General features: G+C 53.8%; 58 protein-coding genes and 2 tRNA genes (2 of these 60 running past the window's edge). 46 read left to right on the forward strand and 14 right to left on the reverse strand.

All coding sequences use genetic code 11. From position 1 onward, the window contains the following. The 20 genes from ACFQPC_RS12410 to ACFQPC_RS12505 all read left to right on the forward strand — a co-directional run. Positions 1-275, forward strand: partial view of a ParA family protein gene (locus ACFQPC_RS12410; RefSeq protein WP_012081471.1) — the 3' end only. 496 nt of this gene lie to the left of the window's left edge; the window shows 275 of its 771 coding nt (coding positions 497-771); its start codon lies beyond the left edge, outside the window; the stop codon is at positions 273-275. 66 nt (positions 276-341) lie between these two features. Then, the gene (locus ACFQPC_RS12415) at positions 342-1,241 is read left to right on the forward strand and encodes a ParB/RepB/Spo0J family partition protein (protein ID WP_382272252.1); all 900 of its coding nucleotides are present in this window, start codon (positions 342-344) and stop codon (positions 1,239-1,241) included. A gap of 343 nt (positions 1,242-1,584) precedes the next feature. After that, positions 1,585-1,923 (forward strand): ATP synthase subunit I, encoded by a 339-nt coding sequence (locus ACFQPC_RS12420; protein WP_012081469.1) that lies wholly within the window; start codon positions 1,585-1,587, stop codon positions 1,921-1,923. Between the two features lies 1 nt (position 1,924). Continuing rightward, positions 1,925-2,746, forward strand: a complete 822-nt coding sequence (atpB, locus tag ACFQPC_RS12425) for a F0F1 ATP synthase subunit A (protein WP_012081468.1) — start codon at positions 1,925-1,927, stop codon at positions 2,744-2,746. 81 nt (positions 2,747-2,827) lie between these two features. After that, complete coding sequence (gene atpE / locus ACFQPC_RS12430; protein WP_011872763.1) at positions 2,828-3,073, forward strand: F0F1 ATP synthase subunit C; 246 nt, start codon at positions 2,828-2,830, stop codon at positions 3,071-3,073. Between the two features lie 68 nt (positions 3,074-3,141). Then, entirely contained in the window at positions 3,142-3,612 is a 471-nt protein-coding gene (locus ACFQPC_RS12435) for a F0F1 ATP synthase subunit B (RefSeq protein ID WP_012081467.1), read from the forward strand. A gap of 2 nt (positions 3,613-3,614) precedes the next feature. After that, positions 3,615-4,148 (forward strand): F0F1 ATP synthase subunit delta, encoded by a 534-nt coding sequence (locus tag ACFQPC_RS12440; RefSeq protein WP_012081466.1) that lies wholly within the window; start codon positions 3,615-3,617, stop codon positions 4,146-4,148. A gap of 52 nt (positions 4,149-4,200) precedes the next feature. Then, the gene (gene atpA / locus ACFQPC_RS12445) at positions 4,201-5,736 is read left to right on the forward strand and encodes a F0F1 ATP synthase subunit alpha (protein WP_382272253.1); all 1,536 of its coding nucleotides are present in this window, start codon (positions 4,201-4,203) and stop codon (positions 5,734-5,736) included. A 27-nt stretch (positions 5,737-5,763) separates the two neighbouring features. Continuing rightward, the gene (gene atpG, locus ACFQPC_RS12450) at positions 5,764-6,633 is read left to right on the forward strand and encodes a F0F1 ATP synthase subunit gamma (protein WP_012081464.1); all 870 of its coding nucleotides are present in this window, start codon (positions 5,764-5,766) and stop codon (positions 6,631-6,633) included. 76 nt (positions 6,634-6,709) lie between these two features. After that, positions 6,710-8,110, forward strand: a complete 1,401-nt coding sequence (gene atpD, locus ACFQPC_RS12455) for a F0F1 ATP synthase subunit beta (RefSeq protein ID WP_012081463.1) — start codon at positions 6,710-6,712, stop codon at positions 8,108-8,110. A gap of 97 nt (positions 8,111-8,207) precedes the next feature. Then, positions 8,208-8,630 (forward strand): F0F1 ATP synthase subunit epsilon, encoded by a 423-nt coding sequence (locus ACFQPC_RS12460; RefSeq protein WP_382272254.1) that lies wholly within the window; start codon positions 8,208-8,210, stop codon positions 8,628-8,630. Positions 8,631-8,694: 64 nt separating this feature from the next. Beyond that, positions 8,695-9,147 carry a CoA-binding protein gene (locus tag ACFQPC_RS12465; RefSeq protein ID WP_382272255.1) on the forward strand — a complete coding sequence of 151 codons (453 nt, stop codon included), beginning with the start codon at positions 8,695-8,697 and terminating at the stop codon, positions 9,145-9,147. 2 nt (positions 9,148-9,149) lie between these two features. Beyond that, a complete protein-coding gene (locus ACFQPC_RS12470; protein WP_382272256.1) occupies positions 9,150-9,959 on the forward strand; it encodes a polyphosphate kinase 2 family protein in 810 nt (269 codons plus the stop codon). Between the two features lie 210 nt (positions 9,960-10,169). Beyond that, the gene (locus ACFQPC_RS12475; RefSeq protein ID WP_382272257.1) at positions 10,170-12,293 is read left to right on the forward strand and encodes a TonB-dependent receptor family protein; all 2,124 of its coding nucleotides are present in this window, start codon (positions 10,170-10,172) and stop codon (positions 12,291-12,293) included. A gap of 115 nt (positions 12,294-12,408) precedes the next feature. After that, a complete protein-coding gene (locus ACFQPC_RS12480; protein WP_382272258.1) occupies positions 12,409-13,491 on the forward strand; it encodes a PepSY-associated TM helix domain-containing protein in 1,083 nt (360 codons plus the stop codon). Between the two features lie 354 nt (positions 13,492-13,845). Continuing rightward, on the forward strand, positions 13,846-16,140 hold the full coding sequence (locus tag ACFQPC_RS12485; protein ID WP_382272259.1) for a TonB-dependent receptor: 2,295 nt from the start codon (positions 13,846-13,848) through the stop codon (positions 16,138-16,140). Between the two features lie 422 nt (positions 16,141-16,562). Beyond that, the gene (locus tag ACFQPC_RS12490) at positions 16,563-17,249 is read left to right on the forward strand and encodes a Fe2+-dependent dioxygenase (protein WP_382272260.1); all 687 of its coding nucleotides are present in this window, start codon (positions 16,563-16,565) and stop codon (positions 17,247-17,249) included. Then, complete coding sequence (locus tag ACFQPC_RS12495; RefSeq protein WP_382272261.1) at positions 17,246-18,022, forward strand: tetratricopeptide repeat protein; 777 nt, start codon at positions 17,246-17,248, stop codon at positions 18,020-18,022. The genes ACFQPC_RS12490 and ACFQPC_RS12495 overlap by 4 nt, the downstream gene beginning before the upstream one ends. Positions 18,023-18,376: 354 nt before the next feature. Beyond that, a complete protein-coding gene (locus ACFQPC_RS12500; protein ID WP_382272262.1) occupies positions 18,377-20,632 on the forward strand; it encodes a catecholate siderophore receptor Fiu in 2,256 nt (751 codons plus the stop codon). Between the two features lie 81 nt (positions 20,633-20,713). Then, on the forward strand, positions 20,714-21,394 hold the full coding sequence (locus tag ACFQPC_RS12505; protein ID WP_382272263.1) for a Fe2+-dependent dioxygenase: 681 nt from the start codon (positions 20,714-20,716) through the stop codon (positions 21,392-21,394). A gap of 12 nt (positions 21,395-21,406) precedes the next feature. Here the strand turns inward: ACFQPC_RS12505 and ACFQPC_RS12510 are convergent, their stop codons facing one another. From ACFQPC_RS12510 to ACFQPC_RS12530, 5 genes are all read right to left on the reverse strand, one after another. Further along, positions 21,407-22,777 carry a sulfite reductase subunit alpha gene (locus ACFQPC_RS12510; protein ID WP_382272264.1) on the reverse strand — a complete coding sequence of 457 codons (1,371 nt, stop codon included), beginning with the start codon at positions 22,775-22,777 and terminating at the stop codon, positions 21,407-21,409. After that, positions 22,774-23,811 (reverse strand): FAD:protein FMN transferase, encoded by a 1,038-nt coding sequence (locus ACFQPC_RS12515; protein WP_382272265.1) that lies wholly within the window; start codon positions 23,809-23,811, stop codon positions 22,774-22,776. The genes ACFQPC_RS12510 and ACFQPC_RS12515 overlap by 4 nt, the downstream gene beginning before the upstream one ends. An 80-nt stretch (positions 23,812-23,891) precedes the next feature. Continuing rightward, the gene (locus tag ACFQPC_RS12520) at positions 23,892-24,746 is read right to left on the reverse strand and encodes a DUF4198 domain-containing protein (protein ID WP_382272266.1); all 855 of its coding nucleotides are present in this window, start codon (positions 24,744-24,746) and stop codon (positions 23,892-23,894) included. Positions 24,747-24,763: 17 nt separating this feature from the next. Further along, positions 24,764-25,276 (reverse strand): DUF2271 domain-containing protein, encoded by a 513-nt coding sequence (locus tag ACFQPC_RS12525; protein WP_382272267.1) that lies wholly within the window; start codon positions 25,274-25,276, stop codon positions 24,764-24,766. 27 nt (positions 25,277-25,303) lie between these two features. Then, the gene (locus tag ACFQPC_RS12530; RefSeq protein WP_382272268.1) at positions 25,304-25,942 is read right to left on the reverse strand and encodes a PepSY-associated TM helix domain-containing protein; all 639 of its coding nucleotides are present in this window, start codon (positions 25,940-25,942) and stop codon (positions 25,304-25,306) included. Between the two features lie 320 nt (positions 25,943-26,262). Between ACFQPC_RS12530 and ACFQPC_RS12535 the strand changes: the two genes are divergently transcribed. Further along, the gene (locus ACFQPC_RS12535; RefSeq protein ID WP_382272269.1) at positions 26,263-26,715 is read left to right on the forward strand and encodes an Hsp20 family protein; all 453 of its coding nucleotides are present in this window, start codon (positions 26,263-26,265) and stop codon (positions 26,713-26,715) included. A 93-nt stretch (positions 26,716-26,808) separates the two neighbouring features. Here the strand turns inward: ACFQPC_RS12535 and ACFQPC_RS12540 are convergent, their stop codons facing one another. The 3 genes from ACFQPC_RS12540 to glpD form a co-directional block, all read right to left on the reverse strand. After that, a complete protein-coding gene (locus ACFQPC_RS12540) occupies positions 26,809-27,144 on the reverse strand; it encodes a YegP family protein (protein ID WP_382272270.1) in 336 nt (111 codons plus the stop codon). Between the two features lie 148 nt (positions 27,145-27,292). After that, positions 27,293-27,877 (reverse strand): HD-GYP domain-containing protein, encoded by a 585-nt coding sequence (locus tag ACFQPC_RS12545; RefSeq protein WP_382272271.1) that lies wholly within the window; start codon positions 27,875-27,877, stop codon positions 27,293-27,295. 191 nt (positions 27,878-28,068) lie between these two features. Then, entirely contained in the window at positions 28,069-29,610 is a 1,542-nt protein-coding gene (gene glpD, locus ACFQPC_RS12550) for a glycerol-3-phosphate dehydrogenase (RefSeq protein ID WP_382272272.1), read from the reverse strand. Positions 29,611-29,713: 103 nt separating this feature from the next. Here glpD and ACFQPC_RS12555 point away from each other — a divergent pair, with 103 nt between their 5' ends. The 13 genes from ACFQPC_RS12555 to ACFQPC_RS12615 all read left to right on the forward strand — a co-directional run bounded on the left by ACFQPC_RS12555 (position 29,714) and on the right by ACFQPC_RS12615 (position 40,990). Further along, positions 29,714-30,223: a hypothetical protein gene (locus tag ACFQPC_RS12555; protein ID WP_382272273.1), complete on the forward strand. Its 510-nt coding sequence runs from the start codon at positions 29,714-29,716 to the stop codon at positions 30,221-30,223. 100 nt (positions 30,224-30,323) lie between these two features. Continuing rightward, the gene (gene hemE / locus ACFQPC_RS12560; RefSeq protein WP_382272274.1) at positions 30,324-31,406 is read left to right on the forward strand and encodes a uroporphyrinogen decarboxylase; all 1,083 of its coding nucleotides are present in this window, start codon (positions 30,324-30,326) and stop codon (positions 31,404-31,406) included. A gap of 1,151 nt (positions 31,407-32,557) precedes the next feature. Further along, on the forward strand, positions 32,558-34,609 hold the full coding sequence (locus tag ACFQPC_RS12565; protein ID WP_382272275.1) for a primosomal protein N': 2,052 nt from the start codon (positions 32,558-32,560) through the stop codon (positions 34,607-34,609). Positions 34,610-34,626: 17 nt separating this feature from the next. Continuing rightward, positions 34,627-34,878, forward strand: coding sequence for a DUF2164 domain-containing protein (locus ACFQPC_RS12570; RefSeq protein ID WP_012081441.1), 252 nt, complete (start codon positions 34,627-34,629; stop codon positions 34,876-34,878). Beyond that, positions 34,875-35,279 (forward strand): lysozyme inhibitor LprI family protein, encoded by a 405-nt coding sequence (locus tag ACFQPC_RS12575; protein WP_382272276.1) that lies wholly within the window; start codon positions 34,875-34,877, stop codon positions 35,277-35,279. The genes ACFQPC_RS12570 and ACFQPC_RS12575 overlap by 4 nt, the downstream gene beginning before the upstream one ends. Beyond that, entirely contained in the window at positions 35,279-35,737 is a 459-nt protein-coding gene (locus ACFQPC_RS12580) for a GNAT family N-acetyltransferase (RefSeq protein ID WP_382272277.1), read from the forward strand. Before ACFQPC_RS12575 ends, ACFQPC_RS12580 begins: the two co-directional genes overlap by 1 nt. Before the next feature lie 170 nt (positions 35,738-35,907). Further along, entirely contained in the window at positions 35,908-36,378 is a 471-nt protein-coding gene (locus tag ACFQPC_RS12585; RefSeq protein ID WP_012081438.1) for a MarR family winged helix-turn-helix transcriptional regulator, read from the forward strand. A 121-nt stretch (positions 36,379-36,499) separates the two neighbouring features. Then, positions 36,500-37,021 carry a diaminobutyrate acetyltransferase gene (gene ectA, locus ACFQPC_RS12590; RefSeq protein WP_382272278.1) on the forward strand — a complete coding sequence of 174 codons (522 nt, stop codon included), beginning with the start codon at positions 36,500-36,502 and terminating at the stop codon, positions 37,019-37,021. 48 nt (positions 37,022-37,069) lie between these two features. Beyond that, a complete protein-coding gene (ectB, locus tag ACFQPC_RS12595; protein WP_382272937.1) occupies positions 37,070-38,365 on the forward strand; it encodes a diaminobutyrate--2-oxoglutarate transaminase in 1,296 nt (431 codons plus the stop codon). Next, on the forward strand, positions 38,362-38,799 hold the full coding sequence (locus tag ACFQPC_RS12600) for an ectoine synthase (protein WP_382272279.1): 438 nt from the start codon (positions 38,362-38,364) through the stop codon (positions 38,797-38,799). Before ectB ends, ACFQPC_RS12600 begins: the two co-directional genes overlap by 4 nt. A gap of 7 nt (positions 38,800-38,806) precedes the next feature. Further along, positions 38,807-39,727, forward strand: coding sequence for an ectoine hydroxylase (gene thpD / locus ACFQPC_RS12605; RefSeq protein ID WP_382272280.1), 921 nt, complete (start codon positions 38,807-38,809; stop codon positions 39,725-39,727). Positions 39,728-39,757: 30 nt separating this feature from the next. Then, a complete protein-coding gene (locus ACFQPC_RS12610) occupies positions 39,758-40,372 on the forward strand; it encodes a MarC family protein (RefSeq protein ID WP_382272281.1) in 615 nt (204 codons plus the stop codon). A gap of 261 nt (positions 40,373-40,633) precedes the next feature. Beyond that, positions 40,634-40,990 carry a BON domain-containing protein gene (locus ACFQPC_RS12615; RefSeq protein ID WP_382272282.1) on the forward strand — a complete coding sequence of 119 codons (357 nt, stop codon included), beginning with the start codon at positions 40,634-40,636 and terminating at the stop codon, positions 40,988-40,990. Between the two features lie 64 nt (positions 40,991-41,054). Here ACFQPC_RS12615 and ACFQPC_RS12620 read toward each other — a convergent pair whose 3' ends face one another. Beyond that, entirely contained in the window at positions 41,055-41,528 is a 474-nt protein-coding gene (locus tag ACFQPC_RS12620; RefSeq protein WP_382272283.1) for an SRPBCC family protein, read from the reverse strand. A 205-nt stretch (positions 41,529-41,733) separates the two neighbouring features. Here ACFQPC_RS12620 and ACFQPC_RS12625 point away from each other — a divergent pair, with 205 nt between their 5' ends. The 7 genes from ACFQPC_RS12625 (at position 41,734) to ACFQPC_RS12655 (ending at position 48,171) form a co-directional block, all read left to right on the forward strand. Then, positions 41,734-42,384: a potassium channel family protein gene (locus ACFQPC_RS12625; protein ID WP_382272284.1), complete on the forward strand. Its 651-nt coding sequence runs from the start codon at positions 41,734-41,736 to the stop codon at positions 42,382-42,384. Next, positions 42,381-43,742 (forward strand): TrkH family potassium uptake protein, encoded by a 1,362-nt coding sequence (locus tag ACFQPC_RS12630; RefSeq protein WP_382272285.1) that lies wholly within the window; start codon positions 42,381-42,383, stop codon positions 43,740-43,742. The genes ACFQPC_RS12625 and ACFQPC_RS12630 overlap by 4 nt, the downstream gene beginning before the upstream one ends. A 97-nt stretch (positions 43,743-43,839) precedes the next feature. Further along, positions 43,840-45,900: a UvrD-helicase domain-containing protein gene (locus ACFQPC_RS12635; protein WP_382272286.1), complete on the forward strand. Its 2,061-nt coding sequence runs from the start codon at positions 43,840-43,842 to the stop codon at positions 45,898-45,900. 83 nt (positions 45,901-45,983) lie between these two features. Then, positions 45,984-47,351: a chloride channel protein gene (locus ACFQPC_RS12640; RefSeq protein ID WP_382272287.1), complete on the forward strand. Its 1,368-nt coding sequence runs from the start codon at positions 45,984-45,986 to the stop codon at positions 47,349-47,351. A 32-nt stretch (positions 47,352-47,383) separates the two neighbouring features. After that, positions 47,384-47,590, forward strand: coding sequence for a SlyX family protein (locus ACFQPC_RS12645; RefSeq protein WP_012081427.1), 207 nt, complete (start codon positions 47,384-47,386; stop codon positions 47,588-47,590). A 63-nt stretch (positions 47,591-47,653) separates the two neighbouring features. After that, positions 47,654-47,968, forward strand: coding sequence for a DUF2288 domain-containing protein (locus ACFQPC_RS12650; RefSeq protein ID WP_382272288.1), 315 nt, complete (start codon positions 47,654-47,656; stop codon positions 47,966-47,968). Beyond that, entirely contained in the window at positions 47,965-48,171 is a 207-nt protein-coding gene (locus tag ACFQPC_RS12655; RefSeq protein ID WP_465261804.1) for a VF530 family protein, read from the forward strand. Before ACFQPC_RS12650 ends, ACFQPC_RS12655 begins: the two co-directional genes overlap by 4 nt. A gap of 293 nt (positions 48,172-48,464) precedes the next feature. On the opposite strand, the gene ACFQPC_RS12660 is transcribed toward ACFQPC_RS12655, so the two are convergent. Continuing rightward, positions 48,465-49,175, reverse strand: a complete 711-nt coding sequence (locus ACFQPC_RS12660) for a hypothetical protein (RefSeq protein ID WP_382272290.1) — start codon at positions 49,173-49,175, stop codon at positions 48,465-48,467. A gap of 196 nt (positions 49,176-49,371) precedes the next feature. Here ACFQPC_RS12660 and ACFQPC_RS12665 point away from each other — a divergent pair, with 196 nt between their 5' ends. The 4 genes from ACFQPC_RS12665 (at position 49,372) to ACFQPC_RS12680 (ending at position 53,683) form a co-directional block, all read left to right on the forward strand. Continuing rightward, positions 49,372-49,710: a hypothetical protein gene (locus ACFQPC_RS12665; RefSeq protein ID WP_382272291.1), complete on the forward strand. Its 339-nt coding sequence runs from the start codon at positions 49,372-49,374 to the stop codon at positions 49,708-49,710. A gap of 157 nt (positions 49,711-49,867) precedes the next feature. After that, positions 49,868-50,203, forward strand: a complete 336-nt coding sequence (locus ACFQPC_RS12670) for a hypothetical protein (protein ID WP_382272292.1) — start codon at positions 49,868-49,870, stop codon at positions 50,201-50,203. A gap of 213 nt (positions 50,204-50,416) precedes the next feature. Beyond that, positions 50,417-51,601: a DNA polymerase IV gene (gene dinB, locus ACFQPC_RS12675; RefSeq protein ID WP_382272293.1), complete on the forward strand. Its 1,185-nt coding sequence runs from the start codon at positions 50,417-50,419 to the stop codon at positions 51,599-51,601. Between the two features lie 366 nt (positions 51,602-51,967). After that, positions 51,968-53,683 carry a methyl-accepting chemotaxis protein gene (locus tag ACFQPC_RS12680; RefSeq protein WP_382272294.1) on the forward strand — a complete coding sequence of 572 codons (1,716 nt, stop codon included), beginning with the start codon at positions 51,968-51,970 and terminating at the stop codon, positions 53,681-53,683. A gap of 63 nt (positions 53,684-53,746) precedes the next feature. On the opposite strand, the gene ACFQPC_RS12685 is transcribed toward ACFQPC_RS12680, so the two are convergent. The 3 genes from ACFQPC_RS12685 to ACFQPC_RS12695 form a co-directional block, all read right to left on the reverse strand. Next, positions 53,747-54,430 (reverse strand): epoxyqueuosine reductase QueH, encoded by a 684-nt coding sequence (locus ACFQPC_RS12685; RefSeq protein ID WP_382272295.1) that lies wholly within the window; start codon positions 54,428-54,430, stop codon positions 53,747-53,749. Between the two features lie 342 nt (positions 54,431-54,772). Next, positions 54,773-54,849, reverse strand: a tRNA-Asp gene (locus ACFQPC_RS12690). Between the two features lie 37 nt (positions 54,850-54,886). Further along, positions 54,887-54,962, reverse strand: a tRNA-Val gene (locus ACFQPC_RS12695). A 250-nt stretch (positions 54,963-55,212) separates the two neighbouring features. Between ACFQPC_RS12695 and ACFQPC_RS12700 the strand changes: the two genes are divergently transcribed. Beyond that, positions 55,213-55,620: a PACE efflux transporter gene (locus ACFQPC_RS12700; RefSeq protein WP_382272296.1), complete on the forward strand. Its 408-nt coding sequence runs from the start codon at positions 55,213-55,215 to the stop codon at positions 55,618-55,620. Positions 55,621-55,651: 31 nt separating this feature from the next. Here the strand turns inward: ACFQPC_RS12700 and ACFQPC_RS12705 are convergent, their stop codons facing one another. Further along, positions 55,652-56,379, reverse strand: the 3' portion of a protein-coding gene (locus ACFQPC_RS12705) for a mechanosensitive ion channel family protein (protein WP_382272297.1). The gene runs 394 nt beyond the window's last position; the window shows 728 of its 1,122 coding nt (coding positions 395-1,122); the start codon falls outside the window, past its right edge — the gene reads right to left on this strand; its stop codon occupies positions 55,652-55,654.

Raw genomic sequence — 56,379 nt, forward strand, 5'->3', positions numbered from 1 at the left:
AGAAAGTGCATGCGAAGCTGAATACCGACCTGAAGATTATTGGTTTGCTGCGCGTGATGTTCGATCCGCGCATGACTTTATCGCAGCAAGTATCGTCGCAACTGGAACAGCATTTCGGCGACAAGGTTTTCAAAACCATTATCCCGCGCAATGTGCGTCTGGCTGAAGCGCCGTCGTATGGCATGCCGGGCATTAACTTCGATCCGTCGGCCAAGGGCGCGCAAGCCTACCTGGCCTTTGGCGCAGAAATGGTTGAACGGATTAAAACGATTTAAATATGAAGCAGGCGAGGGCGCTCTTTGTGCCGGCCTGCAACGATCAAAGGATGTGAGTCAGGAATTATGGTCACGAAAAAACAAAAAGGTTTGGGTCGCGGTCTGGAAGCACTGCTGGGCGGCGCTTCCGATTTCAATGAAGCGATTGCCGCGCTACCGGGTGCGCCATCGGTCTTGCAGGTTACCGATATGCAGGCTGGTAAATACCAGCCACGGACCCGCATGGACGAAGGCGCGCTGAATGAATTGGCGGCATCGATCAAGGCGCAGGGTTTGCTGCAGGCGATCCTGGTACGCCCGATCGCATCCGGCAACGGTCGTCAACGCTATGAAATCATTGCCGGTGAACGCCGCTTCCGTGCTGCGCAACTGGCCGGCCTGACCGAAGTGCCGGTACTGGTCAAGGAAGTCGACGACGAAGCCACGGCGGCGATGGCGCTGATCGAGAATATCCAGCGCGAAGATTTGAACCCGCTGGAAGAAGCGCAAGGCATACATCGCCTGATCGCCGATTTCAATTTCACCCATGAACAGGCCGCCAACTCGGTAGGTCGTTCACGCAGCGCGGTGTCCAACCTGCTGCGTTTGCTGAACCTGGCCAAGCCTGTGCAAACCATGCTGATGGCCGGCGATATCGATATGGGCCATGCCCGTGCCTTGCTGGCGGTCGATGCGGCAACCCAGATCACGCTGGCAAACCAGGTTGTCGCCAAGCGCATGTCGGTACGCGAAGCGGAAAAACTGGTGGTGCGCTCGACGCTGGAACAAAGCGGCGGGAATAAACCGCGCGCCAACGGCAAGGAAAAATCACGCGACATTACCCGCCTGGAAGAAGAGTTGTCAGATTTGCTCGCCAGCCAGGTTGAAATCAAGCTGGGCGCCAAAAACAAAGGCCAACTGGTGGTGGATTTTGCGGATCTGGATGCACTGGACGGCATTATCGCCAAACTGCGCGTGACCGCCTGATCCGGTATTGCTACCGGCTATAGACGGCGGAACGCGGCCAGATCCTGCGCTTCCGTCGGCTAGGGCCGACGTTGTTCCGTTGCAACATCGTGTTAAATGTTCGTTAAACATCTATTTTCCATTGCGACATAGAAAGAAGCGAGTCAGAACACAAACAAATCCCTCCACACGGCTTAATTTGCAACGTAGCTACGTGTTTTTCACATAGCAAACGTTTGACGGTGGCGAAGGAAAGCCCTTATAATCCCGTGGCTTCATGGAACGCACGACTTAGTTTGTATTCACTCCAGTCCGAGTAGCCCGATCGTGAGGGTCGCCAAAGGACTGCACCATTTGGACCAGTATGCTGCCCGTCGTCCTCCTGCAACTCGCGACAACGGTAATTGCCAGCATTATTGCCGGTTTGATTGCCGGAATGCCGGCGCTTTATTCGGCGTTGCTGGGAGGGTTGTGCTGCGTGGTGCCGAATGGCTTGTTTGCGCTACGTCTATTTTCCGCTGCGCAAAAATCCGAATCCGTTAATCCGATGACTTTTTTCATCGGTGAATTTATCAAGATTGCATTGACGATCGCTTTGTTGGGTGCGGTTGTCTGGTTGTACCGCGATTTGAATTTGCTGGCGCTAGTCGCCGCGTTCGTCGTGGCACTGAAGAGTTACATAATCTTATTATTTAGGCATTAAAATGGCGACTGATCACGCAGCACCGACGGCTTCCGAGTATATCGTCCACCATCTGGGGCATTTTTCCACCAAGCACCAGGACAAGATCGTTGATTTTTCGATCATCAATATGGACACGATTTTCTGGTCCATATTTGCAGGTGTTGTTGGTTGTTTGTTCATGTACCTGGCAGCACGTAAAGCGACTTCCGGCGTGCCGGGTCGTTTCCAGGCTGCGGTTGAAATGATCGTTGAAATGGTTGATAACCAGGCCAAATCGATCGTCCACGGTGACCGTACTTTCATCGCGCCACTGGCATTGACCGTATTCGTCTGGGTTGCCCTGATGAACTCGCTGGATTTCCTGCCAGTCGACATGTTCTCCGCATTTTTCCACGCTGTCGGCCTCGATAGCCTGATTACCCATCACCGCGTTGTTCCTACTGCCGACCTGAACGGCACCATGGGTATCGCACTCGGCGTATTCGCGCTGATGATCTTCTACAACATCAAAATCAAAGGCGCCGGCGGCTTCGTCCACGAACTGTTCGCTGCACCGTTTGGTATCTGGCTTGCGCCGTTCAACCTGTTGTTGAACATGATCGAATTCGCAGCGAAAACCGTCTCCCTGGCGATGCGGTTGTTCGGCAACATGTATGCCGGCGAATTGTTGTTCCTGTTGATCGCATTGCTGGGTTCGACCGCTACCGCGTTCGGTTTCTTCGGCCATGTGGTAGCAGGTACATTGTGGGCAATTTTCCATATCCTGATTGTCTTCTTGCAAGCGTTCATTTTCATGATGCTGACTCTGGTGTATATCGGCCAGGCACATGAATCGCATTGATGGATGTAGGTATTAAGTATTTAAGCTTTTTGGTTTTTTGATTTAACTTTTTGTATTAACTTTAACTTTGAAGGAATTGTTATGACTGACCTCTCATTTGTTGCGCTGGCTTGTGGTTTGATTATTGGTCTGGGTGCTATCGGCGCTTGTATCGGTATCGCTATCATGGGTGGCAAATACCTTGAGGCTTCTGCTCGTCAACCAGAATTGATGAACACATTGCAAACCAAAATGTTCCTGTTGGCTGGTCTGATCGATGCTGCGTTCCTGATTGGTGTTGGTATCGCTATGTTGTTCGCATTCGCAAACCCGTTCATCGCTAAGTAATTCGGTCACTGTACCGGTTCTCACGCTGAAGATATTTTCGGCACACGATACTTAGAGAAGGAATTACCATGAACTTAAATGCAACTTTGATTGCGCAGTTCGTGGTCTTCTTCATCCTGGCAGGCTTCACGATGAAATTCGTGTGGCCGCCATTGATGAATGCGCTCGATGAGCGCGCCAAGAAGATCGCGGATGGTTTGGCAGCAGCCGAACGTGGCAAGTCTGATCTGGCTGTCGCTGAAAAGCGCGCCCAGGCAGAACTCGCTTCCGCGCAAGAAGCAGGTCAAAAGCGTATCAGCGATGCTGAGAAGCGCGGCCAAAGCATTATTGAAGAAGCCAAGAAAACTGCCGCTGAAGAAGCTGCACGCATCCTGGCCGCTGCTAAAGCAGATGCAGATCAGCAAGTTACCCAGGTTCGCGAAGCATTGCGTGACCAGGTCGCTACCCTGGCAGTTAAGGGCGCTGAGCAAATCCTGAAGCGCGAAGTCAATGCTACTGTCCACGCCGATCTGTTGAACCAACTGAAAGCCGAGCTGTAATCATGGCCGAACTCGCAACGATTGCCCGTCCTTACGCCGAAGCTCTGTTCCGTGTGGCGAAAGCTGCCGATCTGAATAGCTGGGCTAATCTGGTCTCCGAAATGGCACAGGTTGCTGCGAATCCCGATGTCTATGCATTGGCGCACAACCCTAAAGTGTCGGACGACCTGATCAGCAGCACATTCATTTCGGCGCTCAAATCGCCGGTTGGCGCTGAAGCGAAAAACTTCATCAACATGCTGGTGCAAAACGACCGCTTGACGCTGTTGCCGGAAATCGCGACTCAGTTCCACGCATTGAAAAATGCGCAAGAAGGCGCAGCTGACGCAGAAATCGTCAGCGCGTTTGAACTGTCGTCAGCGCAGTTGACCGAACTGGTCGCAACGCTGGAAAAGAAATTCGGCCGCAAGCTCAACCCGACAGTCACCGTTGATGGTGCACTGATTGGTGGTGTGCGCGTCGTTGTCGGTGATGAAGTGCTCGACACCTCGGTGCGCGCGAAACTGCAACAGATGCAAGTTGCGTTGACTGCGTAATCGTCGCCCGGGCCCCTAGCCTAAGCTACAGAGAAAAATTTTAGGAGTTTATATGCAACTCAACCCGTCTGAAATCAGCGAACTGATCAAGAGCCGGATTCAAGGGCTCGGCGACACAGCTGAGATTCGCAATCAAGGCACGGTCATTTCCGTGTCCGACGGTATCTGCCGCATCCACGGTCTGTCCGACGTTATGCAAGGCGAGATGCTGGAGTTCCCAGGCAACACGTTCGGCCTCGCGCTGAACCTGGAGCGTGACTCCGTCGGTGCCGTTATCTTGGGTGAATACGAACACATTTCCGAAGGCGATACAGTTAAATGTACCGGTCGCATTCTGGAAGTGCCGATTGGTCCGGAACTGTGCGGCCGTGTGGTCAATGCACTGGGTCAGCCTATCGATGGCAAGGGTCCGATCAACACCAAGTTGACCACCCCTATCGAAAAAATCGCTCCAGGCGTTATCGCCCGTCAATCCGTTGATCAACCGATGCAAACCGGTATCAAGGCTATTGACGCGATGGTGCCTATCGGCCGCGGCCAACGTGAATTGATCATTGGCGATCGTCAAACTGGTAAAACAGCTGTTGCGATCGATGCCATCATCAACCAAAAAGGCCAGGGCGTAACATGTATCTATGTTGCGATCGGTCAAAAAGCATCGTCGATCAAAAACATCGTGCGCGCACTTGAGCAGCACGGCGCAATGGAATACACGATCGTGGTTGCTGCAACCGCATCGGAATCCGCTGCGATGCAATTCGTATCGGCCTACTCCGGCTGCGCGATGGGCGAATACTTCCGCGACCGCGGTGAAGATGCGCTGATCGTGTATGACGATTTGTCGAAACAAGCTGTTGCGTACCGTCAGGTTTCCCTGCTGTTGCGCCGCCCACCAGGCCGCGAAGCGTTCCCTGGCGACGTGTTCTATCTCCACAGCCGTTTGCTCGAACGTGCAGCACGTGTTAACGCCGACTACGTCGAAGCGTTCACCAAAGGTGCCGTTAAAGGTAAAACCGGTTCGTTGACAGCATTGCCTATCATCGAAACACAAGCAGGCGACGTTTCCGCATTCGTTCCAACCAACGTAATTTCGATTACCGATGGTCAGATCTTCCTGGAAACATCCTTGTTCAACTCGGGTGTACGTCCTGCGATTAACGCCGGTATCTCGGTGTCGCGTGTTGGTGGTGCAGCTCAAACCAAAGTCATCAAGGGCTTGTCCGGCGGTATCCGTACCGACTTGGCGCAGTACCGTGAATTGGCAGCGTTTGCGCAATTCGCTTCCGACCTCGATGCTTCGACCCGCAAACAACTGGACCGCGGTGCACGCGTTACAGAATTGTTGAAACAGGCACAGTACGCACCATTGTCGACTTCGTTGATGGCGGTTTCGCTGTTCGCAGTCAACAAGGGTTATTTCGATGACCTGGCAGTCAAGCAAGTACTCGCGTTTGAATCGGGTCTGCACGGTTTCATGAAGTCCAGCCACGCAGCATTGCTGCAAAAAATCGAAGACACCAAAAAGCTCGAGAAAGACGACGAAGCTGTATTGGCTGCTGCGATTGCTGATTTCAAAAAATCGTTCTGATTCTGGGGCTATAAGGAGTAACAACTCATGGCTTCAGGCAAAGAGATACGTGGCAAGATCAAGAGCGTAGAAAATACGAAGAAGATCACCAAGGCGATGGAAATGGTCGCTGCATCCAAAATGCGTAAAGCGCAAGACCGGATGCATGCGGCACGTCCTTACAGCGACAAGATTCGCAATATCGCTGCGAATCTGTCGCAAGCCAATCCGGAATATACGCATCCATTTCTGGTGAAGTCGGATGCGTCGAAGACTGTCGGCTTTATTATCGTTACGACTGACAAGGGTTTGTGCGGCGGTATGAACACAAACTCCTTGCGTATCGTAACCACCAAGCTGCGCGAGTTGGAAGCAGAAGGCAAGAAAGTCGAAGCGGTAGCTATCGGTAACAAAGGTTTGGGCTTCCTGAATCGTATCGGCGCGCGTGTCGTGTCGCATGCGGTACAAATCGGCGACACCCCGCACCTGGACAAGTTGATTGGTCCAGTCAAGGTGATGCTCGATGCGTATCAGGATGGCAAGCTGGACGCGGTTTACGTCGTCTACACCAAGTTCATTAACACGATGAAGCAAGAACCGATGATGGAGCAACTGCTGCCATTAGCGGTCGACAAGCTGAAGGCAGATGAAGATTCGCTGGCATGGGATTACATCTACGAACCTGATGCGCAAACCGTGATTGATGAATTGTTGGTGCGTTACGTTGAAGCGCTGATTTTCCAGGCTGTTGCTGAAAACCTCGCGTCCGAGCAATCGGCTCGCATGGTGGCGATGAAGTCGGCAAGCGACAACGCCGGTAGCGTGATTAGCGAATTGAAGCTGGTCTATAACAAGACGCGTCAAGCAGCGATTACGAAAGAACTTTCCGAGATCGTCGCCGGAGCGGCTGCGGTTTAATTCGATTGCTGGACGGCGTAGCAATACGCTGTCCTCAACAACCAGATTTTAAATTTTATATATTGAAGGAACGAAAATGGCTGATGGCAAAATCGTTCAGTGTATCGGCGCGGTGGTGGACGTTGAATTTCCCCGCAATGCGATGCCTAAGATTTACGATGCCTTGAAGATGGCAGGTTCCGAACTGACGCTGGAAGTTCAGCAACAGTTGGGTGACGGTATTGTTCGTACCATTGCGCTCGGTACATCCGACGGTTTGCGTCGCGGCATGATCATTCAAAACACCGGCAATCCAATCACAGTACCAGTCGGTACGGCCACACTGGGTCGTATTATGGACGTGTTGGGTAACCCAATCGACGAATGCGGTCCTGTGAGCCACGAGCGCACAGCATCGATTCACCGTAAAGCTCCAGCGTACGACGAATTGTCGCCGTCGCAGGACTTGCTGGAAACAGGCATCAAGGTTATTGACCTGGTTTGCCCGTTCGCAAAAGGCGGTAAAGTCGGTCTGTTCGGTGGCGCGGGTGTAGGCAAGACCGTGAACATGATGGAATTGATTAACAACATCGCTAAAGCACACAGCGGCTTGTCCGTGTTTGCTGGTGTTGGTGAACGTACTCGTGAAGGTAATGACTTCTACCACGAGATGGCTGACGCGAAAGTGGTTGATCTGGAAAATCCGGCCAACTCGAAAGTAGCGATGGTCTACGGTCAGATGAATGAACCACCAGGTAACCGTCTGCGCGTTGCGTTGACCGGTCTGACCATGGCTGAAGCATTCCGTGACGAAGGTAAAGACGTGTTGTTCTTCGTCGATAACATCTATCGTTTCACACTGGCTGGTACCGAAGTATCCGCGTTGCTGGGTCGTATGCCTTCCGCTGTGGGTTATCAACCTACACTGGCTGAAGAAATGGGCCGTCTGCAAGAGCGTATTACATCGACCAAAACCGGTTCGATTACTTCGATCCAAGCCGTTTATGTTCCAGCGGATGACTTGACCGATCCATCGCCAGCAACCACCTTTGCTCACTTGGATTCCACCGTCGTTCTGTCGCGTGACATCGCATCGCTCGGTATTTACCCAGCGGTTGATCCACTCGATTCGACATCGCGTCAATTGGATCCACTGGTCGTTGGTCAAGATCACTACGACACCGCTCGTGCTGTTCAAGGTACATTGCAACGCTACAAAGAATTGCGCGACATTATCGCGATTCTGGGTATGGACGAACTGGCACCGGAAGACAAACTGCTGGTCGCACGTGCACGTAAGATGCAACGTTTCCTGTCGCAGCCGTTCCACGTTGCTGAAGTGTTTACCGGCGCGCCTGGTAAATACGTTTCGCTGAAAGATACGATCAAGGGCTTCAAAATGATCGCATCGGGCGAACTCGATCACCTGCCGGAACAAGCGTTCTATATGGTAGGTACCATCGAAGAAGCAATCGAAAAAGCGAAAAAACTCAACTAATCGTTGAGCAGCTAACACACTGCGTAACAGCAGGGTGTTAGCTGCAAGTTCGTATCGATCCTGTATCGATCTTTGAACGAATGAATAAGGTTCTAACATGGCACATACTATGCGCGTAGACGTGGTCTCAGCCGAAGAAGAAATCTTCTCCGGCGAGGCAGAATTTGTCGCGCTGCCGGGTGAATCGGGCGAGCTCGGGATTTTGCCGGGACATACGCCTTTGATTACACGCATCCGACCAGGTGCGGTACGCATCAAGGTTACAGGCCAGGCTGAAGATGAGTTTGTCTTCGTCGCCGGCGGTATCCTGGAAGTGCAACCGCATGTAGTTACGGTTTTGGCTGACACTGCGATTCGTGGTGGCGACCTGGATGAAGCGAAGGCAGCGGAAGCTAAACGATTGGCCGAAGAAGCACTGGTCAATAAAGAATCGAAAATCGACTACGCACAAGCACAGGCTGAGTTGGCCAGTGCGATTGCACAGTTGGCGGCGATCCAAAGATTGCGTCAAAAACGCTAATCTTCAAATCCCGCATACAATAAAGGGCAGCTTAGGCTGCCCTTTTTGTTTTTGGAAAAAATCTATGAATAATGAGCTCCAGATAGCCGACAAGATACTGGCCGAATCACGCGTCATTGCGGTGGTAGGTATCTCACCCAAACCGGATCGCCCCAGCCATTACGTGGCCGAGTATTTACAACATCATGGCTATCGCATTATTCCGGTCAATCCGGTCTGTGCAGGCACCCACATCCTGGGCGAACATTGTTATGCCACGCTGACGCAGGCTGCTGCCGCGCTTGCCGAGCAGCAGATAAGGATCGACCTGGTAGATGTATTCCGCAAGTCTGAATTGGTCGAACCGATTGCGGATGAGGCCATCGCGATCAAGGCTCGCGCCTTCTGGCTGCAGATGGGCATCATCAACGAAGCTGCGACCAACAAAGCGCGTGCAGCAGGGCTGGATGTCGTGTCTGATCGTTGTACCAAGGTTGATCACGCCAGATGGCGTGCCGAGCAAACGAAAGGGAGATAGATATGGCCAGCACCCAGCAATCATTCCGTGCAGATAAAAAGCAGAAAGTTGCCGACGCTGCCGCGGGAGAAAAGCCGCTGTCCAGCGGCGACAAGGAGCAGGATAAATTGCTGGTTGAGCAGCAGGCGCAACAGATCGCCGAGCTGCAGGAAATCCTTTATGCCGAGCGCAAGTACAAGATCCTGATCGTACTGCAGGGCATGGATACCTCGGGCAAGGATGGCACGGTGCGCGGTGTCTTCGGCAAGATAGATCCGCTGGGTGTCAGCAGTGTCGCATTCAAGTCGCCGAGTACCGAAGAGAAGGCGCATGACTTCCTGTGGCGCGTGCACAAACAAGTGCCGGCGCTGGGCGAATTCACCATCTTCAATCGCAGCCATTACGAAGACGTGCTGATTACGCGTGTGCACGACTGGATAGATGAGAAGGAGTGCAAGCGACGTTACCAGCATATCCGCGACTTCGAACGCATGCTGAGCGAAACAGGAACCGTCATCATGAAGTTCTTCCTGCACATCTCTGCGGACGAACAAAAGAAACGACTGGAAGAGCGGATTGCCGATCCCAACAAGCACTGGAAGTTTGATCCGGCCGACCTGGAAGAACGCAAATACTGGGATGCATATCAAAACCAGTATGAAGAAGTCATCCGCGAAACGGATGCCGATCATGCGCCGTGGTATGTCATCCCGGCAGATTCGAAGACACATCGCAACCTGGTCATCAGCAGCATCGTGCTGGAAAAATTGAACAAGTTGAAACCGGCATTTCCGCCCGGAAATCCGGAGTTTTCAAAACTGAAAGTTGTGTGAAATAGTGGCGCAAGCAGGCTGGCTTGCGCCACCAAAAAAGCAACAGTAGCGCGGAATTCATTGACCCTGAAAACGCGAATCATTATCATTGCGTATCTAGACAAACCTGTCTGATTTGTCCCCATTCCCGCCAGCCATTCTCTCCCCGCCGACCACGTCGCGCTGTCAGCAGATCAGCCAGTGCGTACTAATCGAAACGGAGAACTACCCATGGCTAACATACACAGCCGTAAATCAGTATCGTTGCGCAAGCTGAAATGTTCGGCCGCGGTTTCTGTCGCGATGATGCTTATGTCAGGTGTTACGCATGCTCAGCAAGCCGCAACTACTGGCGATGAACCTACTACTCTGGAAGCCATCCAGGTGAGTGGTGACTTACTCGGTACCGGTTTGCAAAACAGCGTGAAGCGCTATGCTGGTGCACGTACAGTTGTCAAAAAAGAAGAGATAGAAAATTCTGGCGCTGCAAGTATCAGCGATGTAATGCGCCGCATACCCGGCGTACAGGTAAGTGATAACTCCGGTAGCGCTGGTAGTGCAATCTCGCTGAACGTTGGTGTGCGTGGCCTGGCCGGGCGTTACTCGCCGCGTTCTACGATTCTGTTGGACGGAATTCCAATGGCGAATGCGCCATATGGGCAACCGCAATTGTCGTTTGCACCTGTCAGCTTGAACAATGTGGAATCGGTAGACGTCGTGCGTGGCGGTGGGGCTGTACGCTATGGCCCACAAAACGTCGGCGGCATCATCAATTTCAAAACCCGTTCCATTCCTACGACACCGGGCGCAACAGGTGATGTTTCGATACGCCAGAACGATTACAGCAAGGGTGGCAGCAATACACAGTACAGTGCCTTTGCCGGCAATCAGTTGGAAAACGGTTTAGGTTTCGCTGTACTGTATTCGGGCATGAGCGGTAGTGATTGGCGCGTGGGTAGTGATGAAAAAGTAAATGACCTGGCGTTGAAGTTCCGTTACGAGTTGAGCCCGACTTCAGAAATTTACGGTAAGTTTTCTTATTACGACGTTACATCGCGCACACCAGGTGGATTGACGGTTGCGCAATACAATGCGAATCCTTTCCAGAATACGCGTCCTACAGATTACTGGAGTGGTGACCGTACGGCTTTCGATATTGGCTATATCAATACCATTTCCGATACGCAGGAATTTGAGATCCGTACTTACTACAATGAGAGTAACCGCCAAAGTACCTTGTACACGGTGAATAGAACTACCAATGCGGTCAGCATCCAGCATCAACCGCGCAGCTATCAAACCTTGGGTATCGAGCCCCGCTATACGCAGCGTTTTAACATTGGCAATACAACCAATGATATTACGGTTGGCTACCGCTATATTCGCGAGCGCGGCGATGACAATGTCTACAGTGAGTCGGTGACAACAGGTGCTTTGGGCGCGCAGACAACTTTTGATAACTCAACCGACGCGCATTCGATATACATCGATGACAAAATTGCGTTCGGCGCATGGCGTATTACACCGGGCGTACGCTTTGAACGCATTAGTTCGCTGCGTCATGATCGCACCACGCTTGCCGACTTCGAAGTTAAAAACAACAAGCCTTTACCGTCGTTGAATGTTGCGTACTTGCTGACCCAGGACGTAACATTATTTGCTAACTACGGTACATCGTTTGGCGTTGTACAAAATACGCAGTTGAACACGATGACACCTGGTAACCCATTAAAACCGGAGTTGGCAAAGACCGTCGAAGCGGGTGCCCGTTGGAAGAGCAAGCAAATATCCGCTGAGATCACTGCCTTCAATATTCGTTTCGACAATCAAATCCAATCCGTTGGTAGCGGTGCGACTCTTGCTTTCTTCAACTTGGGAAAAACAGAGCATAAGGGTATAGAAACCGCGGTCGACTATACTTTCGATAAGGCTGGTCCATTGGCAGGGTTTAATGCATTTGCCAACTACACATATACACGTGCGACCTTGGAGTCAGGAGCATTTTCCGGCAATGACGTACCTTTCTACTCGCGTAACACGGACACTGTCGGTATGCGCTATGAAACAGGTCCCTGGGGTTTCAATCTTTCCAGTACACATCAAAGCAGTCAATTTGCCGATGAAAGAAACACAGTTGCGGAGAGTGCAGACGGCTCGAACGGACTTATCCCCGGCTTCCGTTTGTGGAATGCGCAAGTCAACTGGAAGAGCAAAGACAAGAAGGGCCTGGAGATATTGGCAGGTGTGAACAACCTGACTGATAAACGCTACTTCACACGCACGACAGATGGAAATTTAGGTAAGCTGGTCGGTGCACCACGGATGGCTTATGTCCAGGCGCGTTACGCATTCTGATGCATAATTTTTTGTTGCAAGCCTTTTAAAAAAACGGCCGGTCATTCTGACCGGCCTTGTCATTTATATGCTCACTTCCTTTCCGTCACAGCCGCCAACAACGCGCGTTATCAATATGCGACGCATCTGGGTCAAAATCCATCGCTGGCTTGCGCTCAGTGTCGGCTGGATATTGGCGTTGGTGGGTGTGCTTGGCGCGATACTGATACTCGCGCAACCGCTCGACAAATGGGCCCATCCGGAGTTCTTCAAAGCGGATGTGATGACCACATCTTCCTCGGCACCTGTTTCGGTGGTAACTCTGGAAGAGATACGCAAGCAATTGATCAGTGAATTTGGTAACAAGAGCAATTTCACACTGCGTCCACCGCGTGTCGCTGGTGATACTTACTGGGTAATCGTACGTGGTGAGCCATGGAGTGGCACCGTATATCTGAATCCGGTAACCGGCCGCGAACAGGGCAGGCGTGGTGAGTACGATGGCTTTGTGAACTTCGCGTTCAAGCTGCATAGTGCCTTGCTGTTGAAAGATACCGGCAAAGCCATCCTGGCGTGGATTGCGCTCGTGTACCTCATCTTGTTAATCAGTGGTCTGGTGCTGTGGTGGCCTAAACGTTGGCCGCCTTCGTTAAGGATCGAGCTGGGTAAAGGTTTGCTGCGCGGTATGTTTGATATGCATCGCATAGGTGGTGCCGTGCTTGGCTTGCTGATCGCTGTATCGGTTGCTACCGGCGCATATATGGCATGGCGACCCTTGGGGCAGTTCGTTACAACCGTGAGTGGTAGCGAGCCGATCAAGCCACCGGTATTGTCCAAAGAAGAAATGGCGAAGCCCTCCACTGTCACACTGGATCAATTGGTCGCACGCGGACACGCGGTGTTTCCGACAGACCCGGTTACCTACGTACAATTACCAGCCAAACCCAATCAGCCTATACGCTTGCGTTTGCGCCTGGCAGATGACCCGCATCCCAATGGTTTGACATCTGTTTACCTGCATCCGAAAACAGGGGAAGTACTGGCCGCCTATCGTTGGGATCAACTCGACCCCGGTGCACGCGCATTTTCATTTGTATATCCATTGCACACCGGTGAACTGGGTGGCATCACGCTGGAAGCGCTAACCTTCCTCAGCGGACTCGCTTTGGGCATGCTGGGTGTGACAGGCATCTGGTTGTGGTGGCGTCGCCGTCGCTAAGCAATTCCATTCTTAACGCTTTCTTAACCAGCCTTTGCAACACATCTCGACTAAACGGGATGTAGAGGCTGGATTTCATTGACCTTCGTAATACGAATTATTATCATTCGCCTTGTGTAATGTCTCGCAAACGCTTATTCAGACAGCGTTTGCATAGGGATGCCCTCGAATATCAAGAGCAAAAAAGAGGCACTACAGAATGATGAGCGGCGATATTTTTGCCCGTCATTAAACTCAGGCATCAGTCGATGCCAAACCGAACACTCGCCAGCCAGCCATCAAAAAGCTATTACAGCTTTCCGCCAGCCATACAGCGTTGTGAAGCATTAATCATTTACGACCGGACGGAAAACTATGGATCGCAGGTATACCAAGATCGCGGCAACTTTGTTTGCGACATTCTCAACCCAGGCGCTGGTGCAACAAGCGCAGGCGCAGTCGACACCAGAAGCATCGGTGTTGCCGGAAATTAAAGTCACCGAAACGACGGGTAGCGATTTCAAGGCGGATAACGCATCGTCGACCAAATTTACCGCGCCTATCCTGGATACACCGAAATCGATCACGGTCATCACATCTGAAGTGATGAGCCAGACCGGTTCCACGACCTTGGTAGAAGCGCTGCGCACGACTCCTGGCATTACCTTCGGTGCAGGCGAGGGCGGCAATCCAGTCGGCGATCGCCCATTCATCCGCGGTTTCGATGCACAAAGCAGCACCTATGTAGACGGCATGCGTGACCTGGGTTCGCAATCGCGTGAAATATTCAATCTGGAATCGGTAGAAGTAATCAGAGGTTCCAGTTCAGCATACGGTGGCGGCGGTTCGGCCGGCGGTAGCTTGAATCTGGTCAGCAAAGCACCGTTGAAAGAGGAATTGCGCGCCGGTAGCGTGGCACTCGGCACCGACAACTACAAACGTGTGACCGCAGACGGCAACTTTGTACTCAGCGACACCATGGCATTCCGTTTGAATGCGATGTATCACGATCAGGATGTTGCGGGACGTGATGCCATATCCAACAGCCGTTGGGGTATTGCGCCATCCCTGACCTTCGGCATGAACACGCCGACACGTGTCAACCTCAGTTACTACCATATGCAATCGGATGACATTCCGGATAGCGGCATCCCATACAACAACCCGACCTTGGGTCGTGGCGATGGTAGCCCGGTCAATGTCAATCGCAACAACTTCTATGGCCTGGTAAATCGTGATTTCCGTAAGACCAAAGCGGATATCTTTACAGCACGTGTAGATCACGACATCAGCTCGACTCTGCACCTGCGTAACACCACACGCTTTAGCAAGTCCTCGAATGACTACATCTGGACCCAACCGGATGACAGCAAGGGCAACATCTATGACGGCATGGTATGGCGTCGTGTGAACTCGCGTGTCAGCGAAGCAAAGTCTTTGCAAAATCAAACGGAACTCTTTGGTGAAGTCTTGACCGGTTCGGTAAAGCATCGCTTCTCGACTGGTGTTGAGCTGTCGCGTGAAGAGGGTACCCGTGACAGTTATTTGGTAAACACTAAAGCGGGTGGTACAGCAGGTACCGGGTGCGCAGCTGGCTCTGGCGGGGCAGTGTTTAACTACAACTGTACCAGCCTGTATAACCCGAACCCATTCGATCCATGGACTGGTTACATCGCGCGTGCAAACAAACCTACGGACGCTACCAACACCGCGATTTCGGTTTATGCGTTTGATACCATCGAACTGAACAAGCAGTGGTCGGTGAATGCAGGTATACGGTACGACAAATACCGTGCGACTTCCGAGCAAGCCGGATACCCGGCAGTGGCAGCTGGTGCCAGCCCTACTGGCGTTGCTATCAACGCGGTTACCGCAAGCAATCTGAAAAACAAATCTGATTTCTTCAACTACCAGGCCGGTGTTGTGTACAAACCTACTGAAAACAGCAGTGTTTATGCAAGCTACGCTACGTCGTCCACACCTGTTGGCATCAGCAATGGTGACGGTTCATCAGAAGGCGGGACTCTGAGTACTGCCATTCAGAACCTGGATCCGGAACGCAGCAAAACTTACGAGATCGGTACCAAGTGGGACGTGCTGGATAAGAAGATGCTGCTGACCGCTGCTATCTTCCGCACGGAAAAAGTGAATGCACGTGTAACGGCTCCTGACGGTACGACACAGCTCGCCGGTAATTACACCGTAGACGGTGTGGAACTGGGTGTTGCCGGCAACTTGACTAAAAACTGGCAAGTCTTCGGTGGCTATACTTTCCTGGACAGCAAAATAGTTGACGGTGGTCAAACAAATATCGGTACGACAGCTGCGCCGATCTATGTACCGAGCACTTCAAACGGCAAGCAATTCGCAAATATTCCACGTAGCAGCTACAGCTTGTGGACGACTTATGCGGTCATGCCTAAATTTACCGTAGGTGCGGGTGCGTTCTATACCTCGCGTGTTTATGGCAATACCACGAACACCAAATGGGTACCTAGCTATACACGATTCGATGCAATGGCGAGCTATGTGATCGATAAAAACATCACCTTGCAACTGAACGTACAAAACCTGACTGATAAGGTCTACTTCAATCAGGCTTATTCGTCGCACTACGCGTCGATTGCTCCGGGCCGCTCCGCAATACTTGCTTTGAATGTGAAGTACTAAGAACTGACCGTAGTATTTAGAACTCATTTCACAAATATCCGTGAGATGCGTTCTTACCAAAAACGGTGCTGGCAAGGCGTGCGACGCGTCGCATAGTGAACTATGCGCAAGGAGCACAACGCGGCCAGCGCCGTTTTTGGTAAGAACCCGAAGGGAACGGGCTATTTGGGCGTATTGCTGCGTTGCGCCGCTTGCCAAGGGGACCACCCTTGGCGGCGCGACACGCCTTGCACTACCTCCCAAATAGCCGCGTTCGCACTCGCGGATATTTGTGAAATGAGTTCTAGTATCAAGGCCGCTCGGGTTAAACCGGGCGGCATTTTCTTTTGTGAAGACAGTATCCGACTGGTTTACACTTTGAAACCTGGGTATCTGTGGCATGACCAACAGCGCATCAGTATCTGTTGGACTGAAAGGCTTTTATGCTTATACGCATTCCTGAAGTACTCGATCAACACGAGTTGACGCTTATCAACGACAAGCTGGCGAACGCCGGTTCTGCTTGGGTGGATGGCCGTGTCACAGCCGGCTATCAGGGTGCGCCTGTGAAGCTCAATCAGCAAATTGATGAGCGTTCCAGCGTAGCATTGGAGTGTCAAAAAATCGTGTTGGCCGCAGTCGAGGGGCACTCCCTTTTCATTAGCGGTGCCTTGCCGAATGCAGTTTATCCGCCGATGTTTAATCGCTATAGCGAGGGTATGACATTTGGTGCGCATATAGATGGCAGTATCCGTTTCCCTCCTATGGGCGGACGCAAGATACGAACGGATTTATCGGCCACACTTTTCCTCACCGATCCAGATGAGTACGATGGTGGCGAACTGGAAATACAAGATACGTATGGCGTACACCGGGCAAAATTCGCGGCCGGTGACCTGGTACTTTATCCCGCTACCAGCCTGCATCAGGTCACGCCGATTACGCGCGGTGTGAGGACAGCATGTTTCTTTTGGGTAGAAAGCCTGGTGCGGGATGATGCGCAGCGTGCCTTGCTATTTGATATGGATAATGCCATTCAAACATTGAATGCGAGTGATGCCGATCCGGTTGCACGCCGCACCCTGATCGGCGTGTATCACAACCTGATACGCCAGTGGGCCAACACATGAGCACCGCGGAATATTCACTGCCGACGACAAAAGAAGAGCTCGCCGCCTTGCCTGCCGCACATTGGCAAGCCCTGTTGGCCGGCGCGCCGGAAATCCTTGCCGCATGGTTGTCAGCAGCTGCAACGCTGGGAGATTGCAATGCGCAAGTTTTGCTGGGACAAATGCTTTTGGATGGCAAGGGTGTTTCCCCGAACTTAACGCATGCATACGCCTGTTTCGTCGCGGCGTCCGAGCAGCAGCAAGTGATGGCGATGAATATGCGCGGTCGCTGTCTCGAACATGGATGGGGTACGCAGATTGACCCGGTTGCAGCGGCTCATTGGTATCGTGGCGCAGCCGAAGCAGGTTTGGATTGGGGTATGTACAACTATGCCAATTTGTTGTCCCGTGGTCGCGGTGTGGAGTTGAACCAGGAACAGGCTTTAAGCTGGTATCGGAAAGCGGCGGAGATGGGGCATGCCAAGTCATTGAACCTGGTGGGTCGATACTACGAAGAAGGTATCGTGGTGGAAGCCAACCGTAGTACGGCTTTCAATTACTACAGGGACTCTGCATTGGCGGGGGATTTTCGTGGGCAATACAGCTATGCCTGCATGCTGGCTGAGCGGGGCAGGATAGATGAGGCCAGCCGCTGGCTCGAGAAAATTCCGGCCACCGCGACGGTCGCGTTCATGAACAAGATAGCGAATGATTTACTGTTGTCTGCCCATCCGGGTTTCCGCGCATTTGCAGAAAAAATCCTGGCCAAGGATTTTGCTACGCTGCGAATATAAGATAAGGCCCTGATGTATTCCGGATTGAGCAATTTGTCACAAAGATAGTGCACGCCAGTGCATGCATCAATCGCATTGCTTGAGTCATTCCTTGGGGTGATGGCTAGCAGGCTGATGCAAATCAGTGTTGCCAGCCAGGGGATAAACACCCTGCGCCTTATCCGGGTTTAGTCGCGATATCGCTTCCGGTTCAACACAATTCGCCCTCCAAAGCTCCTCCTCCCTATCGTTTCAAGACAACTCCTGCGAGCGTCTGGGATACATTCAGTCGAGCGCCAGCCATTCTTTGTGCCTCCGATTTTTCGGTTGCAGACCAGCCAGCATGCGTCTTCAACCTACTCGGAGGAATTACAGATGGCCTATATCAAGAGCCGCAAACATGCTGCTACGCGTCGTTCAAATTGTTCGGCAGCAGTTGCATTGGCATTCATTGCATTACCCGGTGCGGCGTATGCACAACAGACAGACGACAAGGCTGTAAAAAAAGCAGGCACCTTGCCGCAAATCACCGTGCAAAGCACCGCTGCAGAGAATTACAAGGCTGATACAGTGGCATCGCCCAAATTTACCCAGCCCTTGGTCGATACCCCGCAAACCATTTCCGTCATCAAGAAAGAACTCTTGCAGCAGCAAGCCGCGACGACTCTGGAAGAAGCGTTGTCGAATACGCCCGGCATTACCTTCCAGCTGGGCGAAGGTGGCAATACATCAACGGGTGACACGATATTCATGCGTGGCTTCGATACCGCGGGGAGCATCTATATAGACGGCGTACGCGATCTTGGTGCCATCTCGCGCGATACATTCAACCTGGAGCAAATTGAAGTAGTGAAAGGACCTTCCGGTTCCGATAATGGTCGTGGCACCTCGTCCGGTTATATCAACATGGTATCCAAAACGCCGCAATTGAAAGACATCACTGCGGGGACAGTGATCATTGGTACCGATGATCGTCAGCGGGCGACAATAGACTTGAATCGCAAGCTAGACCTGGGCATACCTGGTTCGGCGTTTCGACTCAATTTCCTCGCGCAGGATTACGACGTTCCCGGACGTAATGTAGTCAACAACAAGCGTATCGGTATTGCACCGTCAATTGCGTTTGGCTTGGGTACTGCAACACGCACGACGCTCAGCTATTTGCATATGGAGCAGGACAATATACCGGATGGTGGCGTGCCCACCTTTGGCATGCCCGGTTACTTCTATGGAACCAGTAGGTTGCGTGGTCCGGCAGTTAATCCGAGCAATTACTATGGTTTGAATGGTGACCGCAACGACATCAATACCGATATGGTAACGGCGAAGATAGAGCACGATATCGCACCTGGGACGACGATGCGGAATACGACACGCATCGGCCGTTCGAAGCAGGATTTGGTTGTCACCGGCATGGGTACTGTGGCCGAACCAAGCGCGGGCTCCAGTCCATCGTCATACACAATGTCCAGAGCCCGGCGCGGTCGGATACAAACCAATGACATTGCAACGAACCAAACCAACCTGACGACCGAATTCGCTACCGGCTCCATCAAACATACTTTATCCGCTGGTGTTGAGTTCATCTATGAAAGACAAAAAATCCAGGTAGCTACCAGGCCAGATGGCTTACCAGCCGCGAATCTATATGCGCCAAACAGCAATGTCGCGGCGGGCATGCCACAACAATTGGGGGCTTACACGGATGGGAATACATTTACCACGGCCTTGTATGCATTCGATACTTTGAAGTTATCGGACCGCTGGATGTTGAATGCCGGGATTCGTTGGGAAAAATTCAAAACAAAAACAGACTCCAAAAGCCATCCACGGGGAAGCACGGCCTTGAATACCGATCCCGATCGCCAGCTATCGGACACATTATTAAGCTGGAAGCTCGGGGCGGTTTTCAAGCCGGCCAGTAACGGTAGTATTTATGCCGGTTGGTCTACTTCATTCCAGCCACCTGGTGGCGCAAATTTCGAGCTGTCAACAAATTCAAATAATCAGGCGAGTTCAAATCTCGATCCGCAGGAAGGCAGCAATATAGAAATAGGTACCAAATGGGATTTGTTTGACAACCGTGTGTCTGCGACCGCTGCAATCTATCGCAGTCAAAACAAGAAGGAGCTAATCTCGGACGGCGCCACTCCGCCAAGCTACAGCCAGCTTGGCAAGCGTCGCGTGGATGGTGTTGAGCTGGGCCTGGTCGGGATGATCACGCCCAATCTGAATATCACTACCGGTCTTGCATATATGGATTCCAAGATCGTGCGCGGCACACCGGCGAATGAAGGCGGTGTTATTGTTTTCTCACCCAAACTGACGTTCACTTCCTGGTTGACTTACAAGTTGCCGAACGGGGTCACGATAGGCGGGGGTGCGCGTTATGTGGATACAGCGGCGCGCAGCAGCAACGTCACCCAGACACCGACCAATTTGTGGACCATGCCGGATTACTGGGTAGGAAATGCGATGGCTTCGTATGACGTTAACAAGAATTTGTCCTTGCAGCTGAATATCAATAACGTATTCAACAAAAAATACATTTCGCGCATAAACAGCGGCGGTTCACGTTATCAACCGGGTGCGGAACGCAACGCCTTGCTGACGGCAAACCTGAAATTCTGATGTAACCATACCGATTCAAGCGATAAACCATATCGCCGAGCCCCTCCGACCAGAGGGGCTCTTTTCATTGGAGTGTTCATTATGATGCTGCATATACCGGAAGTGCTGACTGCAGCACAGGTAATAGAGATTCGTAAAACAATAGAGGCTGCAGATTGGGTGGATGGCAAGGCCACGGTGGGCGCGCAAGGCGCAAAGGTCAAAAGAAACCGGCAATTGCCTGAGCTGTCGCCGACAGGATTAAAGGTCGGGCAATCCATCCTCAAGGCCTTGGCAAACCATCCCTTGTTTGTCTCGGCGGCTTTGCCGATGCGATATATGCCGCCGCTGTTTAATCGCTACGAAGGCGGGGAACATTACGGTTTTCATATCGACGGTTCGGTGCGCAGCATTCCCGGTAGCAATCTAAGCCTGCGTACCGACCTGTCGTGTACCTTGTTTTTAAGTGCGCCGGAAGAGTATGACGGAGGAGAGTTGATAGTTGCCGATACCTATGGCGAACATGCGGTCAAACTACCTGCCGGCGATATGATTCTCTATCCGGCCAGTAGCGTGCACCAGGTGGAGCCGGTGACGCGTGGTGCGCGCATCAGTTCCTTCTTTTGGGTGCAAAGCATGGTCGCGGATGATGGCAAGCGCGGCTTGTTGTTTGAACTGGATCAGAATATCCAGAAGTTGCGCGCCAGACTGGGTGACAGTGAAGAGCTCATTGGCCTCACCGGGCATTATCACAATCTCTTGCGTCAGTGGGCTATCGTGTAATACCCGTTTCAGTTAGTACACATCACGCCGGTAACGACCTTGCTGGATCAGTTGCTCCACCCCGGCGCTGCCGATGATTTCGGTCAGGCTTGCTTCTACACCGCCAGCCATGCCTTCCAGGCTGCCGCATACATAGATGGCCGCATCTGCCGCCAGCCAGGCACGTACCTGTTCGGCTTGTTCACGCAACTTGTCCTGTACGTAGATGCGTTCTGCCTGGTCCCGGGAAAATACGATGTCGGCACGTTCCAGCGTTCCCTGTTTTTGCCAGGCCTCGATTTCATCGCGATAGTAAAAATCATTGGCGGCATTGCGCTCACCAAAAACCAGCCAGTTCCTTTGCATGCCAATCGCGGCACGCGCCTTCAGGTGACTGCGCAAACCAGCCAGGCCGGTACCATTGCCGATCAAAATCAGGGGACGATGCTGATTGTCACCCAGGCGGAAATTGCTATGCGGGCGCAAACGCAGATCTACCGTGTCACCGACTGCCGCTTGTTCGGTCAGCCAGCCGGAGGCGACACCCAGCGTGCCGTCTGCGCGTCGCTCCTGGCGGATCAATAAGTGCACGCGGCCATCTGCGGGTATCGATGCAACCGAGTATTCACGTGGACGTTCCTGGTCGGCCGGCGCAAGTACCTGTACCAGGTCGCCGGCTTCCCATGTTGCTTCGTCGTTCAGTGCTTCCAGTTCGAGGTGGAAGGTAGCGCCGCCGGCGCTGTCAGGATTGAGTCGATGACGGGCAGCGAGACGCCACTGTTGATAAGCGGGTGCTTGCCAATCGGGAGTGTCGTTCGTGCCGGCAAGATGGCTCAGGTGGTGCTGCCAAGTATGCAAGGCCTGGTTATCGCCATTGTCTGCGGCTACGCTTGCGAACAGTGCCTGTGCACCGCTGCGCCGTAGCCATGTCGTCAGTGTCTGGCCAAAACCGCAAAAGTGTACGTAGTGGCTGTCGCCCAGCATCAATACACCGAAGTGCAGGTGTGGCAGGCTTTGCTTTGCATTCATCAATTTGGTGGCAAATAGCGATGCATTGTCTGGCGGATCGCCCTCGCCATATGTGCTGACGACGAACAGTGCACGTTCGGTCTGCATCAAATCGTCGAGGCTGATGTCGGATAGTGCGGCTACCCGTGTTGGTACGCCGGCCGTGTGCAGCATGCGTGCGGTTTGCCATGCCAGTTGTTCGGCCGAGCCGGTCTGGCTGGCATACCCGACCAGCCACGGTTGCGCACCATCTGCCGCGGGCCTGAGTGCGGCCGCAGCGCGTAGTGCCTGTTGTCGCTTGCGGCGTTCGGAATAGTAAATGCCGGCGCATAGGGCAAGGTAACCCAGCACCAATAGTGCCGCTACGATGATGCGGGTTTGTTCGCTCCAGTTCATTGCAGCAAGGCCACCAGTGCTGAACTCAGGTGCTCTTCAAAGCCATCTTTATTGCGATTGATGAAGAGTGCGGCGAGATCATGTTGATTCGCATAGGCCAGTCCTTGCTCGGCACCCATGACGCCGAGTGCGGTTGACCATGCATCCGCTGCCATGCAATCCCTGTGCAGCACGGTTACCGAAGCCAGCCCGTGTCGGATTGGTTCGCCGCTGCGCGGATCGATGGTGTGTGAATAACGCCTTGCATCGTTTTCAAAATAGCGGCGGTAGTCGCCGGACGTGGCTGCCGACCAGTCATACAAGGCGGCGATGGTTTCTATGCCGATAGCGGTATTGGATGCGGCGGATGCCAGCGCATCCGGTAGTGGGTGCTCAAGTGCGACCCACCACGGTTGTCCATCCGGCTTGACGCCTGCACCGCGCAACTCGCCGCCGACTTCGACCAGGAAGCTGTCTATGCCGAGACGCAGTAATTCGCGCGCGACCTGATCGACGCCGTAGCCTTTGGCAATTGCCGACAGATCCATGTAGATGCCACCGGGCTGATGTACACGTTTTGCGTTGCTGTCGAGTGCTATGCGGTGCCAGCCACATTGCTTTCTGGCGTGGTCGAGCAGCTCGGGCGTTGGCGTAATGAAATCGATTTCGTTATAACGTTTGTCGGGGCCAAAGCCCCAGGCATTTACCAATGTTCCTGCCGTAGGATCGTAGGCACCATCACTGGCGCGTGCGATTTCCAATGCGTATTGCAGCACCGTGAAGAATTCATCGGGTAGCGTATGCCATGAATCGGCCGCTGCCTGATTGTAAAGACTCAAATTCGAGCCGGCTTCCCAGGTGCTCATTTGCGCAACCACGGTATCCAGCTGGTTTTGTATCGCCTCGCGCAGAGGCGGCAAGCGGCGGGTTACTTCTGCCACCAGTTTGACTGACCAGCTGGTGCCCATCGTCTGGCCATGCAGTGTGTGCACGACGCCGCCGAGTGCGGGCGACTCAGGAGCGGTTTCTATCAGCGGGACTAGTGTGCGTCGCATCAGGTTTGGCAATTTGCAGCCATCAAATTAAAAACGCCCGTTGCCGATGATGGGCAACGGGCGCAGGGTAGCGCAGTCAATTACGGTTGCAATACTTCCAGGGTCGCGGTGTAGCTGACGCGACGGATGGGTTTGGCCAGTGTACCGACGGCCTGTGGTGCACGATTTGCACCTTGACCCATTTGCGGGCCGCCGTTGTTGGCGCTCATCCAGTACATGCCTGGAGTCGGCCATTTGACACTGAATTTGCCGTCCTTGTCGGTTTTGACCTTGATCTCGCCGAGTTGGTCGCGGTAGCGTATGCCGCCGGGGATCACGGTAACTTCAATATCAGCAGCCGGTTTGCCATCGAGCAGGAAGCGGAAGTTGCTGGTATCGCCCGCGAACAAATCGTTAGGATGGGTGATAGGGACCAGCTCCAGGCCTGCACCTGTCGGTTTCAATACATTGTCAGAAGGTTTGCCCGAGCTGACGAAGACTTCCATCCGGCTCTGGTTGCGGCTCACATTCAGGTCTTGTGCATCGGCCGGTACTTCCTTGGCGAAAGTTTCCGCCGTACCGCGCCAGCGTTTGTTTTCGGTACCCACCTTATAGCTTGCGCTTAAACCGTCATTCACCATGGTCAGCTTGTAAGTGCCTTTTTGCGACAGCTTGACGTCGAAGGTGCTGCGGTATTTACCGGTCGCCTTGTTCTCGGCTTGTACTGCGCTACCGTCCGGCGCGATGATGGCCAGCGTGTCCAGGCGCAATGGATTGTGTTCAAAGTAGAACAAGTCATTGGAAATCGCTGCATCAACGGTTACCCAGGGTTCATTGCCGGACAGTACGGTAGCGGATGGCAGCATCCATGCACGGTGCGCGTGCGCCGCCATAGGCAGGGCGACGGAGAGGGAAACGGCCAGCGCTGCGACGCGCCACAACTGAGATTTTTTCATTGTGATGTCCTTGGATATTATGGTTTCAGTTCGATGGAAACGGCGCCGAGCTCATGCTCGCCTTTGGCTTGTGCGGTTTGCACGGATTTTGGTGGCCACTGGAACGGTACGCGTATCAATTCACGACCACCGACTTCACGTGCGGCTTCCACTACCAGTGAGTATTCACCGGCAGGCAATTTATCCAGGCCGGATTTGGCACCGTTGAAGCTGAGGGTTTGCTCACCCGGTGCGCGGGTGGCGCCGCTCAGGCCGTCTACCGGCATCTGCAAATCACGACCGCTCTTGCGCCACCATTGGCGCATGTCTTTCAGCCATTTGGTGCCTTCGTTATTCTTCATCTTCAGGTCATACCAGACCGCCAGGTTGCGCACGAAGGCTTGATCAGCGCCTTCGATCCAGAATGCGACGTAAGGCTTGTGGTATTCGGCAACGGTCAATCGAGGGATCTCGACTTTGACGTTCAGGTCTGCGGCAAAGGCCGGTGTGGTGAGCGCGGCACCCAGCATAAAGGAATAAGAAATTCGCATAAAACCCCGTAGTAAGCTTTTAGTGGATTAGTGAATAAACAAAATAGCCAGCAAGAATGGAATCAATACGCCGAGGCCGACGATAGGCCAGGTGCTGGGGCGATTGGTCGCATGCATCTTGAGGATAAACAAACCGGTAATCGAAAAAATCAGGCAGGCCGCCGCGAAGATATCGATGAACCAACTCCAGGCCACACCGGTATTGCGGCCTTTATGCAAATCATTCAAATAAGAAATCCAGCCGCGATTGGTCGATTCATATTCAACCGCACCGCTGCTGCGATCTATACGGACCCAGGCATCGCCGCCCGGGCGTGGTAGTGCGATATAGACTTCTTCCGGCGACCACTCGATATCGCGTCCGCTGACGTCGATCGATAAACGGTCTTTCATCCAGCCCTGCAACTCGGGCGACAGCGCGCCGCCTTCCTTGCCTGACTCCGTTGTATTTGCTTTTGCCAACTGCGTTTGCAGTGCTGCGGGCAGCTGTAATTCCTGGGTGGAAACCTGGGGTTTTGCTTCGATCTGTGATGAATGGTTCAAGGTAATGCCGGTCACGCTGAATAGCAGCATGCCTAACAAACACAATGCCGAACTGATCCAGTGCCATTGATGCAGGGTCTTGAGCCAGTAAGCACGCTGCGGATTATTCGGTCGTGCTTCCATTACATATTCATTTTCATATCATTTCGATGATGCACTTGCCTGTAAATAGCAATTATTCTCATTTGGATTTTCGTCGATCCGGTACTCAAATGCAAGGTTTTTCATGTAAAGAAGTTTGAAGTTGAGGCTTTTGAGAACTTGGATGAGGGCCGGGCTGCAGCCATGGCAAAAATAGTTTGAAAAAATTTGCTTTGCCATCGGGGCGCCGGTGCAATTTTTCAAGATCTTGAAACTCGTTTTGTAGCGCTTATATCCGACTCAGCGGATGCTCAAACGAGGTCCGCATTAATCATATCGCTTCACTTTAAAAGGATATAAGCATGCGTACATACGACTTTTCCCCACTTTATCGCTCCGCTATCGGTTTCGATCGCCTGGCCCAGCTATTCGACGATGCACAGCGTGGCGACGCACAACCCAGCTACCCGCCTTACAACATTGAGCTGACGGGTGAAAACAAATACCGCATCACGATGGCGGTAGCCGGCTTTGATCGTTCTGAAATTGAAATTGAAAGTGAGCGCGATACGCTCAAGATTACCGGTCGCAAGGCGCGCGACGAAAGCACGCGCAACTTCCTGCACCGTGGTATCGCTGCGCGCAACTTCGAGCATAGCTTCCAGCTGGCCGATCATGTATATGTCGTCGGTGCGAAACTGGATAACGGCCTGTTGAATATTGAGCTGGCGCGTGAAATTCCGGAAGCGCTGAAACCACGCAAGATTGCGATCGATGCGGTGGCTGACAATGTGCAAACCCTGAAAGCAGCGTAAGCGCTATGCGTATGCTGCCGCTCATTGAGTGACAGCAAAAGGGTGCAGGGAGCGGCGGAGTGTGCGATGCAGACTCCGCCGCTTTTTGCATGATCAGGCAGTTTTATCTTTGACTGTGCCGGTAGTGCCATTGACCTTCACTGCAGCGATGCCGGCGTCGCGTGCCTGTTCGCTGGAGTACATCTGGCTGGTGCCGATGATTTGATGGTTGCCGGCCTTCAGGTTGAAGTAGGGTTTGCCATTGGTCGAGACTTCCTTGTCATAGCGCTCATTGAGGGGGGCATTCTTCCGCACCGATTCAATGCCGTTCTCCGCCGCGTCCTTGCTGGTGTAAGTCTCGCTGCTCAAGATTGTCTCCGCGTTGCCTGCCTTGAGAACAAAACGATACTGGCCATTGCTGCTGTGATCGAGTTCAAACCATCCTGACATTTTTCACTCCTTTACCTTTGGTTAAAAAGCAAGTGGCAGCGAATTGCCGCCCGGGAAAATACTGGAAGCGCCGCCCACATTATAAGCAGCGCGGGAGTAATCACATGACACGGTGCAGCATGACCAATAGGGCCGTGCGGAAAGCGAACTAGATGGAAGGTGACAGGCGCATCATGCTGGTGAAGGAATCGAGCAGTGCCGGATCGTACAGCGCCTTGTCTTTTTCGAGTATAGCCAGTGCTTCTTCGGATGAGCGTCCTTTGTGATACGGGCGATTCATCGTAATTGCATCGTAGGAATCCCAAATCCTGACTATGCGTGCGAATAGTGGAATATTTTCTCCGGCCAGTCCATGCGGATAACCGCTGCCATCGAAATTTTCATGATGATGCAGCACGCAATCGGTAACCCGTGTGTCCAGTTCCAATGGTGCTAACAACTGATAACCGGCCATCGGATGCTGCTTGATGAAAAAGAATTCGGCAGAAGTCAGTCGGGAAGGTTTGTTCAGCACTTGTTCGTTGATACATAGCTTGCCGATGTCGTGTATACCGCCCCCGATTCCCAACAAACTCGATTCTGTTTCGGAGAGACCAATATAACGGCCAAATTCTGCGGTCTTGGCGTCCAGCCTCTGCAGATGATCAGCGAGGTCCGGATCACGCCCCCGCATGATTCCTCCTATGAACCTGGAAATCTTTTCTAACTGCAGTTCGGCGGAAGTGGTGCTCATGTGCTTGCTCTTTCTTACGGTATTAACAGATACACACGCATGCCTTATTGGCATGGTGTACGAAGGGCGCAATCATCTTGTGGAAAATTGGCAGGGTGGGATTTTAACTGCCGTACGGCAACATGTCTAAATGTGGACAATATGTCCACCCTGCATTTCATGTATCTAAAGATGCGTGCGACTAAATCTGTCTACTGTTGTTCCAGATCGTGCAGCCAGTGATTCAGCTTCCTGCGAGACTCATTCGTGTGGGCCAGGTGCAGGCCGAGTTTGCTGCGGCGCCAGAGGATATCTTCCGTACTGGTTGCCCATTCATGCTGCGTCAGGTATTCCACTTCCGCAGCATACAAGCCGGGCGCTATCAGTTCGCCCATCTCTGCAATGCCGGTACGCGCTGCGAGCAATAATTTGATGCGGGTGCCATAGGCACGGGCATAGCGTTCGACCAGCGCTGCCGGTAGCCAAGCATACTCCGTTTGCAGTTCATGTACATAGTCGTCGAATTCCAGCACGGCACGATTACTGACTTGTGCACCGTAGATATCGCCGCCCGGCAGACAGGCGTTTGCAGTCCATGCAGCGTGGTGATTGCCGAGTACCGGTGCAATCAGGTCGACCGCTTCTTCCGCCAGTTTGCGGAAGGTGGTGATCTTGCCGCCGAAGATGGTGAGTAGCGGTGCCGCATCGGTATCGAAAGCGAGTTTGTAATCACGCGTGACGGCGGAGGCTTTTTCATTGTCGTCGTCTGTCTCATCTTCGACCAGCGGACGCACGCCGGAATAGGACCACACAACATCAGCCGGACTGATCGCCTGCTTGAAGTAGTGATTGGACAGTTCGCACAGATAGTCGATCTCGGCAGCATCAATGCTTACCTTGTCGGTATCGCCGTGATAGTCGATATCGGTGGTGCCTATCAATGTGAAGTCCTGTTCATACGGAATCGCAAATACGATGCGTCCATCCGGATGCTGGAAGATGTATGCATATGGATGATCGAATAATTTCCTGACCACGATATGGCTGCCTTTGATCAGGCGCAGCTTCTTGCCGGTGCGGCCATGTACGGTATCGTGCAAGAAGCTTGCCGCCCAGGGGCCGGCGGCGTTGATCAACAATTTCGCGTTTACCTGAATTTCTTCATGGTCCTTGTTGCGTAAAGTGGCTTGCCACTCTGCTGCGTTGCGTGTGACCGCGATGCATGCGGTACGCGTGAGTATGCTTGCGCCTTTTTCTGCAGCGGCAATAGCATTCAATACGACCAGGCGCGCATCGTTGACCCAGCCATCGGAATACGCAAAGCCCTTGCTGAATTCTTCTTTCAACGGCGTCCCGGCACTGTGCTTGCGTAAATCTATGCCGTGCGAGCCCGGTAAGAGTTCACGTCTTGCCAGATGGTCGTACAGGAACAGGCCGGCGCGTATCATCCACGCCGGACGCTGTCCTTTATCGTGCGGCATGACGAAGCGCAAAGGATGCATGATGTGCGGTGCAGAGCGCAGCAGGATTTCGCGCTCTATCAGTGCTTTGCGCACCAGGCTGAATTCGTAGTTTTCCAGATAACGCAGGCCACCGTGGATCAGCTTGGTCGAGGCGGAAGAGGTATGCGATGCCAGATCGTCTTTTTCGCACAATACGACCGAGAGGCCACGACCGGCGGCGTCGCGCGCGATGCCGGCCCCATTGATGCCGCCGCCTACGATGAGGATGTCGCATTGAAGTTGTTGCTGCATCGATGCCCCGTCTGGATATGCCGAGCAACTATTGTAAACGTGGATGGTGGATATGTATCGCACTCGCGGTACACTGGTTCACCACTATCCTTCCTGCGCAACCATGAGCTTTCTCCTCGACCCCGGATTCTGGGAAGTTGCCAGTTATATCGTCACGACGCTGGCGCTGCCGTTTGCTATCTTTTTATTCGTGTTCGAGCAACACCAGGCGCGCGATTCAGAGGATGAAGAAGCATATCAATTGCTGCAGGATGCCTATAACGATTTCCTGAAGATCGTACTGGATAATCCAGACCTGCAATTGCGTAGCGCGACATCACGCAGTGACCTGAGTGATGAGCAAAAAGAACGTACCTTGATCATCTTTGAAATGCTGATCGCATTATTCGAGCGGGCATATATCGTTTCATATGTACCGCATATGCGTGGCGTTGCCTTGCGGCGCTGGCATTCATGGGATGATTACATGCGCGAATGGTGCCGCCGCGAAGATTTTTATTATCTGTTGCCGCAACTATTACGCGGCGAGGATAAGGACTTCGCCGACTATATCCGCGTGCTGGCAGAAGAGGAGCGCGCAGATAAGTTGGTGAATATAGGACATGGGGACTAAGGTATTGCTTTGAATTTGCTGACAGAGTGGCATCGAAGGTCCGGGCATGCGTTTCTTGGGGGATAATAGCGGCTCAATTAATGCCGTGATGACAAGTCTGATGCCTACACAATTTGCTCCGCTCCAGAACGACACCTTCTTACGCGCATTGCTGCGCCAACCTACCGAATACACACCTTTATGGCTGATGCGCCAGGCCGGTCGTTACCTGCCTGAGTATCGCGCGACCCGTGCGCGTGCCGGCTCTTTCCTCGGTTTGGCCAAGAATCCTGATTATGCAACCGAGGTGACCCTGCAGCCACTGGATCGTTACCAGCTGGATGCCGCGATCCTGTTTTCAGACATCCTGACGGTACCGGATGCGATGGGCCTGGGTTTGTACTTCATTGAAGGTGAAGGCCCGAAGTTCGAGCGTCCTTTGCGCGATGAAAAAGCCGTGCAGGCGCTGAAAGTGCCGGAACTGGGTTCACTGCAGTATGTTTTTGACGCGGTGACGCAAATCCGTACCGAGCTCAAGGGTCGGGTGCCGCTGATTGGTTTTACCGGCAGCCCGTGGACGCTGGCCTGTTATATGGTTGAAGGTGGTGGTTCGGACGACTTCCGCACCGTCAAGGCGATGTTGTACAACCGCCCGGACCTGATGCACCACATCCTGCAAACGAATGCATTGACAGTCGCCGCTTACCTGAACGCCCAGATTGACGCCGGCGCACAGGCCGTGATGATGTTCGATACCTGGGGTGGTGCGCTGGCAGACGGTGCTTACCAGCAATTCTCGTTGCACTACATGCGCGAAGTGATGAAACATGTCAAAACGGAAAAAGACGGTGTGCGTATCCCGAGTATCGTCTTTACCAAGGGCGGCGGTTTGTGGCTCAAGGAAATCGCGGCGGTCGGTGCCGATGCGGTCGGCCTCGACTGGACTGTGAACCTGGGTGCGGCGCGTGCCAAGGTTGGCGAACGCGTGGCCTTGCAGGGCAACCTGGATCCAAGCATCCTGTTTGCGCAACCGGACCAGATCCGTGCTGAAGTAGCCAAAGTGCTGGAATCCTTTGGCAAGCACAGTGCAAGTTCCGGCCACGTATTCAATCTTGGTCATGGCATTTCGCAATTCACGCCGCCGGAAGCCGTCACCGTGCTGGTTGATGCGGTACACGAACTCAGCCGCCCGCTGCATAAGTGATAAATGCTCGTGCCGGCACGCTGGCGCGCTAATTCACGACTTCAGCGCCGAAACTGACGCTAAAAATGCTCGGTTTTGGCGCGCATCATTTCAGCTTATGCACAGAATGTGCGATTACTCACACATTTGTCGATTTGGCCCATCATTAACATTTCGTAACAAATCGATTTTGATAAGTCATTGATTTGATTGAATAAATATTTTGCTTTTTGTTTTGGCATTTTATTGAAACCCGCATGGGACATGGCGTTTCCCGCCATCCAGGGTGCTTATCCACAAAGTTATCCACAGGATTTGTGGATAGAAAAAAAAGCGCTTAAGAAACGGGTAGTTAGCGCACTTGTTGATATTTCACATGAGGTTTGATTTGGTGACTTAGTACAAGTCCTTGGATCTTGCAAGAAAGAAAGTTCTGCTTCGAAGGAGTGCAAAATGCACGCCGCCTGGATTTTTTCTTTGTTTCCCAGCAAAAATTCTCCTAGCTTATTCACAAAACGGTGCATGCCGGTAACGAGAATAGCTGCTATTTGAATTTTTGCCTTCCCCGGGCTAGGCGTGTCTATCCTTTTGATTTTAAAGGATTTAATTTCGAGGCGAAAACAAGGGCGCCAAGGCTTGTCGTGGGAAGCTGCGTGGATGCGTTTGAATGCGTACGTTTATTCACAAAGTTATCCACAGGCTTGTGGATACTTTTGAAAATCGTTTATGAAACCGCGAGTTACAGAATTTTCTGAAGATGCACATGAAGTTCCTGTGCAGATGCAATAAAATCCGACATCTTAAATGCCACTTTATGGCGGAGATATCCAAGCTGCGTTGCAGCCGCTCCGGCCATCAAAAAACAGGGCGCAAAAGATCGGTTTTGACGTGCCGCCAGCAAACTTATTCACAAAAATATGCTTGTGCATAGCAACATCATTTATTTAGAACTTTTATTCATAGTAAAAAGCATCTATTTGTAAGTCATTGATTTTAAGCGGCTTTATTTATGCTTCGCTTTTAGGCAATCTATTGGAAGCCGCATCAGTACTGGCCTCTCCGCCTGTCAAGAGGCTCTTATCCACAAAGTTATCCACAGCAGCTGTGGATAGTTAAAAAAGCGCTTATGAAACCGGTAGTTAGATCATTTTCTCAGGTAACACATTAAGTCCGTGGAACACTGCATCCTTAAAGTCGCCCTCGACACGCCGCTGGATTTCTGTTTCGACTATTTATGGGTCTTGACCGAAGCCGAGCCGGCACGTCCTTTGCCGGGCCAACTGGCTTTGGTGCCTTTCGGTCGGCGTGAAGTGGTCGGGCTGGTGGTGGCCGTGCATGACACGACGGATGTTCCATTGGATAAGCTCAAGGCGGCCATTGCAGTACGCACGCAACTGGCACCGCTGTCAGCCGAATGGATTGCGCTGTGCGCGTTTGCCGCCGATTACTACCAGCGTCCTTTGGGCGAGGTGGCGATTCCGGGCCTGCCGAAAAACCTGCGCGCGCTGAAAACGACTTCGCTGGATAAGGCGGTCAAGAAACTGGGCAAGCTGGATGCCGTGCACGATGCGACACCGATTGCAATGCCGCAGCTGAACGAGGCGCAGCAGCAAGCCGCCGCCGCCATCGCTACAGCCAGTGGTTTCGCGCCAACATTACTGTATGGCGTCACCGGCAGCGGCAAGACCGAGGTCTATTTGCAGGCCGCAGCGCAGATCCTGGCGCACAGCAAGGAAGATGACAACCCGGCGCAAATCCTGATCCTGGTGCCGGAAATCAACCTGACGCCGCAACTGGAAGCGAATGTGCGTGCGCGTTTCCCCGGCGTCATGGTCGCCACCCTGCATAGCGGGCTGGCCGAAGGCGAGCGCATGACGCACTGGCTGGCTGCGCATCTGGGGCAGGCGCGCATCATATTGGGTACACGCCTGGCTATCCTGTCTTCACTGCCGCAGCTGAAACTGATCATCGTCGATGAAGAACACGATCCTTCTTATAAGCAGCAAGAGGGTTTGCGCTATTCGGCGCGCGACCTGGCAGTCTGGCGGGCGCATCAATTAAGTATCCCGATCGTGCTGGGCTCCGCCACGCCATCACTGGAAACCTGGCATCACGCGCAATCCGGCCGTTATCGCAAACTGGAATTGCGCGAACGGGCGGTCAAGGATGCGGTTTTACCCAAGGTCGGGTTGATCGACCTGGAGCGTAAAGCGCCGCGTGAACAAATGACAGAAGGGATCAGTGCGACACTGATCGCTGCGTTGAAATTGCGCATGGAGCGCGGCGAACAATCCTTGCTGTTCCTGAACCGTCGCGGTTATGCGCCAGTGATCGCCTGCGATTCCTGCGGCTGGATCAGTAACTGCACGCGTTGCAGCGCCTTCCTGGTACTGCACAAACTGGACAAGCGCCTGCGCTGCCATCACTGTGGCTTCGAACAACGGATACCCAAATCCTGCCCGACCTGCGGTAACGTCGACTTGCAGCCTTTGGGGCGCGGCACGCAACGGGTGGAAGAAAGCCTGCAACTGATTTTTCCGGAAGCCCGCATCATGCGCATCGATGCCGACTCGACGCGGCGCAAGGGCAGTGCGCAGGAAGCCTTCGATACCGTGCACCGGGGTGAAGTCGATATCCTGATCGGCACGCAAATGGTAGCGAAGGGGCATGACTTCCAGAACCTGACGCTGGTCGGCGTGCTGAACCCGGACACTGCATTGTTTTCACATGATTACCGCGCCAGCGAACGCCTGTTTGCGCAATTGATGCAGGTGGCAGGTCGTGCCGGCCGGGTCGCGCAAAAAGAAGGCGGCAGTGCGAGCGAAGTGCTGATACAGACGCGTTATCCGCAGCATCCCTTGTATGCAGCGGTGCGCGCGCATGACTACGACACCTTCGCAACGGAACTGCTGGAAGAGCGGCAGCAGGCACATTTCCCGCCTTTCATATACCAGGCTTTACTGCGCGCCGAAGCGAAGGAAATCAAGATCGCACTGGACTTCCTGCATGACGCGATTGTCTGTGTCGATTACCCGGGTATCACAATGAATGACCCGATCCCGATGACGATGACGCGCGTAGCGAATGTAGACCGTGCGCAATTGCTGGTCGAATGTACATCGCGTCCGGCGCTGCAGGCATTCCTGAAAGTATGGATCGCTGCCTTGCGTGAGATGAAGACGCGCGTGCGCTGGTCACTCGAAGTTGATCCGGTCGATATTTAATTTATACAGGCAGCAAGATGACTATCAAACTCAGCCCCGAAGTAGAAGAGCGCCTGATCGGCTCCATCCAGCGTTACTTTGATGTGAATATGGATGAAAGCATAGGCGACCTGAAAGCCAAACTCTTGCTCGACTATTGCGTGCGGGAATTGGGGCCTTGCATTTACAATCAGGCGATTGCCGATGCGCAGTCGGCAATGCAGGACAAGGTCGCGGAACTGGACGTCAGTTGTTACGAAGCCGAATTCGGCTACTGGAGCAAGAAATGAACATGCCTCATTTACTCGCCGGCCTGCTGTTGATCGCCGGCGGCAATGTCTTCGCGCAAGACCAGGCACTGCTGCAGGAAGCGCTGAAGGATTGCGACAAGAATCAGCTCACGATGAATATGTGCGCCAGCCATCGTTACACCACGGCTGACAAGACGCTCAACCAGCAATACAAGAAACTCATGGCGCAGCAGGATGCGGTCGGCAAGCAGCGCTTGCGTGATGCGCAACGTGCATGGATCAGCTTCCGCGACAAGGATTGCCTGGCCAATACCGGCTTGCGCGAAGAGTCGGGTTCGATCTGGCCCTTACTGCATTACTCCTGCCTCGAACGTCATACCGTGCAACGCGCGGAAGACTTGAAACTGCAGGCTTGCGGCATGGAAGGCTGCGCAAAATAATGGCGGTCCTGCAGTGGCAATGGGCCACATTCGAGCAACTGGCCGGAGCCGACTGGTATGCGGTGTTGCAGGCACGGCAGGATGTCTTTGTCCTTGAGCAGCAATGCCTGTATCCGGATATTGATGGTGCCGACCAGCGCGCGCATCATTTGCTGGGCTGGGCCGAAGTGGACGGCAAACCTCAGTTGCAAGCCTATTTGCGCTGCTTTGCGCCGGGCGACAAATACGCTGAAGCTGCACTCGGCCGCGTCCTGACGATACAGTCGGCGCGGGGTCTCGGTGTGGGCAAGCTTTTAATGGCTGAAGGCTTGCGATGTGTTGCCCAACTATATCCGGGCAGCGCGATCCGCATCTCGGCACAAGAGCATTTGCAAGGCTTTTACGGGTCCTTCGGTTTTCGCCCGGTTTCCGACATTTATATGGAAGACGGTATCCCGCACATAGAAATGCTGCGTTGAAATAATGATTCCTATCAACATTGTTCGTATACGAATGATTTGACATCAACTGATCTGGCGGGTAAGATAACGGCTTGTTAATCAAGCAACCGGGATATCAAAAACAGGAAAATGTGAGGTTATCGTGATGCTGCGCGACAGAATGAAAAAGTGTCGCTACACTCGCGGTCATGAATGACATCGCCAAACTTGTTACCGTCAATGATTCGATTCGCATCTTGCAAAGCGTTCGTCGCATTGCGCAATGCGTGGAGCACCATTCAAAGCGCCTGGCAGTCACTCATAACATCACATCGCCACAACTTGTGGCACTTCTTGCAATTGCAGAACTAGGGCCGAGTACGCTCAGATCCATCGGGCGTGCCATCCAACTCAGCCCCAGTACCGTGGTCGGCATAGTCGACCGGCTGGAAGAAAAAGGCTTGGTGCAGCGTGAGCGCGATACGCGTGATCGCCGCAATGTATTTGTCGCCGTAACCGAGGCGGGCCAACAGGTCCTTGCCAACGCACCGTCGGCTTTACCGAACGGTTTCGATAGCCTTCTGGGCGCTTTACCCGAAACCGACCGCCAGGCCCTGATCGTCACGCTGGAACAATTTGCCTCTTTGCTGGAAGCCAAAATACCTGCCGAACCTGTGTAGCAGGATGCTTGCGAAGTACTGATCGCAAGCTCCGCGCGCAAACCTGATCTCCCTTAACTGACGAGTGTAACTATGGCCAATCCTGGCTGTGGGGATCGCTTTTCTCGAAAAAGGAGAAAGCATGAACACGCAAGTAGCCAGCGCAGCCGATTACATTGTGCTGCGCCCGCCCGAACGCTGCGATGGAGCCGCCCTGCATGACTTGATAGAGCGTTGTCCTCCACTGGATCTGAATTCCCGCTACGCCTATATCCTGCTGTGCGAACACCATGCCGCGACCTGTGTCGTGGCAACAGCAGAAAATCAAATGGTAGGTGCGATCACCGCCTACATTCCACCCGCCAAGCCGGACACGTTGTTTATCTGGCAGGTCGCAGTCGCACCAGACATGCAAGGTCACCAAGTTGCCTCCCGCATGCTCGATCAACTGGTAGCACGTTGTGCCGCTACCTACCGGTTTCAAAAAATAGAAACCACCATCAGCCCCAGCAATATCGGCTCACGCAAATTGTTCGAAAGCTATGCCCGGCGCCACGGCGTCGACATACAGGCACAGCCGTATCTGGCTGCCAGCGAATTTGGCGCGGGCCGGCACGAAGAAGAATGGCTGTATCAACTTGGTCCGGGTTTGCGCGCAGCTTAATTGCGTTGCCCCGGATCACTTCACTCATCCACCATCAGGAGAAACATGATGCGTATATTCAATCGACTTGAATCAGAAGTTCGCGGCTACATCCGCTCATTCCCAACCGTATTTGCGAAAGCGCAAAACGCAGTGCTTACCGATGAAGGCGGGCGCAGCTACATAGACTTCCTGGCCGGCGCCGGCACGCTGAACTATGGTCACAACAATCCGATCATGAAGCAGGCCGTCATCGATTACCTGTCGGAAGATGGCATTGTGCATGGTCTCGACATGGCAACCAGCGCCAAGAAAACTTTCCTGCAGACCTTCGAAAGTCACGTGCTGCTGCCGCGCAAGATGCAGTACAAGATCCAGTTCACCGGCCCGACCGGTACCAATGCAGTGGAAGCGGCAATCAAGCTGGCACGCAATGTCACCGGTCGCCAGATGGTGATTTCGTTTACCAATGGTTTCCATGGCGTATCGCTGGGTTCGCTGGCACTGACCGGCAATCGCAAATTCCGTGACGCCGCCGGTGTGTCGCTGAATGACGTGCATCGCGCGCCATACTCCGGCTACTTCGGCATGAATATCGACACGATAGCGATGCTGGACAAACTCATCGTTGATCCGAGCAGCGGCGTCGATTTGCCAGCAGCCATCATCGTCGAATGCGTACAAGGTGAGGGCGGTTTGAATGTCGCCGGCCTGAACTGGCTGAAGAAACTCGAACAGCTGTGTCAGCGTCATGAAATCCTGCTCATCGTCGATGACATCCAGGCGGGCTGCGGTCGCACCGGTACCTTCTTCAGCTTTGAACCGGCCGGCATCAAGCCGGACATCATTACGCTGTCGAAATCCCTGTCCGGTTTCGGCCTGCCGATGGCGGTCCTGTTGATGAAGCCGCAGCTGGACGTATGGAAGCCGGGCCAGCACAACGGTACTTTCCGTGGCAATAACCTGGCCTTCGTCACTGCCACCGCAGCCTTGCAACATTACTGGAGTGACAACCGCTTCCAGATGTCTATCCAAAAGAAAGCGCAAGCCATCGAAGCCTTCCTGAACAAGCTGGTGGCCAGCTATCCGGATGCGGAACTGACGCGCCGTGGTCGCGGCATGATGCAAGGTATCGCCTGTGCCGATCCGGCGCTGGCTGATCGCATCACCAGCATCGCCTTCCAGAACGGTTTGATTATCGAAACCTCGGGCGGGGAAGATGAAGTCGTCAAGCTGCTGATGCCACTGACGATCGAGCAGGAAACAATGCTGGCCGGACTCGACATCCTCGAACATGCAGTAGCCGAAGCCGTCGATGAAAAGATCAAGGACAAGGTCGAGTCGAATAAAGAGGTGACCGTATGATCGTACGCAGACTGAAAGACATACTCGACACCAGCCGTGATGTGAAAGCCAAGACCTGGGCCAGCCGTCGCCTCTTGTTGCGTGAAGATGGCATGGGATTCTCCATGCATCACACGGTGATCTACGCCGGGACGCAAACGCATATCTGGTACCAGCACCATCTGGAAGGCGTGTACTGCGTGGAAGGTGTGGGCTCGGTCGAGCTGATTCCTTCCGGCGAAACCTTCCGTATCGAGCCGGGTACCCTGTATGCGCTGAACAAGCATGACGAACATTGGCTGCGGGCAGAAACGGATTTGCACCTGATCTGTACTTTCAATCCGCCGCTGGCCGGCACTGAGACGCATGATGAAAACGGCGTCTATCAATTAGTCCCTGAGCCGGTCAGCAATATCGCTGCCGCCAAAACTGAAAAAGTCACAGTAGAAAGTTGAGGAGAAGATGATCATGCTATCGCAAGATGCTTACCCTACGCGTACGCAAAACAATGCCGGCATCCTGGCGCGCCAGGACCCGGTGGTCTATGAACACGACAGCAAACGCAAGGCATCGCTGGATGCCGCGCAGCGGGCGTCATATGAAAAGAATGGTTTCCTGCTGATGCCGGAATTGTTCAGCCAGGAAGAAGTGTCCTATCTGTTCGATGCAATGCAAACCATGCGTGAAGATTTCACGCATGCCGACCGCAAGGAAGTGATTGCTGAACCCGGCAGCGGTGAAGTGCGTTCCATCTTCAATGTGCATCGCCTGAATGATATCTTCGCCAACCTGGTACGTGATCCGCGTGTACTGAATGTGGCACGCGAAATCCTGGGCAGCGAAGTGTATATCCACCAGTCGCGCATCAATTACAAGCCCGGCTTTACCGGTAAAGAGTTTTACTGGCATTCGGATTTTGAAACCTGGCATAGCGAAGACGGCATGCCGGCGATGCGTGCCTTGAGCTGTTCTATCCTGTTGACGGATAACAGCGAGTGCAATGGCCCACTGATGCTGATCCCGGGCTCGCATCATCACTATGTGTCCTGCATGGGCGAGACGCCGGATGAGAACTACAAGAAGTCGCTGAAGAAACAGGAAGTCGGCGTGCCGGATCCCATCCTGTTGCGTTACCTGGCCGATATGGGTGGCATCACTTCATGTGCGGGCAAGGCGGGTTCGGTGGTCTTTTTCGACTGCAATACCATGCACGGTTCGAATGGCAATATCACGCCTTATCCGCGCAGCAATGTCTTCTTTGTCTATAACAGCATTGCCAATCAGCTCGACGAGCCGAAAGGTGGTCTGGCGCCGCGTCCCGAATTTGTCGCGGCACGTGAAGGTGTCGCAGAACTCAAACCGGAAGCGCTGCAGATAGGTTGAGCAGCGTAACCGGTTAATAAAAAAGGACTTATGGAAGAAGCTTACCTGCGTTCTTTTGCGCTGTTCTTTGCCTTGTTCAACCCCTTCCTGATGAGCATCTATCTGCTCGATCTGATCAGGGGTTTGCCGACGCCGACCTTTGCGCGTGTCTTGATCCGCGGCAGCGTGATCAGCGCTTGTGTCTTTGTCCTGTTCGCCTGGGGTGGCGAAGCTTTCTTCCGCGATTATCTGCAAGTACGTTTCGCTTCCTTCCAGATCTTTGGCGGTATCGTCTTCCTGCTGATCGGTTTGCGCTATGTGTTTTCCGGTGCGGCTGCGATAGAAAGTCTGCGTGACAATCCGACTGCGATGGCGGGCAGTATCGCGATGCCTATCATGATAGGCCCCGGCACCGTGAGTGCCGCGGTGGTGATAGGTACGCGCCTGCCCCTGGGGGGCGCGGCAGTGGTGATCGTCGGTACCCTGGTCTTGACTGTCAGCATACTGGTGGCGATGAAGGTGGCGCACGACAAGCTCAAGGAGCGGCATGCGGCGATGACGGATCGTTATATCGACCTGGTCGGTCGTATGTCGGCCTTGCTGATCGGGACGATTGCGATCGATATGATACTGACGGGTTTGCAGAGTACCGGTTTCATAGACTGAGGCCGGAGCTTTGTTGCGCCGCAATATGCGCGGAAATACCTGCGCAGGCAGGCAAAGGGTGGGCCTTGCCCCGCGCTGTTGCTGGCAAACGACATAAAGCATTGCGGCCGGCTTGTCCAAAGTCAATTCTGCTCAAAAAAAACTCACCGGGGCTTACCTTTTTCGCAAGGGCTGTGCCTATACTCATTTCCGAGAGCAGCTTTGGCTTTCACACATATAGCAGTACCAAAAATCAAATCAAAGACACATAGAGGAGACACTATGAAATACGTTCAGCGCGCTTTCGCATTGGCATTCATTTCGGCTTTCCTGGCCGGTTGCGCGTCTACTGCAACAGATACAAAACCAGCAGCGGCGCCAGCGCCGGCTGCAGCACCAGCCGCAGCGGCTGCTCCGGCAGCGGCGGCCAGCCCGGCACTGCAAAGTGCGGTAGAAGCTTCGCTGGCTAAAGAAGCAGAGCTGAAAGGCACCAAAATCTCGGTAGCCGCAACGACAGACGGCGCAGTCACTTTGTCCGGTACCGTGAAAAACGAATGGCAGCAATACCTGGCAGGTGAAACCGCGAAGAAAGCCGCCGGTGTCAAATCGGTGAAAAATTCGATCAAAGTACCTGATTGATTTTTGCGACTGAAAAAAGAAAACGCCGGGCATGCCCGGCGTTTTTTATTGTGTGGGCTATCGTTCAGACCGGCAGGTCGAGCCGGCCTTCTTCCGCCAACTGACGGATGATGCGTATCGTATCGATATCCGCTTCCTGATACGCCGAGCGGCGGAATTCATTGTAGAAGGCATCCATATCGTCATCGCTGGTGCCGGTATCGTATTCAAAGCGTACAAACAATGCACCCGGATTCGGCTCTTCTATGGTGATCAGCAGGCTGGAAGCGGGGATATCCTTTTGTGCCGGCACATCGTAATGCACCTGCTGCAAAGGGGTCAGGTTGACCTGGTCATGCACCAGCAATTCGCCATAGCGCAAAGTACGCGAGATCGCATCTTCGGTACGCGACAAGAGCTTGCATTCATCCAGCCACGGGATAAACAACTTGGGGGTTTCCGCGCGCAGCACCAGGCCGCGCCACAATTGATCGCGTGTCAGGGTATCGATCAGTGGGTTGAGCGGATCGTTGATTTCAATCAGGTGCTGGAATTGCATGGCAGGCGTATTTAATGTTGGAATCGGTGTCGTACAGCAGGATGCAATGCATCGCTTTGTTGGTATTGTACTGTGCCGCAGGCGATCGCCAAACCCCGATGTGCCGCGGGCCGTGCATGAGATAAGTACGTTTGTAAGATTTACAGTGCGCCCGCGGGCATTTACTTATGTTCTAATGCCCATTATCCCTTGCTGAATTTCCATCATGAAACGCACATTTACCGTTATCGGATTGGGAGCCTTCGGCTCTACCGTCGCCCGCGAACTGGCCCGACTGGGTAATGATGTGCTCGGTATCGATCTTGATCCGGAACATGTCAATGCGATTGCCGACGATATTACACAGGCAGTGGTGGCGGACGCGCGGAATGAAGACACGTTGCGCGACCTTGGCGTACATGACAGCGATGCAGTGGTGGTGGCAATCGGTGAAGACCTGGAAGCCAATATCCTGGTGACGCTCACCGTCAAGAATATGCCGAAACCGGAAGTCTGGGCCAAGGCACTCAATCACAATCATCATCGCATCCTGCACAAGCTCGGTGCCGATCACATCGTGCATCCGGAACATGAAATGGGCTTGCGACTGGCGCATGCCATGATGTATCCGGAGGTATTGGACTACATCAGCCTCGGTCATGACCTGTTCACGGTGGAAGTGCGCGCCTCGGAAAAACTCGTAGGCCAGACCATAGAGTCGCTGGGCCTGGGCAGTCGTGGTGTACAAATGCTGCTGATCAAACACCAGCGGGAAATCCTGGCACCGCCGGCGAATGACTACGTGTTCCGGGTCGGCGATCAATTGGTGATGGTCGGCACCCTCGATAATTTGCGTAATCTGTCTCCATACTTATGAAACGCGGGTTTCGTCCGCCGCTGGTCTATCGCCAGGTGAGGCGACAGGTCTTGCACCTGACGCCGCCGCAGGCCCTGATCCTGTCTTTCGTCGGTTTATCGCTGGTGGGTACGCTCTTGCTGAAGCTGCCGATGGCGAGCAATGTACCGACCAGCTGGATGCAGGCTTTGTTTACAGCCGTATCGGCCTCGACCATCACCGGCCTGTCCGTGCTTGATGTCGGCAGTCACTTCACACAATTCGGCTTGTGGGTCTTGCTCGGCCTGATCCAGCTTGGCGGTATAGGCTTGCTGACCTTTGGTGTACTCATCATCCATCTGACCAGCGGTCGCCTGACCCTGCGCGATCGTGCCGCCTTGCAGGATTCGCTGAATCAAAGCGGACGACTCGATATGCAGGCGCTATTGCGTGTGCTGTTTGGTTTCGTCATCGCGATGGAATTGCTCGGCACCCTGTTGCTGGCGATACAGTGGGTGCCGCAGCTGGGTTGGTCGCGCGGCTTGTTCTTCAGCTTCTTCCATGCGGTGTCGGCCTTCAATAATGCCGGTTTCGGATTGGAAGCAAACAGCCTGGGGAATTATGTAGGCAATCCGCTCATCAATATTGTCATCACTTTCCTGTTCATCGCCGGCGGCATTGGTTTTGCGGTGATAGCAGACTTGCGCGCCAAGCGGCGCTTCCGCGAATTGGCCTTGCATACCAAGTTGATGCTGGTGGGTACCCTGTTCATCAATCTGTTGGCGATGCTGGTCTTGTTCGCGCTGGAATACGGTAATCCGGATACCCTGGGCAGCCTGCATGGCCTGGGTACCAAGTTGTGGGCCAGCTGGTTCCAGGCCGTGGCACCGCGCTCGGCCGGTTTCACGACCATGGATACCGGCATGCTGACACAGGGCAGTGCCTTCTTTGTGATGACGCTGATGTTCATTGGTGCGGGCAGTGGCTCCACCGGTGGTGGTATCAAACTGACGACCTTTATCATCCTGCTGGTGGCGACGCGCGCCTTCCTGCGCCAGCAACACAATCCGGTGCTATTTGGCCGCAGCATCGATGCCGGCCTGACCCTGCGTGCGCTGGCGATCACCATCATCGCGCTGTTCTTTGTCGTGACCGGCACCTTCCTGTTGACCCTGACCGAACATGCGACCTTCCTGGATCTCGCCTTCGAAGTCGTATCAGCCGCTTCCACTACCGGCTTATCGCGTGGTGTGACCCCGACTTTGTCTACTGGCGGGCAGTGGGTCATCATGGTCCTGATGCTGGTCGGGCGGGTCGGTCCGCTCACACTGGCCTTTACCCTGGCCAATTCGCGTGGTGCGGGTGTCACTTATCCGGCGGGACGCGTCAATATTGGTTAACTGATGACGTAGTTGTTGCAATTGCATGCAGGCCGAATGCCTGCGGCGGCGGGCCGCAGGCTGATACAATGACTGGCTTTCTTTCCCGGTTTACCTGATGTCCACCTCCCCGAATCCAGCCACACACGGTCTTAACGCGCCCCAGCGCGATGCCATCAAGTACATGGACGGCCCATGTCTGGTGCTGGCCGGCGCCGGTTCGGGCAAGACACGTGTCATTACGACCAAAATTGCAAGTTTGATCGAAGAGCACGGCTACGAAGCCAGGAATATTGCCGCGCTGACCTTTACCAACAAGGCCGCGCTGGAAATGCAGGAACGTATTGCCAAACTGTTGAAAGAACCAAAACAGGCGAAGCAACTGACCGTCAGTACCTTCCATTCGCTGGGTGTCAAAATCCTGCGACAGGAGGCGAAAGAGCTCGGTCTCAAGGATCGCTTCTCCATCATGGATAGCGATGATTGCTTCTCGCTGGTACAGGATCTGGCGGTCACGACCGACAAGCAGTTGATACGCCGTATACAAACCGCGATGTCGCTGTGGAAAAACGGCCTGATCGATCCCGATACTGCATTGAACCAGGCCAAGGATGAAGACGAGGCACAAGCTGCGCGCATCTACCGCAGCTATGTCGCGACGCTCTCCGCGTACCAGGCAGTTGATTTCGATGATCTGATCCGCCTGCCGGTAGAACTGTTCCGCACGAACGAAACCGTGCGCGATAAATGGCAGCGCCGCTTGCGCTACCTGTTGGTCGATGAATATCAGGATACCAATACCTGCCAGTACGAACTGGTCAAATTGCTGGTGACAGGCGTTGGCAAGAAGCCGATGTTTACCGCGGTGGGCGACGATGATCAGGCGATCTATGCCTGGCGCGGTGCGACGATCGAAAACCTGAAGCAATTGCAGGTCGACTTCCCGGACCTGAAAATCGTCAAGCTCGAACAGAATTACCGTTCCAGTACCCGCATCCTGCAGGCGGCCAACTCGGTGATCTCGAATAATCCCAAGCTGTTTGAAAAATCCCTGTGGTCCGAGCACGGCCTCGGTGACCCGGTCAAAGTCATGGGTATGCAGGATGACGACCAGGAAGCGGAGCAGATCGCCATCATGTTGTCGGCGCATCGCTTTGAACGGCGTGCCAAATTCTCTGATTACGCAATCCTCTATCGCGGCAACCACCAGGCGCGGGTCATCGAGCAAGCGCTGCGCAAGGAGCGCATTCCTTATACGATCTCCGGCGGCCAGAGTTTCTTTGACCGCGCCGAGATCAAGGACATCATTAGTTACCTGCGCCTGATCGCGAACCAGGACGACGACCCGGCATTCATCCGTGCAGTTACCACGCCCAAGCGCGGTGTCGGACAATCGACGCTGGAAGCGCTGGGTGCATTTGCCGGGCAATGGCAATGTTCGCTCTTCGAAGCGGTATTCAAGGGCGGGCTGGAATCCAAGCTGGCCGATCGCCAACTGACGCCTTTGCGAGAGTTCGGCAACTTCATCAACAATCTCGAACGACATGCGCACCGTGAAGGGCATGCGGCGTCCCTGCTCGACGATATGATGAAAGAGATCAATTACGAAGCCTATCTGTACGATAATTTTGACGACAGGCAGGCGCAGTCGAAATGGCAAAACGTGATCGACTTCACGACCTGGCTGAAAGAAAAAGGCTCGGGCGGTAAAGAAGGCAACGACCCGGAAAAGAGTTTGCTCGACCTGACACAGATGGTTGCGCTGATGACCATGCTGGAAGGCAAGGATGAAGAGCCGGATGCGGTACGCATGTCGACCTTGCACGCATCCAAGGGTTTGGAATTCCCGCATGTTTTCCTGGTCGGTGTCGAAGAAGGTATCCTGCCGCACAAAGGTGATCCGGATGCGCCTATCGATACGCTGGGTGCACGCATAGAAGAAGAGCGACGCCTGATGTATGTAGGCATCACGCGGGCGCAGCGTTCGCTGCATGTGAGCTGGTGCAAGAAGCGCAAGCGCGCACGCGAACACGTGCATTGCGATATCTCGCGCTTCATCAAGGAAATGAAACTGGATGAAGGCGATGCCGTACCGACCGAAGAAGAAGTCATCACGCCGCAAAACCGCTTGGCGAACCTGAAAGCCCTGCTGCAAAAACCGAAGGCGGCAGAAGCTTAGTCCCTGTGCTGATGGCATGGATCATGCAGGTCTTTTCGGTGCTGATATATCCGTCACTATCATTGACCTGAGTGAGCTGAGCGATGGCAGATCAATCCACCTTCCGTACGATGAAAAAACATGCGCGTCATACCGCCCGGGTATCGCGTCATTCCTTCCGCATTGCCATTTTCCTCGGTGGTGCAGCCTGCGTCGCCGTGTGCTCGCTAGGTTTTGCCTGGCTGGCGGAAGAGATGCTTGGCCTGAATCGCAAGATTACACATGCTTACTGGTGGAGTGCCTTGCTTATGTTGCCGCTGGGTTTTGCGGGCATACGCTGGATGACGCTCAGGCTTGCCCCGCAAGCGCGCGGTAGCGGGATTCCGCAAGTGATTGCGGCCATGTCACTGCCGGCAGGAGCGGCGCAGAATACCCTGGTTTCGCCGGTCCAGTCGATGTGGAAAGTGGTGCTGACGGCTGCGGGTTTGCTGATCGGCGCATCGATAGGGCGTGAAGGACCATCAGTGCAGGTAGGTGCCGCTGTGATGTTGGCGTGGGGACGGTGGTGGCAAAAGCGGCCCCGCTTCGCCGTCGGTTTCCGGCCGGAGGCACTGATTGCTGCGGGTGCCGCGGGTGGCCTGGCGGCGGCGTTCAATACGCCTTTGGCCGGTGTCGTATTTGCTATTGAGGAATTGGGACGTGGTACGGCGGTACGCTGGGATCGCCTGGTGATGTCGGCGGTACTGGGTGCCGGTTTCATTGCGTTGTCGGTATTTGGCAATAATTCTTACTTCCATATCAATGAAGCCATACTCGCATTAAATGCTTCGTGGTGGATAGTCGTGGTGTGCGCGCTGGTTAATGGCGTATTGGGCGGCTTGTTTGCCAAGATGTTGTTGGCCGGCCCGGCGGCCTGCTTGCCGGTGGCTCAGCGAGGCTGGACCGAACGTCATCCGGTTTTGTTGGCGGCTGTTTGCGGTTTGCTGGTGGCCTCGCTTGGTATGCTGGCACAAGGTTCGACCTATGGCACCGGCTATGAACAGGCCGCAGCCCTGCTGAACGGCCATCCGGTCGACAGCATGCTGTTTGGCCTGGCCAAGCTGGGTGCAACCATATTGTCTTATTTCGCCGGGATTCCAGGCGGAATCTTTACGCCTTCATTGGCGATAGGTGCCGGGATCGGCGACAATATCGCTCAATTGCTGCCGGGTGCAGTGGATGGGCGGCTGATTGCCTTGTTGTCGATGGCCGCCTTTTTGGCTGCGGCGACCCAGGCACCGATTACTGCCAGTGTGATTGTCATGGAAATGACGCGCAGCCAGGATGTGACTTTGCTGTTGCTGGCGACGACACTGGCGGCATCGCTGGTATCGCGGCAATTTTGCCCGCGTCCTTTTTATCATGCAGCTTCGCGGAATTTCCGGCGCGAGGCACTCCACCAACACAGGATGTCGCGCACGACGGAGAGCTGAGTTGTGCAGGACCATTATCAGGAAGATGCAAAATGAACGAAGATCGCATCGTCGACATTGAAATCAAGATTGCGCGGCAGGAAGACTTGCTCGATTCGCTGAATCAGCTGGTGTACCAGCAGCAAAAGAAAATCGATGAACTGGAAGCGCTGTGTGCTGCCTTGGCTCGGCGCCTGAAAGATGTAGTGAGTGCCGGCAATGAACAGAATGCAGCGAATGAAAGACCGCCGCATTACTGATGTGACGGCAGGCACGGGAATATTGCCGCAACATTTTTACCTGAACTTTACATAGAACGAACCATGAGTGCACCGAACGAAGAGCAGCAGTTATTGCATGCCAAACTGAATATGGAAACTTCGCAAATCGCGTGGCAGGAATTGCTGCGTTATTTTGCCGGCGGCCTGGTGATCGTGGTGGCCGACGAACTTGACCTGGTTGATGTGGCTGCGCGTTTTTCGATTGATGACAAAGCCGCGGTTGAGCAATGGCTCAAGGCCGGGCAACTTGCGAAGGTCAGCGATGCACAAGCCAGCATCTGGCTGGAAGCCGATGCCTTGCTGTGGACTGTAGTGGCACGTCCGTGGGTGCTGGTACAAGAAAAGAAACTGGCGTGAACAAGGATCCCTTGCACGGGCTCAGCCTGGAAAAAATCCTGCTGGCTTTGGTGGAACACTATGGTTGGGAAGAACTGGGGCGTCGCATCGATATCAAATGCTTCAATATCGATCCGAGCATCAAATCCAGTCTGACCTTCTTGCGTAAAACGCCGTGGGCCAGGAGCAGGGTGGAAGACTTGTTTGTGCACATGCCCGACTAGAACTCATTTCACAAATATCCGCGAGTGCGAACGCGGCTATTTGGGAGGTAGTGCAAGGCGTGTCGCGTCGCCAAGGGTGGTCCCCTTGGCAAGCGGCACAACGCAGCAATATGCCCAAATAGCCCGTTCCCTTCGGGTTCTTACCAAAAGCGGCGCTGGCCGCGTTGTACTCCTTGCGCATAGGCCACTATGCGACGCGTCGCACGCCTTGCCAGCACCGCTTTTGGTAAGAACGCATCTCACGGATATTTGTGAAATGAGTTCTAGAAGCCGGGCATGCAGCTAAGGCAGGATTACAGCTTGGACTGGTGGTGAATGGCGACGAACAATGTTGCCAGGGTCGACAGTACTGCTTCGAAATGCGCTTGTGGTTCAGTGTTATCCCAGATGTAATGCACCATCACTGCTTCAAATTCCTTGCTGCGTTTTTTCGCGGTGACCGAGTGGGCACGGGTAATCGCTTTCAGGAACTGGCGGCGCATATTTGGCAGGACCGGAATATGTTCGCTGTCATCGAGGAATTCAAAACCGCCCGGCAAAGGGCCGCCCTTCATCTGGAACTCGAGGCGTTCAAATACTGCCGGTGGCAGGTTCTTCACCAATTCACATGCGCTTTCATTGAGCTTCAGGACCATGCTGAAGCCGGCCGGATAGATCACGTCCGAATCATCGCGTTCCGACAGGAATACGGCCAGGCGCAACGAGTACTCGGCCTGGTAGGCATCGTCATACGAGCTTTTCAGGCTGGTGCGGGTCGCCGGCCAGAAGATTAGTGTGCCCGGTGTGCTTTCGTCATCCGGGTCAGGGAAAAATTCCAGTGAAATGTCGTCAGCGGAATCGCCCGCGACGGACAGCATTTTCAATACGGGTGCAGCCAGGTCGCCCAGGATCGATGCGGCAATCGCGCCGGTGGCGGCGATATCGGCATTGGTCAGGTCTTCTACGATGTAGCCATTCAATGGCTTGAGTAATGCATTTGGGTCGAGCATGAGCGAGGTAATCATTCTTAAAATTGATGTTATTTGCCCGCGCATTTTGTCCGCAGGCAAGCGTCGTTGCAATATAACTTAAAACCCGACGGGTACGAAGTGGAAATATAAGCGAAGTGCTTATTTGTGATGAACGGATGAATCTGTTTAAATGGCCGCATGCAGTCGGTCGTGGCCGACATTCATTTCCGCAATCAAGCAAGGACGCATTATGTATACATGGCTACTGCCAGCGGTGAAAGCCGTACTGCCTCATGTGGGTACGATTATTTCTGCCGCGCTGCCGGTGTTTCAAAGTCGCAAGATAGATGAAAATGCCGCCACGCAAGAAGCCTTGTTGCAAAGGCAGATCACGGAATTGCAGGAAGTTGCATCGCATAACGCAGTGCACATCAAGGAACTGGCCGAGCAATTGAAGCAAATGGTGGTGACGCTGGAGCAGGGCGTGATCGCTAATGAACGGCGTTACCGGCGCCTGGTGGCATTGTCGACCCTTGCTACGGTCTTATCGCTTACGGCGATCGCATTATGGTGGCTGGGCGCTCGTTGAAGAGTTGCCGCAGTGCATGTTGACAATTTAAAAGCTGAACTTTTCGACAATATGGTGGGTCAGTAATAAGGCGTGTGACGCTTGTCACCAGACAGGCTGCATGAATTGCCGGGTGGATACGCCGCCTGGTTTCTTATTATTGAACAAAGGACTTGCCATGATAAAGCTAAGCACCATACTCGCCGGCACCGCCGTCGCCATGTTTGCACAATTCGCAGCGGCGCAGGCTCCAATGACACAAACACAATCCGCAGCAGTGCCAGCCAATGACCCTGCTTACATCGACCAATCGCGCCTGAACTACAAAGAAGATCCATATGTGAAAGCGCGTATTGCGCGCGGCCAGGCGAATGCGGAATATCGCGCTGAGCGCCAGGGTGCCCGCACCGAATACAAGGAAGAAGTCGGTGCCGCACGTGCTGAGCGCCGCGAGGCCGTCAGGGATGCGAACGCTACCCGCGCATCTGAAATCAGAAATGAACCGATGAAGTAAATGCCGTAAGCCTGCGTGCTGCCCGAGTGCGGCGCGCAGGCGCGCAATCATCTGCGGCATAAAGTTACAACTGCAAGCATCTCCCTCTTGTGTTCCGACGATATAAATTCAAATCGTCCGGTCAAGCGTATCAGGCATCGGTAAAATATCGTTTTAGCTGAATCCGGCCTGTCGAAATCATGCGTCGTTGCGCACGATTTCCATCCCCCATTTATGTCTGACCCCGTTCATCCGCCTGCCGAGTCGCTTCATTCTCGTCGCATTGCGCATCTCGATATGGATGCCTTTTATGCGTCGGTGGAATTGTTGCGCTATCCGGAATTGCGTGGCCAGCCGGTTGTGATTGGCGGCATGTCGGTGCATGCGCCTGTTACGCTGGAAGACGGTAGCCGGCAGTATGCAAGGTTGCGCGACTATGTCGGGCGTGGCGTCGTCACGACTTCGACTTATGAAGCGCGTGCGCTCGGCGTGTTCTCCGCAATGGGACTGATGAAGTCAGCCAAGCTGGCACCCGATGCGGTGTTGCTGCCGGCTGATTTTGATGCTTACCGTCATTACTCACGCTTATTCAAACAGGCGGTCGCTGACATTGCTCCGCATATCGAAAATCGTGGCATCGATGAAATCTATATCGACCTTAGTGAGCATGGCGAAGAGACCTATGCACTGGCATTGCGTATCAAGACAGCGGTGCAGCAAGCCACGGGATTGTCATGTTCGATAGGTATCGCACCAAATAAATTACTGGCGAAAATATGTTCGGACCTGGAAAAGCCGAATGGCATGACCATACTGACGCAAGCCGATATCGCGACGCGCATCTGGCCACTGCCGGCGCGCAAGATCAACGGCATCGGTCCACGCGCGGCGGAAAAACTGACCGCACTGGGCCTGAACACCATCGAAGAACTGGCGGCGGCAGATGCGACAGTCCTGCATGAACATTTTGGCCGTTCCTATGCAGACTGGCTGGGGCGGGTTGCGCACGGCATAGATGAGCGCCCGGTGGTTACTTACTCCGAACCCAAGTCCGTCAGCCGGGAAACCACTTTTGAAAACAACCTGCATGCGAAGCGTGATCGTGAAGCATTGGGTGGCATCTTTACCCGCTTGTGCGAACGCGTGGCAGGCGATTTGCAGCGCAAGGGTTTTGTCGGCCGCACCGTCGGCATCAAGCTGCGCTTTACCGACTTCAGGATAGTCACACGCGACCTGACCCTGCCGACTTATACCGATGATGCCGTCGCGATCCGGCAGGCGGCGGGTGAATGCCTGAAACGTATCCCGTTGGACCAGCCATTCCGCCTGCTTGGTGTGCGCATAGGTACGCTGGCAAGGAAGGATGCGCTACCGCCGGAAGACCCGGTATTGCAGGGTGAGTTATTCCGGGAATCATAGTTTCCCCCCTTCCGATGCATAAGGCATCGTCAATATGTTGGAAAAATGCTGCATTTTGGTGCATTTTTTGAAACGCCGAAAAAAATTTATTCCTTTTCTTATTCGATAACTTTGCACCTTGGTGTGTGCGCATACTCCGCCTGTTCGCCGCAGAATTGATATTTTGTTAAAAATCTATTCATCCTCATTGTGGCGCAAAGCCTTATCCGGCGCGGCCTGAATCCATCCAACTCCAGAATTTGTCAGGTTTTTTTCGATTTCCCGGTGGTAATATTTTTGTCATAAAAGGTTTGCTGTCTGCTTCTTGCATCATGAAATAAGTCCGGAATGTCGTAACGATCCACCTTGTTTATGAGAGAGATGAAAATGAAAAACCTGAAAATTGGCCAGCGTTTGAGCCTGAGTTTCGGCAGCATCGTCGCTTTGCTGGTGATTCTCGCCACGCTTGCCTTTACTCGCATAGGCGGCTTGAACGATGCGATTACCGAAGTGGATGGCGATCGCTATCCCAAAACCGTCCTCGCCAACGTGATGAAGGACGACCTCAATCAGATCGCGCGCAATATGCGCAATGCCTTGCTGATGACAGAGAAAGCCGCGATACAGGCCGAGCTGGCCCAGATCGCGAAGGCTGCCGATTCCCTCAATAAGGCCCTGGTCGAACTGGAAAAAACCGTGCGTTCCGAGCGCGGCCGCCAGACGATCGCCGGCTTGCAGGCTGACCGCAGCAAATTCCTGCCGCTGAAAGATGACTTCATCAAACTGGCTGCGGCAGGGATGAAGGATGAGGCTGTGGCTTTGCTGTTTGCCGAGGTGCGGCCGGCGCAACTGAGTTACCTGACTTCGATCGACAAGCTGATCGACTATCAAAACGAATTAATGAAGAAGTCAGGCGCAGAGGCAAATGCCAAAGCCAGCCAGACGCAATTGCTGATAGGGATTTTTTCTATTATCGCGGTATTGATCGCGGCAGTATTTGCCGTGCTCGCGACCCGCAGCATCACACGCCCCTTGAGCCAGGCGGTGGTGCTTGCGCGCAAGGTGGCTGATGGCGACCTGACCGGCAGCATAGTCGTGCATTCGAAAGATGAAACCGGACAGTTGCTGCAAGCCTTAAAAGATATGAACGAAGGCTTGCTGCGGATCGTGACGCAAGTCCGGCTTGGTACCGACACCATTGCTTCGGCCTCGCATCAGATTGCTACCGGTAACCTGGATTTGTCTTCGCGTACAGAACAGCAAGCCAGTTCATTGGAAGAAACGGCATCTTCAATGGAAGAACTGACTTCCACCGTCAAGCAAAATGCCGAAAATGCGCGGCAGTCGAATCAGCTGGCACTCTCCGCTTCCGAAGTCGCCGTGCGCGGTGGTGCGGTGGTATCGCAGGTGGTCGACACCATGGGCGAGATTAATGACTCCGCGAAAAAAATCGTCGATATTATCGGTGTGATTGATGGCATCGCTTTCCAGACCAATATTCTCGCCTTGAATGCGGCAGTCGAAGCCGCGCGTGCCGGTGAGCAGGGCCGTGGTTTTGCAGTGGTTGCGTCGGAAGTGCGGACGCTGGCGCAACGCTCGGCGAGTGCGGCCAAAGAGATCAAGGAGTTGATTGGCGATTCGGTCGACAAAGTCAGTATAGGATCGCGCCTGGTCGACGATGCCGGCGCCACCATGCGTGAGGTGGTGGAAAGCGTGAAACGTGTCACCGACATCATGAGCGAAATCACTGCAGCGAGCCAGGAACAAACCGATGGCATAGAACAAATCAATCAAGCCGTGATGCAGATGGATCAGGTCACGCAGCAAAACGCCGCGCTGGTAGAAGAGGCGGCTGCCGCCGCGGAATCATTGCAAGGGCAGGCCAGCCACTTGTCGCAGGTGGTGAGTGTATTCAAGCTGGATGGTAATGACACAGCAGTAACAACCGCAGTGCCGACCTACACGGCACCCGAACCGCCGAAGGTGACTGGCAAGCCGACACTGCACAAGGTCAGGACGACGCAACAAAAGATCGAAGACAAGGAGTTTGCGCGGGTGCCGCGCAATGCGGTACCGGCAGGGGATGAGTGGGAACAGTTCTGAGCAAGTAGGTAAAACAAAAAAGCCAGGCTGAAGCCTGGCTTTTTTTACGGCAGCTTGCGACGCTTACTTGCTTTCGTCTTCGGGAACCAGCGTTTCGTGATTCTTGCCGTAAAACTGTACGCCCATCGCAATGCGTTCACGACCGCTTTCACGGCGGTGTTTATTGGTATCGCGCAGTGAATAGACGCAACCGCAATATTCCTGCTGATAGAAATTCTCGCGCTTGGAAATTTCGATCATGCGGGCCGAGCCGCCTTTCTTGCGCCAGTTATATTCCCAGTACAGCATATCCGGATACTTGGCCGCGGCGCGTACTCCGCAATCATTGATCTGGTTCATATCCTTCCAGCGCGAGATGCCGAGCGAGCTGGAGATAACCGGGAAGCCATGTTCATGTGCATACAGCGCGGTGCGCTCAAAGCGCATGTCGAAACACATGGTGCAGCGGATGCCGCGCTCAGGTTCGTTTTCCATACCCTTCGCACGTTCGAACCAGTTATCGGTGTCGTAATCGGCATCGATGAAAGGTACGTTGTGCTTCTCGGCAAAGCGGATGTTTTCTTCCTTGCGCAGCAGGTATTCTTTTTCCGGATGGATATTCGGGTTGTAAAAGAAAATCGTGTACTCGATACCGCTCGCCAGCATGGCTTCCATCACTTCGCCGGAACAAGGCGCGCAGCAGGAATGCAGCAAGACCTTGCCGGGTTTGCTCGGGAGTGGAATGGGTTCGCGTTTGAAATCTGTCATCTTGCTTTCTCGTTTGCCTTGGGCGCATCAGGGCGAATATGCGCGGCAAAGAGCCTTTGTGTACCGGGTTCGTATGTTACCAGAACTGGGCTTGGGGGCGGAATCATTGACTCGCCGCTCTGCGGCTTGTATGAGACGGCTTGGGCTTGGTAGGCGGGGTTTTATTGATTCCGTGGCCGGGACTCGCCTACGTGCCGCAGGCCGCCGATTTGCTTGCAAGCAAATCGCTTCGAGTCCCGCCGTGCGCCGCGCAGGCGGCGCACTCCATCCGCAGCATGTCGGCTACGCCGAAAAGGTGGGGCGGAAACAAAAATGCCCGCTTGCGCGGGCATTTTCTTATTCTGGCGGAGTGGACGGGACTCGAACCCGCGACCCCCGGCGTGACAGGCCGGTATTCTAACCAACTGAACTACCACTCCAACTACTAGACTGCTCCAGGCTGCTCGTTTGACTGATTGGTGGGTGCTGACGGGGTCGAACCGCCGACCTACGCCTTGTAAGGGCGCCGCTCTACCAACTGAGCTAAGCACCCGCAAAATACGCTTACTCAGCCAAACTTGTGTTGACGTCTACCAACACCTGAAGGGGGCGAAGTATAGAACATAATAAAAAATTTGTCACCACTCTTTGTCGAATCTTTTTTGAAATTGCCATTTTCATTACGAAAAAATGCGCTTTGATCGGCTGGGGCCGGTGCCAAGCGGGTTTGTCACGGGCAACCTATAATGACGCTTCCCGCCTGTTTTTTCCGAGTACCTGTTATCAATACATTATTCCGCCGCGTGATTCACGCTGTCCTGTTTGAATTATTTGCGCTTATCATCCTGGTTCCACTGATGTCCTATGGCTTCGGTATGGACATGCTGCATTTCGGCGCATTGGCCGTGATGCTGGCGCTCAGCGCGATGGCCAGCAATATGATTTACAACCACATTTATGAAGCCTTCGAACACCGCTATGGCTGGCGTCGTACGGTCCGCATGCGGGTCTGGCACACCATAGGCTTCGAAGCTTTCTTTATGGCTATTGCCTTGCCGCTGACAGCCTGGTGGCTGGAGGTGTCCTTGTGGGATGCGCTCATGCTCGACCTGGTCTTCTCGGCCTTCTTCATGCTGTACGCATTTTGCTTTAACTGGGTGTATGACATCATTCGTCATCGCCTGGGCCAGGCCCATAGCAAGAACAAGTAAAGCTATGTAGGCCCGCTACATAGCTGTGTTATCAGGCGTTGGCAGATTTGCGGCGCGCCGCATCCGCCACGGGGCGGGTGGACAGATGGACTTCAGACGGTACATGCAGGGTCGTCGTAGGATGGGCAAATACAATGCCGCGTTCCGCGCAGGCACGCATGAGTTCCAGATTGATGTGTTGCTGCACATCCATGTACACGCTGTATTCCCGGCTTAACAGGTAATACACCACTTCAAATTCCAGGCTGCTGGGTCCGATGCGGACAAAGTGTGCGCGGTCGTAGCGGCTGGAAGGTGCTTCCTCGATAATTTTACGCACGGTTGCCGATAGTTCGGCAATTTTGTCGACAGGCGTGTCATGCGTGATGCCGAAGTTAAATAACACCCGCCGCTCAGACATACGCTTGTAGTTGCGTATCGGTGATTTCAGCAGTTCGGTATTGGAGCGCACCAGTTGCTCGCCGCTCAGGCTGCGCAGGCGTGTGGTGCGGATACCGACGTATTCGACCGTCCCCAGCAAATCATCAACCACAATGAAGTCGCCGACTTCAAACGGCTTATCCAGGCCGATCGACAGCGATGCAAACAAATCGCTGAGTATGGCTTGCAGCGCGAATGCGATCGCGATGCCGCCTATGCCGAGGCTGGCGACGAAGGCCGTGATGTTGACGCCGAGATTCGCCAATACCGCCAGCAGTACGGTCAGCATTACCGCGATGCGCAGCAGGAAGACCATGGTGGTAGTGGTGGCCGCATTGC

Source organism: Herminiimonas glaciei, assembly GCF_042664955.1.
In the GTDB taxonomy this organism is placed as follows: domain Bacteria; phylum Pseudomonadota; class Gammaproteobacteria; order Burkholderiales; family Burkholderiaceae_D; genus Oxalicibacterium; species Oxalicibacterium glaciei.

Excerpts from the sequence above, each read along its gene's own strand:
- ACFQPC_RS12555 (WP_382272273.1), top strand. The coding sequence starts at position 29,714 with ATGAGCTTTCTCCTCGACCCCGGATTCTGGGAAGTTGCCAGTTATATC.
- ACFQPC_RS12635 (WP_382272286.1), top strand. The coding sequence starts at position 43,840 with ATGTCCACCTCCCCGAATCCAGCCACACACGGTCTTAACGCGCCCCAG.
- ACFQPC_RS12540 (WP_382272270.1), bottom strand. The coding sequence starts at position 27,144 with ATGTCAGGATGGTTTGAACTCGATCACAGCAGCAATGGCCAGTATCGT.
- ACFQPC_RS12580 (WP_382272277.1), top strand. The coding sequence starts at position 35,279 with ATGGCGGTCCTGCAGTGGCAATGGGCCACATTCGAGCAACTGGCCGGA.
- ACFQPC_RS12645 (WP_012081427.1), top strand. The coding sequence starts at position 47,384 with ATGAACGAAGATCGCATCGTCGACATTGAAATCAAGATTGCGCGGCAG.
- ACFQPC_RS12680 (WP_382272294.1), top strand. The coding sequence starts at position 51,968 with ATGAAAAACCTGAAAATTGGCCAGCGTTTGAGCCTGAGTTTCGGCAGC.
- atpB (WP_012081468.1), top strand. The coding sequence starts at position 1,925 with ATGGCGACTGATCACGCAGCACCGACGGCTTCCGAGTATATCGTCCAC.
- thpD (WP_382272280.1), top strand. The coding sequence starts at position 38,807 with ATGATCATGCTATCGCAAGATGCTTACCCTACGCGTACGCAAAACAAT.
- ACFQPC_RS12620 (WP_382272283.1), bottom strand. The coding sequence starts at position 41,528 with ATGCAATTCCAGCACCTGATTGAAATCAACGATCCGCTCAACCCACTG.
- ACFQPC_RS12600 (WP_382272279.1), top strand. The coding sequence starts at position 38,362 with ATGATCGTACGCAGACTGAAAGACATACTCGACACCAGCCGTGATGTG.
- ACFQPC_RS12640 (WP_382272287.1), top strand. The coding sequence starts at position 45,984 with ATGGCAGATCAATCCACCTTCCGTACGATGAAAAAACATGCGCGTCAT.
- ACFQPC_RS12615 (WP_382272282.1), top strand. The coding sequence starts at position 40,634 with ATGAAATACGTTCAGCGCGCTTTCGCATTGGCATTCATTTCGGCTTTC.
- ACFQPC_RS12530 (WP_382272268.1), bottom strand. The coding sequence starts at position 25,942 with ATGGAAGCACGACCGAATAATCCGCAGCGTGCTTACTGGCTCAAGACC.
- ACFQPC_RS12665 (WP_382272291.1), top strand. The coding sequence starts at position 49,372 with ATGTATACATGGCTACTGCCAGCGGTGAAAGCCGTACTGCCTCATGTG.
- ACFQPC_RS12585 (WP_012081438.1), top strand. The coding sequence starts at position 35,908 with ATGAATGACATCGCCAAACTTGTTACCGTCAATGATTCGATTCGCATC.
- ACFQPC_RS12490 (WP_382272260.1), top strand. The coding sequence starts at position 16,563 with ATGCTTATACGCATTCCTGAAGTACTCGATCAACACGAGTTGACGCTT.
- dinB (WP_382272293.1), top strand. The coding sequence starts at position 50,417 with ATGTCTGACCCCGTTCATCCGCCTGCCGAGTCGCTTCATTCTCGTCGC.
- ACFQPC_RS12475 (WP_382272257.1), top strand. The coding sequence starts at position 10,170 with ATGGCTAACATACACAGCCGTAAATCAGTATCGTTGCGCAAGCTGAAA.
- ACFQPC_RS12435 (WP_012081467.1), top strand. The coding sequence starts at position 3,142 with ATGAACTTAAATGCAACTTTGATTGCGCAGTTCGTGGTCTTCTTCATC.
- ACFQPC_RS12480 (WP_382272258.1), top strand. The coding sequence starts at position 12,409 with ATGCGACGCATCTGGGTCAAAATCCATCGCTGGCTTGCGCTCAGTGTC.
- ACFQPC_RS12545 (WP_382272271.1), bottom strand. The coding sequence starts at position 27,877 with ATGAGCACCACTTCCGCCGAACTGCAGTTAGAAAAGATTTCCAGGTTC.
- atpG (WP_012081464.1), top strand. The coding sequence starts at position 5,764 with ATGGCTTCAGGCAAAGAGATACGTGGCAAGATCAAGAGCGTAGAAAAT.
- atpD (WP_012081463.1), top strand. The coding sequence starts at position 6,710 with ATGGCTGATGGCAAAATCGTTCAGTGTATCGGCGCGGTGGTGGACGTT.
- hemE (WP_382272274.1), top strand. The coding sequence starts at position 30,324 with ATGCCTACACAATTTGCTCCGCTCCAGAACGACACCTTCTTACGCGCA.
- glpD (WP_382272272.1), bottom strand. The coding sequence starts at position 29,610 with ATGCAGCAACAACTTCAATGCGACATCCTCATCGTAGGCGGCGGCATC.
- ACFQPC_RS12500 (WP_382272262.1), top strand. The coding sequence starts at position 18,377 with ATGGCCTATATCAAGAGCCGCAAACATGCTGCTACGCGTCGTTCAAAT.
- ACFQPC_RS12660 (WP_382272290.1), bottom strand. The coding sequence starts at position 49,175 with ATGATTACCTCGCTCATGCTCGACCCAAATGCATTACTCAAGCCATTG.
- ACFQPC_RS12570 (WP_012081441.1), top strand. The coding sequence starts at position 34,627 with ATGACTATCAAACTCAGCCCCGAAGTAGAAGAGCGCCTGATCGGCTCC.
- ACFQPC_RS12525 (WP_382272267.1), bottom strand. The coding sequence starts at position 25,276 with ATGCGAATTTCTTATTCCTTTATGCTGGGTGCCGCGCTCACCACACCG.
- atpE (WP_011872763.1), top strand. The coding sequence starts at position 2,828 with ATGACTGACCTCTCATTTGTTGCGCTGGCTTGTGGTTTGATTATTGGT.
- ACFQPC_RS12505 (WP_382272263.1), top strand. The coding sequence starts at position 20,714 with ATGATGCTGCATATACCGGAAGTGCTGACTGCAGCACAGGTAATAGAG.
- ACFQPC_RS12515 (WP_382272265.1), bottom strand. The coding sequence starts at position 23,811 with ATGCGACGCACACTAGTCCCGCTGATAGAAACCGCTCCTGAGTCGCCC.
- ACFQPC_RS12650 (WP_382272288.1), top strand. The coding sequence starts at position 47,654 with ATGAGTGCACCGAACGAAGAGCAGCAGTTATTGCATGCCAAACTGAAT.
- ACFQPC_RS12495 (WP_382272261.1), top strand. The coding sequence starts at position 17,246 with ATGAGCACCGCGGAATATTCACTGCCGACGACAAAAGAAGAGCTCGCC.
- ACFQPC_RS12575 (WP_382272276.1), top strand. The coding sequence starts at position 34,875 with ATGAACATGCCTCATTTACTCGCCGGCCTGCTGTTGATCGCCGGCGGC.
- ACFQPC_RS12465 (WP_382272255.1), top strand. The coding sequence starts at position 8,695 with ATGAATAATGAGCTCCAGATAGCCGACAAGATACTGGCCGAATCACGC.
- ACFQPC_RS12670 (WP_382272292.1), top strand. The coding sequence starts at position 49,868 with ATGATAAAGCTAAGCACCATACTCGCCGGCACCGCCGTCGCCATGTTT.
- ectB (WP_382272937.1), top strand. The coding sequence starts at position 37,070 with ATGCGTATATTCAATCGACTTGAATCAGAAGTTCGCGGCTACATCCGC.
- ACFQPC_RS12485 (WP_382272259.1), top strand. The coding sequence starts at position 13,846 with ATGGATCGCAGGTATACCAAGATCGCGGCAACTTTGTTTGCGACATTC.
- ACFQPC_RS12460 (WP_382272254.1), top strand. The coding sequence starts at position 8,208 with ATGGCACATACTATGCGCGTAGACGTGGTCTCAGCCGAAGAAGAAATC.
- ACFQPC_RS12470 (WP_382272256.1), top strand. The coding sequence starts at position 9,150 with ATGGCCAGCACCCAGCAATCATTCCGTGCAGATAAAAAGCAGAAAGTT.
- ACFQPC_RS12440 (WP_012081466.1), top strand. The coding sequence starts at position 3,615 with ATGGCCGAACTCGCAACGATTGCCCGTCCTTACGCCGAAGCTCTGTTC.
- ACFQPC_RS12535 (WP_382272269.1), top strand. The coding sequence starts at position 26,263 with ATGCGTACATACGACTTTTCCCCACTTTATCGCTCCGCTATCGGTTTC.
- ectA (WP_382272278.1), top strand. The coding sequence starts at position 36,500 with ATGAACACGCAAGTAGCCAGCGCAGCCGATTACATTGTGCTGCGCCCG.
- ACFQPC_RS12630 (WP_382272285.1), top strand. The coding sequence starts at position 42,381 with ATGAAACGCGGGTTTCGTCCGCCGCTGGTCTATCGCCAGGTGAGGCGA.
- ACFQPC_RS12625 (WP_382272284.1), top strand. The coding sequence starts at position 41,734 with ATGAAACGCACATTTACCGTTATCGGATTGGGAGCCTTCGGCTCTACC.
- atpA (WP_382272253.1), top strand. The coding sequence starts at position 4,201 with ATGCAACTCAACCCGTCTGAAATCAGCGAACTGATCAAGAGCCGGATT.
- ACFQPC_RS12415 (WP_382272252.1), top strand. The coding sequence starts at position 342 with ATGGTCACGAAAAAACAAAAAGGTTTGGGTCGCGGTCTGGAAGCACTG.
- ACFQPC_RS12610 (WP_382272281.1), top strand. The coding sequence starts at position 39,758 with ATGGAAGAAGCTTACCTGCGTTCTTTTGCGCTGTTCTTTGCCTTGTTC.
- ACFQPC_RS12510 (WP_382272264.1), bottom strand. The coding sequence starts at position 22,777 with ATGAACTGGAGCGAACAAACCCGCATCATCGTAGCGGCACTATTGGTG.
- ACFQPC_RS12685 (WP_382272295.1), bottom strand. The coding sequence starts at position 54,430 with ATGACAGATTTCAAACGCGAACCCATTCCACTCCCGAGCAAACCCGGC.
- ACFQPC_RS12520 (WP_382272266.1), bottom strand. The coding sequence starts at position 24,746 with ATGAAAAAATCTCAGTTGTGGCGCGTCGCAGCGCTGGCCGTTTCCCTC.
- ACFQPC_RS12420 (WP_012081469.1), top strand. The coding sequence starts at position 1,585 with ATGCTGCCCGTCGTCCTCCTGCAACTCGCGACAACGGTAATTGCCAGC.